The sequence below is a fragment of the Limosilactobacillus mucosae genome (genome assembly GCF_046939755.1).
Taxonomy (GTDB): Bacteria; Bacillota; Bacilli; order Lactobacillales; family Lactobacillaceae; genus Limosilactobacillus; species Limosilactobacillus mucosae_A.
Map to the genome: position 1 here is coordinate 1 of NZ_JBKZAY010000012.1, position 56,519 is coordinate 56,519.

At 46.6% G+C, this 56,519-nt stretch carries 61 protein-coding genes, 1 tRNA gene and 1 other annotated feature (1 of these 63 running past the window's edge); of the genes, 8 read left to right on the top strand and 54 right to left on the bottom strand.

Annotation, left to right across the window (positions count from 1 at the left end; all coding sequences use genetic code 11):
* Positions 1 to 15: 15 nt before the first annotated feature.
* The 10 genes from ACLUWI_RS05330 to ACLUWI_RS05375 form a co-directional block, all read right to left on the bottom strand.
* Positions 16 to 1,926 carry a copper-translocating P-type ATPase gene (locus ACLUWI_RS05330; protein WP_412146525.1) on the bottom strand — a complete coding sequence of 637 codons (1,911 nt, stop codon included), beginning with the start codon at positions 1,924 to 1,926 and terminating at the stop codon, positions 16 to 18.
* A complete protein-coding gene (locus ACLUWI_RS05335; protein WP_412146472.1) occupies positions 1,926 to 2,303 on the bottom strand; it encodes a cupredoxin domain-containing protein in 378 nt (125 codons plus the stop codon). The genes ACLUWI_RS05330 and ACLUWI_RS05335 overlap by 1 nt, the downstream gene beginning before the upstream one ends.
* A gap of 190 nt (positions 2,304 to 2,493) precedes the next feature.
* Entirely contained in the window at positions 2,494 to 2,970 is a 477-nt protein-coding gene (greA, locus tag ACLUWI_RS05340; protein WP_412146473.1) for a transcription elongation factor GreA, read from the bottom strand.
* A gap of 95 nt (positions 2,971 to 3,065) precedes the next feature.
* Positions 3,066 to 3,719: a uridine kinase gene (gene udk, locus ACLUWI_RS05345; protein ID WP_412144980.1), complete on the bottom strand. Its 654-nt coding sequence runs from the start codon at positions 3,717 to 3,719 to the stop codon at positions 3,066 to 3,068.
* Between the two features lie 66 nt (positions 3,720 to 3,785).
* Positions 3,786 to 4,154 (bottom strand): endolytic transglycosylase MltG, encoded by a 369-nt coding sequence (locus ACLUWI_RS05350; RefSeq protein ID WP_412146474.1) that lies wholly within the window; start codon positions 4,152 to 4,154, stop codon positions 3,786 to 3,788.
* Between the two features lie 69 nt (positions 4,155 to 4,223).
* Positions 4,224 to 6,656 (bottom strand): phenylalanine--tRNA ligase subunit beta, encoded by a 2,433-nt coding sequence (gene pheT / locus ACLUWI_RS05355; RefSeq protein WP_412146475.1) that lies wholly within the window; start codon positions 6,654 to 6,656, stop codon positions 4,224 to 4,226.
* Between the two features lie 5 nt (positions 6,657 to 6,661).
* Positions 6,662 to 7,708, bottom strand: coding sequence for a phenylalanine--tRNA ligase subunit alpha (gene pheS / locus ACLUWI_RS05360; RefSeq protein ID WP_412146476.1), 1,047 nt, complete (start codon positions 7,706 to 7,708; stop codon positions 6,662 to 6,664).
* Positions 7,709 to 8,012: 304 nt separating this feature from the next.
* Positions 8,013 to 8,351, bottom strand: a complete 339-nt coding sequence (locus ACLUWI_RS05365; protein ID WP_412146477.1) for a winged helix-turn-helix transcriptional regulator — start codon at positions 8,349 to 8,351, stop codon at positions 8,013 to 8,015.
* Positions 8,352 to 8,372: 21 nt separating this feature from the next.
* Entirely contained in the window at positions 8,373 to 8,900 is a 528-nt protein-coding gene (locus tag ACLUWI_RS05370; protein ID WP_412146478.1) for an HD domain-containing protein, read from the bottom strand.
* Between the two features lie 128 nt (positions 8,901 to 9,028).
* Entirely contained in the window at positions 9,029 to 9,802 is a 774-nt protein-coding gene (locus ACLUWI_RS05375; protein WP_412146479.1) for a TrmH family RNA methyltransferase, read from the bottom strand.
* A gap of 94 nt (positions 9,803 to 9,896) precedes the next feature.
* Here ACLUWI_RS05375 and ACLUWI_RS05380 point away from each other — a divergent pair, with 94 nt between their 5' ends.
* The 4 genes from ACLUWI_RS05380 to ACLUWI_RS05395 all read left to right on the top strand — a co-directional run bounded on the left by ACLUWI_RS05380 (position 9,897) and on the right by ACLUWI_RS05395 (position 13,218).
* A complete protein-coding gene (locus ACLUWI_RS05380; RefSeq protein ID WP_272209317.1) occupies positions 9,897 to 10,169 on the top strand; it encodes an acylphosphatase in 273 nt (90 codons plus the stop codon).
* An 89-nt stretch (positions 10,170 to 10,258) separates the two neighbouring features.
* The gene (gene yidC, locus ACLUWI_RS05385; RefSeq protein ID WP_412146480.1) at positions 10,259 to 11,209 is read left to right on the top strand and encodes a membrane protein insertase YidC; all 951 of its coding nucleotides are present in this window, start codon (positions 10,259 to 10,261) and stop codon (positions 11,207 to 11,209) included.
* A gap of 79 nt (positions 11,210 to 11,288) precedes the next feature.
* The gene (locus ACLUWI_RS05390; RefSeq protein WP_412146481.1) at positions 11,289 to 11,699 is read left to right on the top strand and encodes a peptide deformylase; all 411 of its coding nucleotides are present in this window, start codon (positions 11,289 to 11,291) and stop codon (positions 11,697 to 11,699) included.
* A 160-nt stretch (positions 11,700 to 11,859) separates the two neighbouring features.
* A complete protein-coding gene (locus tag ACLUWI_RS05395; protein ID WP_412146482.1) occupies positions 11,860 to 13,218 on the top strand; it encodes an MATE family efflux transporter in 1,359 nt (452 codons plus the stop codon).
* A gap of 62 nt (positions 13,219 to 13,280) precedes the next feature.
* Here the strand turns inward: ACLUWI_RS05395 and ACLUWI_RS05400 are convergent, their stop codons facing one another.
* From ACLUWI_RS05400 to ACLUWI_RS05520, 25 genes are all read right to left on the bottom strand, one after another.
* Positions 13,281 to 14,765, bottom strand: coding sequence for an ATP-binding protein (locus ACLUWI_RS05400; RefSeq protein ID WP_412146483.1), 1,485 nt, complete (start codon positions 14,763 to 14,765; stop codon positions 13,281 to 13,283).
* Positions 14,766 to 14,784: 19 nt separating this feature from the next.
* Positions 14,785 to 15,471, bottom strand: coding sequence for a response regulator transcription factor (locus ACLUWI_RS05405; RefSeq protein WP_412146484.1), 687 nt, complete (start codon positions 15,469 to 15,471; stop codon positions 14,785 to 14,787).
* 204 nt (positions 15,472 to 15,675) lie between these two features.
* Positions 15,676 to 15,852: a 50S ribosomal protein L32 gene (gene rpmF / locus ACLUWI_RS05410; protein WP_006500051.1), complete on the bottom strand. Its 177-nt coding sequence runs from the start codon at positions 15,850 to 15,852 to the stop codon at positions 15,676 to 15,678.
* A gap of 51 nt (positions 15,853 to 15,903) precedes the next feature.
* On the bottom strand, positions 15,904 to 16,458 hold the full coding sequence (locus tag ACLUWI_RS05415) for a YceD family protein (protein WP_412146485.1): 555 nt from the start codon (positions 16,456 to 16,458) through the stop codon (positions 15,904 to 15,906).
* Between the two features lie 61 nt (positions 16,459 to 16,519).
* Positions 16,520 to 17,665 (bottom strand): nucleotidyltransferase, encoded by a 1,146-nt coding sequence (locus ACLUWI_RS05420; RefSeq protein ID WP_412146486.1) that lies wholly within the window; start codon positions 17,663 to 17,665, stop codon positions 16,520 to 16,522.
* Positions 17,665 to 18,414, bottom strand: a complete 750-nt coding sequence (locus ACLUWI_RS05425) for a class I SAM-dependent DNA methyltransferase (protein WP_412146487.1) — start codon at positions 18,412 to 18,414, stop codon at positions 17,665 to 17,667. The genes ACLUWI_RS05420 and ACLUWI_RS05425 overlap by 1 nt, the downstream gene beginning before the upstream one ends.
* Before the next feature lie 2 nt (positions 18,415 to 18,416).
* Positions 18,417 to 18,773, bottom strand: a complete 357-nt coding sequence (rsfS, locus tag ACLUWI_RS05430; protein WP_412146488.1) for a ribosome silencing factor — start codon at positions 18,771 to 18,773, stop codon at positions 18,417 to 18,419.
* The gene (yqeK, locus tag ACLUWI_RS05435) at positions 18,773 to 19,387 is read right to left on the bottom strand and encodes a bis(5'-nucleosyl)-tetraphosphatase (symmetrical) YqeK (RefSeq protein ID WP_412146489.1); all 615 of its coding nucleotides are present in this window, start codon (positions 19,385 to 19,387) and stop codon (positions 18,773 to 18,775) included. The genes rsfS and yqeK overlap by 1 nt, the downstream gene beginning before the upstream one ends.
* Positions 19,380 to 19,994, bottom strand: a complete 615-nt coding sequence (locus tag ACLUWI_RS05440; RefSeq protein ID WP_412146526.1) for a nicotinate-nucleotide adenylyltransferase — start codon at positions 19,992 to 19,994, stop codon at positions 19,380 to 19,382. Before ACLUWI_RS05440 ends, yqeK begins: the two co-directional genes overlap by 8 nt.
* Positions 19,995 to 20,031: 37 nt before the next feature.
* Positions 20,032 to 20,343: a ribosome assembly RNA-binding protein YhbY gene (gene yhbY / locus ACLUWI_RS05445; RefSeq protein ID WP_006500058.1), complete on the bottom strand. Its 312-nt coding sequence runs from the start codon at positions 20,341 to 20,343 to the stop codon at positions 20,032 to 20,034.
* Positions 20,344 to 20,369: 26 nt separating this feature from the next.
* A complete protein-coding gene (yqeH, locus tag ACLUWI_RS05450; RefSeq protein WP_412146490.1) occupies positions 20,370 to 21,494 on the bottom strand; it encodes a ribosome biogenesis GTPase YqeH in 1,125 nt (374 codons plus the stop codon).
* Entirely contained in the window at positions 21,495 to 22,022 is a 528-nt protein-coding gene (locus ACLUWI_RS05455) for a YqeG family HAD IIIA-type phosphatase (protein ID WP_412146491.1), read from the bottom strand.
* Between the two features lie 142 nt (positions 22,023 to 22,164).
* A complete protein-coding gene (rplT, locus tag ACLUWI_RS05460; RefSeq protein WP_006500061.1) occupies positions 22,165 to 22,518 on the bottom strand; it encodes a 50S ribosomal protein L20 in 354 nt (117 codons plus the stop codon).
* 52 nt (positions 22,519 to 22,570) lie between these two features.
* Positions 22,571 to 22,768 carry a 50S ribosomal protein L35 gene (gene rpmI, locus ACLUWI_RS05465; RefSeq protein WP_033935301.1) on the bottom strand — a complete coding sequence of 66 codons (198 nt, stop codon included), beginning with the start codon at positions 22,766 to 22,768 and terminating at the stop codon, positions 22,571 to 22,573.
* A 24-nt stretch (positions 22,769 to 22,792) separates the two neighbouring features.
* A complete protein-coding gene (gene infC / locus ACLUWI_RS05470; protein WP_169461908.1) occupies positions 22,793 to 23,305 on the bottom strand; it encodes a translation initiation factor IF-3 in 513 nt (170 codons plus the stop codon).
* A 44-nt stretch (positions 23,306 to 23,349) separates the two neighbouring features.
* Positions 23,350 to 23,484, bottom strand: a sequence feature (ribosomal protein L20 leader region).
* A gap of 49 nt (positions 23,485 to 23,533) precedes the next feature.
* The gene (gene dnaI, locus ACLUWI_RS05475) at positions 23,534 to 24,460 is read right to left on the bottom strand and encodes a primosomal protein DnaI (protein WP_412146492.1); all 927 of its coding nucleotides are present in this window, start codon (positions 24,458 to 24,460) and stop codon (positions 23,534 to 23,536) included.
* A gap of 18 nt (positions 24,461 to 24,478) precedes the next feature.
* On the bottom strand, positions 24,479 to 25,867 hold the full coding sequence (locus tag ACLUWI_RS05480) for a DnaD domain protein (protein WP_412146493.1): 1,389 nt from the start codon (positions 25,865 to 25,867) through the stop codon (positions 24,479 to 24,481).
* A 16-nt stretch (positions 25,868 to 25,883) separates the two neighbouring features.
* The gene (nrdR, locus tag ACLUWI_RS05485) at positions 25,884 to 26,357 is read right to left on the bottom strand and encodes a transcriptional regulator NrdR (RefSeq protein WP_412146494.1); all 474 of its coding nucleotides are present in this window, start codon (positions 26,355 to 26,357) and stop codon (positions 25,884 to 25,886) included.
* A 51-nt stretch (positions 26,358 to 26,408) separates the two neighbouring features.
* Complete coding sequence (coaE, locus tag ACLUWI_RS05490; protein WP_412146495.1) at positions 26,409 to 27,011, bottom strand: dephospho-CoA kinase; 603 nt, start codon at positions 27,009 to 27,011, stop codon at positions 26,409 to 26,411.
* Positions 27,008 to 27,847, bottom strand: coding sequence for a DNA-formamidopyrimidine glycosylase (mutM, locus tag ACLUWI_RS05495; RefSeq protein WP_412146496.1), 840 nt, complete (start codon positions 27,845 to 27,847; stop codon positions 27,008 to 27,010). Before mutM ends, coaE begins: the two co-directional genes overlap by 4 nt.
* Before the next feature lie 132 nt (positions 27,848 to 27,979).
* The gene (gene polA / locus ACLUWI_RS05500) at positions 27,980 to 30,643 is read right to left on the bottom strand and encodes a DNA polymerase I (RefSeq protein ID WP_412146497.1); all 2,664 of its coding nucleotides are present in this window, start codon (positions 30,641 to 30,643) and stop codon (positions 27,980 to 27,982) included.
* Positions 30,644 to 30,791: 148 nt separating this feature from the next.
* Positions 30,792 to 31,514, bottom strand: coding sequence for a Bax inhibitor-1/YccA family protein (locus ACLUWI_RS05505; protein WP_412146498.1), 723 nt, complete (start codon positions 31,512 to 31,514; stop codon positions 30,792 to 30,794).
* Positions 31,515 to 31,617: 103 nt separating this feature from the next.
* Positions 31,618 to 32,928 carry a UDP-N-acetylmuramate--L-alanine ligase gene (gene murC / locus ACLUWI_RS05510; protein ID WP_412146527.1) on the bottom strand — a complete coding sequence of 437 codons (1,311 nt, stop codon included), beginning with the start codon at positions 32,926 to 32,928 and terminating at the stop codon, positions 31,618 to 31,620.
* Between the two features lie 26 nt (positions 32,929 to 32,954).
* The gene (gene ytpR / locus ACLUWI_RS05515; protein WP_412146499.1) at positions 32,955 to 33,590 is read right to left on the bottom strand and encodes a YtpR family tRNA-binding protein; all 636 of its coding nucleotides are present in this window, start codon (positions 33,588 to 33,590) and stop codon (positions 32,955 to 32,957) included.
* A gap of 156 nt (positions 33,591 to 33,746) precedes the next feature.
* Positions 33,747 to 34,064, bottom strand: a complete 318-nt coding sequence (locus ACLUWI_RS05520) for a thioredoxin family protein (RefSeq protein ID WP_412146528.1) — start codon at positions 34,062 to 34,064, stop codon at positions 33,747 to 33,749.
* Positions 34,065 to 34,217: 153 nt separating this feature from the next.
* Between ACLUWI_RS05520 and ACLUWI_RS05525 the strand changes: the two genes are divergently transcribed.
* Positions 34,218 to 34,553: a hypothetical protein gene (locus ACLUWI_RS05525; RefSeq protein WP_412146500.1), complete on the top strand. Its 336-nt coding sequence runs from the start codon at positions 34,218 to 34,220 to the stop codon at positions 34,551 to 34,553.
* Positions 34,554 to 35,096: 543 nt separating this feature from the next.
* On the opposite strand, the gene ACLUWI_RS05530 is transcribed toward ACLUWI_RS05525, so the two are convergent.
* The 9 genes from ACLUWI_RS05530 to ACLUWI_RS05570 all read right to left on the bottom strand — a co-directional run bounded on the left by ACLUWI_RS05530 (position 35,097) and on the right by ACLUWI_RS05570 (position 44,465).
* Positions 35,097 to 36,620 (bottom strand): helix-turn-helix domain-containing protein, encoded by a 1,524-nt coding sequence (locus tag ACLUWI_RS05530; RefSeq protein ID WP_412146501.1) that lies wholly within the window; start codon positions 36,618 to 36,620, stop codon positions 35,097 to 35,099.
* Complete coding sequence (locus tag ACLUWI_RS05535; RefSeq protein ID WP_412146502.1) at positions 36,617 to 37,582, bottom strand: sugar-binding transcriptional regulator; 966 nt, start codon at positions 37,580 to 37,582, stop codon at positions 36,617 to 36,619. The genes ACLUWI_RS05530 and ACLUWI_RS05535 overlap by 4 nt, the downstream gene beginning before the upstream one ends.
* 102 nt (positions 37,583 to 37,684) lie before the next feature.
* Positions 37,685 to 38,404: a purine-nucleoside phosphorylase gene (gene deoD, locus ACLUWI_RS05540; RefSeq protein WP_412146503.1), complete on the bottom strand. Its 720-nt coding sequence runs from the start codon at positions 38,402 to 38,404 to the stop codon at positions 37,685 to 37,687.
* Between the two features lie 32 nt (positions 38,405 to 38,436).
* Entirely contained in the window at positions 38,437 to 39,735 is a 1,299-nt protein-coding gene (locus tag ACLUWI_RS05545; protein ID WP_412146504.1) for a pyrimidine-nucleoside phosphorylase, read from the bottom strand.
* A gap of 22 nt (positions 39,736 to 39,757) precedes the next feature.
* Entirely contained in the window at positions 39,758 to 40,954 is a 1,197-nt protein-coding gene (locus ACLUWI_RS05550; RefSeq protein WP_412146505.1) for a phosphopentomutase, read from the bottom strand.
* A 47-nt stretch (positions 40,955 to 41,001) separates the two neighbouring features.
* A complete protein-coding gene (gene deoC, locus ACLUWI_RS05555; protein ID WP_412146506.1) occupies positions 41,002 to 41,676 on the bottom strand; it encodes a deoxyribose-phosphate aldolase in 675 nt (224 codons plus the stop codon).
* Between the two features lie 211 nt (positions 41,677 to 41,887).
* Entirely contained in the window at positions 41,888 to 42,532 is a 645-nt protein-coding gene (gene trmB / locus ACLUWI_RS05560; protein WP_412146507.1) for a tRNA (guanosine(46)-N7)-methyltransferase TrmB, read from the bottom strand.
* Positions 42,533 to 42,541: 9 nt separating this feature from the next.
* Positions 42,542 to 43,735, bottom strand: coding sequence for an ABC transporter permease (locus tag ACLUWI_RS05565; RefSeq protein ID WP_412146508.1), 1,194 nt, complete (start codon positions 43,733 to 43,735; stop codon positions 42,542 to 42,544).
* Positions 43,728 to 44,465 carry an ABC transporter ATP-binding protein gene (locus ACLUWI_RS05570; protein WP_412146509.1) on the bottom strand — a complete coding sequence of 246 codons (738 nt, stop codon included), beginning with the start codon at positions 44,463 to 44,465 and terminating at the stop codon, positions 43,728 to 43,730. Before ACLUWI_RS05570 ends, ACLUWI_RS05565 begins: the two co-directional genes overlap by 8 nt.
* Before the next feature lie 131 nt (positions 44,466 to 44,596).
* Here ACLUWI_RS05570 and ACLUWI_RS05575 point away from each other — a divergent pair, with 131 nt between their 5' ends.
* Together ACLUWI_RS05575 and ACLUWI_RS05580 are read left to right on the top strand one after the other, a co-directional pair.
* On the top strand, positions 44,597 to 45,025 hold the full coding sequence (locus ACLUWI_RS05575; RefSeq protein WP_412146510.1) for an HIT family protein: 429 nt from the start codon (positions 44,597 to 44,599) through the stop codon (positions 45,023 to 45,025).
* Between the two features lie 2 nt (positions 45,026 to 45,027).
* Positions 45,028 to 45,252, top strand: a complete 225-nt coding sequence (locus ACLUWI_RS05580) for a hypothetical protein (protein ID WP_412146511.1) — start codon at positions 45,028 to 45,030, stop codon at positions 45,250 to 45,252.
* A 199-nt stretch (positions 45,253 to 45,451) separates the two neighbouring features.
* On the opposite strand, the gene ACLUWI_RS05585 is transcribed toward ACLUWI_RS05580, so the two are convergent.
* From ACLUWI_RS05585 to ACLUWI_RS05620, 8 genes are all read right to left on the bottom strand, one after another.
* A complete protein-coding gene (locus tag ACLUWI_RS05585) occupies positions 45,452 to 46,432 on the bottom strand; it encodes a peptidylprolyl isomerase (RefSeq protein WP_412146512.1) in 981 nt (326 codons plus the stop codon).
* A 101-nt stretch (positions 46,433 to 46,533) separates the two neighbouring features.
* The gene (locus ACLUWI_RS05590; RefSeq protein ID WP_412146513.1) at positions 46,534 to 47,499 is read right to left on the bottom strand and encodes a 3'-5' exoribonuclease YhaM family protein; all 966 of its coding nucleotides are present in this window, start codon (positions 47,497 to 47,499) and stop codon (positions 46,534 to 46,536) included.
* A gap of 53 nt (positions 47,500 to 47,552) precedes the next feature.
* Positions 47,553 to 47,930, bottom strand: coding sequence for a YlbF family regulator (locus tag ACLUWI_RS05595; RefSeq protein WP_412146514.1), 378 nt, complete (start codon positions 47,928 to 47,930; stop codon positions 47,553 to 47,555).
* A gap of 66 nt (positions 47,931 to 47,996) precedes the next feature.
* On the bottom strand, positions 47,997 to 50,096 hold the full coding sequence (locus ACLUWI_RS05600) for a PBP1A family penicillin-binding protein (protein WP_412146515.1): 2,100 nt from the start codon (positions 50,094 to 50,096) through the stop codon (positions 47,997 to 47,999).
* A 237-nt stretch (positions 50,097 to 50,333) separates the two neighbouring features.
* The gene (gene argS / locus ACLUWI_RS05605) at positions 50,334 to 52,022 is read right to left on the bottom strand and encodes an arginine--tRNA ligase (protein WP_412146516.1); all 1,689 of its coding nucleotides are present in this window, start codon (positions 52,020 to 52,022) and stop codon (positions 50,334 to 50,336) included.
* Positions 52,023 to 52,342: 320 nt separating this feature from the next.
* Positions 52,343 to 53,239, bottom strand: a complete 897-nt coding sequence (locus tag ACLUWI_RS05610) for a M48 family metallopeptidase (RefSeq protein ID WP_412146517.1) — start codon at positions 53,237 to 53,239, stop codon at positions 52,343 to 52,345.
* A gap of 772 nt (positions 53,240 to 54,011) precedes the next feature.
* Positions 54,012 to 54,082, bottom strand: a tRNA-Gly gene (locus tag ACLUWI_RS05615).
* Between the two features lie 81 nt (positions 54,083 to 54,163).
* The gene (locus ACLUWI_RS05620; RefSeq protein WP_048345298.1) at positions 54,164 to 54,514 is read right to left on the bottom strand and encodes a hypothetical protein; all 351 of its coding nucleotides are present in this window, start codon (positions 54,512 to 54,514) and stop codon (positions 54,164 to 54,166) included.
* A 154-nt stretch (positions 54,515 to 54,668) separates the two neighbouring features.
* Here ACLUWI_RS05620 and ACLUWI_RS05625 point away from each other — a divergent pair, with 154 nt between their 5' ends.
* Positions 54,669 to 55,007 (top strand): hypothetical protein, encoded by a 339-nt coding sequence (locus tag ACLUWI_RS05625; protein ID WP_412146518.1) that lies wholly within the window; start codon positions 54,669 to 54,671, stop codon positions 55,005 to 55,007.
* 90 nt (positions 55,008 to 55,097) lie between these two features.
* Here ACLUWI_RS05625 and folP read toward each other — a convergent pair whose 3' ends face one another.
* Positions 55,098 to 56,237: a dihydropteroate synthase gene (gene folP / locus ACLUWI_RS05630; RefSeq protein ID WP_412146519.1), complete on the bottom strand. Its 1,140-nt coding sequence runs from the start codon at positions 56,235 to 56,237 to the stop codon at positions 55,098 to 55,100.
* On the bottom strand, positions 56,234 to 56,519 hold the end of the coding sequence (locus ACLUWI_RS05635) for a non-canonical purine NTP pyrophosphatase (RefSeq protein ID WP_412146520.1). Its footprint extends 317 nt past the window's final position; only the last 286 of its 603 coding nucleotides appear in the window; its start codon lies beyond the right edge, outside the window; it ends in the stop codon at positions 56,234 to 56,236. The genes folP and ACLUWI_RS05635 overlap by 4 nt, the downstream gene beginning before the upstream one ends.

The following is a 56,519-nucleotide window of genomic DNA, read 5'->3' on the forward strand; positions in this document are numbered from 1 at the left end:
TTAATAGTTTTGATTTTAGTCATCGATTTTAGCCATGTTAAGCATCAATGAGCTAGCGACTACCGAAGCAGAGCTGAAAGCCATTGCCAGACCAGCCAATGCCGGACTGAGCACCAGTCCCCAGCGCGCAAAGACGCCGGCTGCAATCGGAATGCCGATCAGATTATAGATCAGCGCCCAAAAAAGATTCAGCTTGATGCGGGCAAAGGTCTTTTTGGCAATCGCAAGTGCCTTGACGACATCCTTAAGGCTGTTTTTAATCAAGACGATGCCGCCCGTCTCAATTGCAACATCGGTTCCCGATCCCATGGCAATCCCAACGTCTGCAACTGCCAATGCTGGTGCGTCATTGACCCCATCACCGACAAATGCCGTCACTCCTTGCTGCTGCAGTGTTTTAACCTGTTGAGCCTTATCACCTGGCTTTACCTCGGCAATTACCTCATCAATCCCGACCTGCTTGGCAACTGCTTGGGCTGCTCGTTTATTATCACCGGTAATCATAACTGTGTGCATCCCTTGCTGCTTCAAATTGGCGATTGCTGCTTGAGCAGACGGCTTGGGAGCGTCTTGAATCGCGATCAGGCCGATGATCAGTCCATCTTGACCAACTGCGGCCGTTGTCTTGCCGACTTCTTGAAGCTGCTCGATTTGATCCTGCCATTCTTTGCCCAGCGGTTGACTGGCCAGCTGGGGCTTGCCGACAAATACCTGATGACCATTGACTTGACCGGTAACGCCCTGTCCCACTCGATTAAAAAAGTCGGTCACTTTAGGAAGAATGATTGCTTGATTCTGTGCCGCCTTTACGATTGCGTCAGCCAGTGGATGCTCCGACAGCGACTCTAAAGCAGCTGCCAGCGTTAAGACTTGCTTTGGGTCGCCAATTACATCCGTAACGACCGGCTGTCCCTGCGTAAGCGTACCAGTTTTATCAAAGGCAATGTTTTTAATATGACTGGCGGTTTCCAATACTTCGCCATTTTTGATCAGAATCCCCATTTTAGCCGCACGCCCCGTACCAACCATCAGGGCTGTCGGCGTGGCAATGCCCAAAGCGCATGGACAGGCAATTACGATTGTCGAAACAGCAAAGGTCAGCGCCTTGGCTAATTCAGCATCCAAAAAGACGTACCAGACGGCAAAAACGGCAATTGCAATCATCAAGACCACTGGAACGAAAACATCAGCAATCCGGTCAGCCATTTTTTGAATCGGCGCGTGACTGGATTGGGCGTGTCTGACGATTTCAACGATCTGAGCCAGCATGGTATCCTTGCCAACCTTTTCAGCCGTGTACTCTAATACTCCGGTTTGATTAAGCGTGCCGCCGATTACCAGATCACCAGCCTGTTTTTCAATTGGCATGCTTTCGCCGGTAATCATTGACTCATTGACCGTTGAATGTCCCTTAACGATTCTGCCATCCGCGGCAATTTTTTCTCCTGGTCTGGCCAGCAGCCGATCGCCAATCATAACTTCTTCAATCGGAATCTGACTAGTCTGACCATTTCTGATTACGGTGGCCTGTCTTGCCTGCAGTTCCAGCAGCTTAGTCGTTGCCTGCGAAGCCTGTGTGCGCATCTTGTCTTCCAGATACTGGCCTAATAAGACAAAGACGATAATATAAGCGGCACTTTCAAAAAACACGTCTCGCTGATGCATCAAAGCATCGAGACTGTAAAGATATGCCGTCATGGTCCCAACGGCAACCAACGTGTCCATGTTGGCATGGTGATGCAAAAATGCTGCCCAGGCACTTTGAATAAATGCCCGTCCAGATATCAGCATGATCAAAGTCGTCAGCACCAACGCGATCCAATTACCGTTTGGCAGCAACGGCCAGGCAAACAGCATGGCCAGCATTTCATAAAGCATTGGCAAGGAAAGTATCAATGCCAGCCAGAAGCGTTTTCGAATGCTCATCATTTGACAATCACCTTGCCATGAAACATATTCATTCCACAGGCAAATTCATACTCGCCGGCTTTACTGGTGTCAAATTCAATCTGGTGCAGCTGATTTTGTGGCAGTTTCTCGTTGATTCCCTGTTCTGGAAAAACTACTCTTTCCAGACAGGCAGAAGGATCCTTGCGATAAAAATCCAGTTCTGCCGGTACGCCTTTTTTTAAAACGATCGTGCTTGGCGAATAGCCGCCATTGACCTCAACTCTGATTTTTTGATCCTGACCATTGTCATTAAGCCGCGCTGTCGTGGCCTTTTCTTGATGATGACCAAAGAACCACCAGCCAATTACTACGATTAAAAGCATGGCTATCAATAAAATCAAAAACTTAAGCATTTGTTTAGTCCCCCTTTGTTTACACATGTAATTATTGATGTGATCAGTCTGCACTTTTAAATTACATTTGTCAACGTTAAAGCAATAAAAAATCCCCACTTCATTTTTGAAGCAGGGAATTGATCTTCACCAATACGATTTGATAAAGACCCACATAAATCGCGCCGATCAGCTGGCAAATGCTCACCGATTATTTAACTTCCAGAATCTTGACTTTCATCGTCCCGTTTGGAATCTCAATTTCGACTTCATCGCCGACCTTGTGACCAATCAAGCCTTTAGCCATTGGTGATTCATTAGAGATTTTGCCGTTCAGCGGGTCAGATTCAGACTCGCCAACGATTTGGTAGGTTTCTGGTTCTTCATCTGGCAGTTCCTTAAACGTCACCTGACGACCCATCGAAACCTCATCGGCAGCCACGTCATTGTTATCAATGATCACTGAGTACTGCAGCATGTGTTCGATCTGTGAGATCCGGCTTTCAACGAATGACTGTTCATCCTTGGCAGATTCGTATTCAGAGTTTTCCGAAAGGTCACCATAGCTACGGGCGATCTTGATTCGCTTGATTACTTCTGGACGCCGTACCAAGCGCAGGTTTTCCAGTTCTTCTTCCAGTTTCTGCTTACCTTCAGCTGTCATTGGGTAGCTTTTTTCTTCAGCCATTTCAACAACTCCTTTAAATTTTCCTAGATTTCTGTTTGAATTTCGTCTTTTGCAACGTTAACATGCTCAACAATAATTGTAAACCATCTTTATGCTTACTTTAGTTCAGTATGACCGCGCTTAACCAGAATGTCGCGAACCTTAGTCGATAAAAGATCAATTGCGACCTGGTTTTCACCACCTTCTGGCACGATCAGATCGGCGTAGCGCTTGGTTGGCTCGATGAATTGATGATACATCGGCTTAACCGTTGCCAAATACTGACCAATAATTGAGTTCAGCGAACGCCCGCGCTCTTCCATATCACGCTGAATACGGCGGATGATGCGAATGTCATCATCAGTATCAACATACACCTTGATATCCATCAGATTACGGAGTCGCTCGTCATCCAGGATCAAAATGCCTTCCAGAATAATTACGTCTTGTGGTTCCACATGCACGGTCTCCTTAGCCCGCGTGTAGGCTTTGTAGTCATAGACCGGCATTTCAACGGCTTGATTGTGCCGCAGTTGGTCCAGCTGCTCAACCAAAAGATCCGTATCAAAGGCCAAGGGATGATCATAGTTGACGGCCTTGCGCTGTTCCATAGTCATATCAGCCTGGTCGTTGTAATAGGTATCTTGAGTGATAATCTGGATGGATTGTCCATGCAGCTGATTGTAGATAGCCCGGCTAACCGTGGTCTTGCCACTGCCGGAGCCACCCGTTACGCCAATAATGATTGGACGTTTGTCATCATTGTTCACGCTAAAATTCTCCTTTATTTATCAATACGAAACTTAGTATAGCGCAGCCAGATAGCAGCGACAAGTTTATTCGGCAGTATTTGTCGCAGCCGTTGGTTTTTGCTGCAGTTTTTCAACGATCTGGGGCGTTGACTGACTCCGTTTCAAATAAAAGCGCCCCGCCTTAATGCCTTGCGTCTTGTGCGTCTGCAGATAATAGTCAAATACATAGGCATTGCGAACCAGTTTTTTCTTTTTAAGCAGCGTCCCGGCCTGTTTATCGGTCGTACCCTTAGGAATCTCAACCACGCGCCTGGTTTGGTCATCGGCATCTACCGGCAGCAGCTCATGATTAAACCAGCCATGCGCAATCAAACCACTAACGATGAGAATAACAATCAAAAGCAGGGTCACGATGTTTTGACGCCGAATCTGTTGTTTGGTAAAATGGGGCATTTTAAGGTCCTCAAACAAAATAGCAAAAAGGGACCGCCTTTTTAGACGTCCCCTAATCAATAACTACAATTAACGAATTTCTGCATTCAAAACATTTTGCAGGTGTTTTTCGACTCTGGCAAATGCTTCATTAACCTGATCTTCTGTCAGCGTTGCATCATCAGCTTGATAAGTCAGCGTGTAGGCCAACGACTTCTTGCCAGCTGGCAGCTTGGTACCCGTGTAGACGTCAAACAGGTGAACGTCTTTGAGGTATTGACCGCCTTTTTGGTAGATCAGATCAACGACTTCTTCATTCGTTGCGTCTTCAGCAACCAACAGAGCAATATCACGCGTTACGGCTGGATATTTGCTGATATGACGATATTGTTTTGGCAGCTTATCGGCAGCCAGCAGTGCTTCGACGTTCAGTTCAAAGACATAGGTTTCTGGAATCTTTAAGTCCTTGGCCATTTGTGGGTGAACCTGACCAACGAATCCAATCAGCTTGCCGTTTAACAAAATATTGGCCGTCCGACCAGGGTGCATCTCAAGACGGGTGCTGTCAGCAACGTATTCAATCGTGCCGGCAATTGCCATGTTGTGCAGGTAGCGTTCTACGATTCCCTTGATCTGATAAAAATCAACCGGACGTCGCTGTAGATTCCAACTGTCAGACAACAGGCTTCCCGCCATGGCCCCAGCAACGTGTTCTTGCTCTTCAGGACGCTCGCCGCCTTTTGGAATGAAGACGCGGCCCTGTTCATAAAGCGCGATATCTTCTACCTGACGCGTAGTATTGTAGGCTACATCAACCAAAAGACCACTGACGATGCTTTCGCGAGCCGTTGTATGATCAGAACTCATTGGGTAGTCAAGCTGCATTGGCTTAACAGCTGGTTCAATCGTAAACTGCTGAGCCTGTTCTTCGTTCATTAATGAGTAGCTGATCGCCTGGTTCAATCCCATGCTCTGCAAAGATTGGCGCGTTGCCTTCAAGAACTTTTGCCGCAAATTCAAGCCGCCCAGCGTCCGCGTCATGGTTGGCAAGGTTGAAGGAATATTGTTGTAGCCGTACAGACGAGCGATTTCTTCATTCAGATCGGCCGCAATGCTGATATCCCAGCGCCGTGCCGGTACGCTTACGACCAGCGTATCGTCATCCGATTGCGTGTAGGCAAACTTCAGTCGATCAAAGATGTTTTCAACCTGTGCCAGTTTCAGATCCGTGCCCAATACGGCATTGATCTTAGTCAAAGACATCGTAATTGGCGTTGACTTGCTTGGCGTCTCACTGCCAGTAACGATGCCCTGCTCAACCTCACCGCCAGCCAGCTGCTGCAGCCAGTAAGCAGCCTCATTTAAGGCCGTTTCTACAGTTTCTGGATTAACGCCCCGTTCAAATCGCATTGAGCTTTCGCTGTGCAGATCCAAGCGTCGCGCCTGCTTGCGAACCATGACTGAATCAAAGATGGCAGCCTCTAAGACCACGTTTTGTGTTTGACCGTTAACGGCCGTGCTCAAGCCGCCCATCGTTCCGGCCAGGCAGACTGGCTCATCGTTTGAGGTTACCAGGATGTCTTCTTTTTGCAGCGTTTGTTCGGCCTCATCCAGCGTTACGAACTTTTCGCCTTCATGCGCATGACGAACGCTGAGCTCATGGGCCGGCAACCGATCATAGTCATAACTGTGCATTGGCTGACCGTACTTGAGCAGGATGTAATTGGTAACGTCCACGACATTGTTGATTGGCCGAATCCCAGAATTCCAAAGCCGAATCTGCAGCCACATTGGACTCTCACCCAGCTTAACGTTCTTGATCACCCGTGCTTTGTAGACCGGTGCAATCTTTGGATCCGGGATCGTAATTTTAAGCAAGTCGGCTGCTTTTTGCGAACCGTTTTCCTTAACGTCATGTGAAACGAAATTATTCGGCAAGTCGTAAATCGCACTCAGATCGTTGACGTTACCGTACATACTCAGCATGTCGCCCCGGTTTGGCGTCAAATCGGTGTCAATGATCGTATCATCCATTCCCAGGTAGCCAAAGACGGCATCGCCCACCCTGGCATCATCTGGCAGGAACCAGATGCCTTCTTCATAAGCCTTTGGTGCAATCTTGTCACTAAAGCCAATTTCCTGCAGCGCGCAAAGCATGCCGTTTGATTCTTCGCCACGAATCTTGCCGCGCTTGATCTTGGTGCCATCTTTGAGCTTGGCACCAGCTAAGGCAACAATGACCTTCTTACCAGCTGCCTGACTGACATTAGGTGCGCCACAGACAATCTGAACGGTAGCCCCTTCGCTGATCTTAACTTGGCACAAATTGAGGTGATCAGAGTCTGGATGTGGCTTGACCGATTCAATCTGACCCACGACGATATTGCTCAGCCCATCGCTTGGCGAGTAGACCTCATTAATGTCAACTGAGGTCAAAGCCAGTTTTTCGGCCAGCGCGTTGGGTTCAATCTGGTTCTTTTCAAGCGGCAGATATTCATTTAACCATTGGTATGAAACTTTCATTGAGATTATCCTTTCTGATCAAATTGCGTCAAGAAGCGCATGTCGTTTTGGTAGAAATCACGAATGTCTTCAACACCGTATTTAATCATGGCAAAGCGGTCCGGCCCCAGTCCAAAGGCAAAGCCGCCATATACATCAGGATCAACGCCTGACATCTTCAAAACGTTTGGATGAACCATCCCAGCACCCAAGACTTCAATCCAGCCCGTTCCTTTACAGATTGCACAGCCCTTGCCCAGACAATTAAAGCAGGTAACGTCAGCTTCAACGCTTGGTTCGGTAAATGGGAAGTAGCTTGGCCGCAAGCGAACCTTCAATTGATCACCAAACAGATTTTGGGCAACGACTTCCAGCGTCCCTTTCAAATCAGCCATCGTTACGTGTTCACCGACAACTAGTCCTTCGACTTGGTGGAACTGATGACTGTGCGTGGCATCATCAGTATCGCGCCGGTAGACCTTACCTGGTGAGATCATCTTCAAAGGACCCTTGGAAAAGTCGTGTTTTTCCATCATCCGCGCCTGCATTGGCGAAGTCTGCGTCCGCATCAGAACTGATGGCGTAATGTAGAAAGTATCCTGCATGTCACGAGCTGGGTGATCCTTAGGCAGGTTCAGCTTTTCAAAGTTGTATTCTTCTTGTTCAACTTCATCACCGACTGCAACTTCATAACCCATGCCAATGAACAGATCAACCAGCTGATCAATGATTTGCTGAATCACATGCGGCTGGCCTTGTGCAACCGGCGTTCCTGGCAGCGTAACATCAATTGATTCGCTTTGCAGCTTAGCATCCATCAATGCTTGTTCCAGGCTGGCCTTTTTATTTTCCAAAGCCTTTTGCAATTCATCACGGACCTCATTGGCAAACTTGCCGACTTTTGGCCGTTCTTCGGCACTCAGATCTCGCATGCCGCGCAGAACGTTGGTAATTGGGCCTTTCTTACCCAATAGCTTGACACGAATATCGTTAACGTTCTTTAAGTCCTCACTGTCTGCAATTTCACTGAGACCTTGTTGACGCAATTCTTCAAGTTTTTCTCTTAAACCCATCAATTTTCCTCCTTAGCGTGGCCACAAAAAAACTCGTCCTTCGACGAATCGAGGGACGAGTTTTTCGCGGTACCACCCTGGTTTATGACAATGTCATACGCTCAAATGACTGATAACGGTCGTCAACCGGGATACAAGGTACCGACTCCGGAAGTGAAATTCGCTGATGCCAACAGAAATGATTTGCAGTCGATGATCATTTCTCCCTTGATGCCGTTTGATCAGCTACTAATTTCCATCACAGTCGCTTTAATAAATATAAAGCTATTTTAGGCAATCATGACACCTTGGTCAAGTCCTAATTTTAGTCTTTACCGCACCACTGATTGCTCCATTCGTGTACGGCTTCCATTACTGGTGCCAAATCGCGGCCACGTTTAGTCAATGAATAATCAACCCGACTTTCACCAGGATAGGTATTACGTGAAACAATCCCGTCTTCTTCCAGTTCCTTCAACCGTTCACAAAGTACCCGATCGCTGCATTTTTCCACATGTGCTGCCAGATCCTTGAAGCGTTGCGTACGTTCATGCAGCAAGACTTCAATGATCAGTCCGTTCCATTTTTTCCCCAGCATGGCAAATGTCTCTGTAAACTTTGGACACAGCGTAAAATCATCCTGTTTGGCCTTTACTTGATCCATGTAATCTTCCCCTCTTCAAAACTAAATCTTTTTACTGTTTTTGGAAGGAGCAGCATGCCAATCCACAACCTTTTTTTGCTGTTCAAGCTTTTTGCGCAGCGGACCGAAGAATTCATGCTCAGCTTCGTAGTTGTCCACCATTGACACGATCAAACTTTCCATGTAGCGTGGAACGGCCATGGTCGCACCAAACATATGCTTTAAGATAATGTCACGCTCTTTTTTATTCAGATGCGTGATTTTTTCAGCATTACGCAAGGCAACACGAGGGTGAATAAAGGCATGCGACCCCAGATTGAATTTGGTAGTTCGCCAGTCATAGTAGAACAGATCATGCAAAAGTCCGGCCCGCGCCGTGCTCTTGTAGTCCAGATGCATTTTCTTTGCCAGCTTGTAGCTGTCAAAAGAAACGGCAATCGAATGCTGCAGGCGATTGGAATGATGATGCTGCTTATAGTGTGCAAGCCTTTTAACGGCCGGCTGTTCTAGCAGATCTTTGACCAAGGATACATATTCTGGGTCTTGACGCCATTCGTTTTCGGTTTTCATAGTAACTGGCCCCTTCCTTTATTTGTCAATATCATACATGATTTGCTATCAAAAATAAATTAATAAGCTCTTATAAAATGTAAGTATTAATAGTAAGCAACTCAGCAGGATTGACGACAACTGAGGATTTAGTTTTGGGCGTTTAGCTGAAACATTAAAATACCAGCTGAAACTGCAACGTTGAGTGACTCGGCTTGGCCACGCATTGGAATATACAGATTATCCGTTGTTTGCTTTAAAAGATCAGCGCTCATCCCTTGACCTTCATTCCCCATAATCAAGGCAAAATCGGTGCCGGGATGCACATCACGAAAGTTTTTGGCCGCCGGGTTAAGCTGCGTGCCGTACACTGGAGAATGCTGCTGTTTAAAATCAGCAATCCATTTGTTCAAGTCGCCTTCAAACAGTTGCAGGTGAAACTGACTTCCTTGCATAGAACGGACTACTTTCGGACTGCAGAAGTCAGCGGTCCGATCTCCAGCAACCACTCCCGCAAAGCCGGCCGCATCAGCAGTTCTGACCATCGTTCCTACGTTGCCTGGGTCCTGCACCCGATCCAGCAGCAGCCATGCTCCTTTTAACGGCAGGTCAGGCTTGCGTTTGAGATCCGGCATGTCAACAATTGCTACGATGCCTTGGGGCGTGATCGTTTCTGTAATATGACGCATGATTTCAGGCGTGACCTGATAGACTGCGTCAACCCGTGATACAATATCACTGTGTTCGGTCAAGGCAGCCTTAGTCCCAACCAGCTCATGAATCGTTAGTCCGCTTTGCATCGCTTCTTGAACCAAATGCCAGCCATCCAGCATATATTGGCCAGTTTGCCGACGGTACTTGCGCGTCTGCAGTTTTTTCCAGTTTTTGACGCGTTGATTATGAATTGAAGTTAATTCTTCCATAGTTTAATTTTTCACCTCAGTTTATCGTTAACTCAATTATACCATTATCCTAACGATCCTTGATAATCGTCAACCGCTTACGGGAGGGGTTTTTATGCTTAATTATCATATTGTCGTCACTGGCAGAGTCCAGGGCGTTGGTTTTCGCTGGTCAACTCACGAACTGGCTTTGCAGCACGGTCTGGTCGGTCAAGTCAAAAACGAATGGGACGGCAGCGTTACGATCGACGTCCAAGGTCCAGCTGCAGCGGTCAAAATGTTTGTCAAAGAAGTCCAGGCCGGTCCCAATCCATATGCCAAAGTTGCTGGCATGCAAATCGAGCCACGCGCTATCAGAAACGACTGGCAGGACTTTAAAATGCGGTGATCTTGTTGAAGTTGCTAGATTTTAAGCCCTTTTTAAGGTAAGATACAAAATGTTAAATTTATTGAAGTCAAAGGAATGAGCTATTTAAAATGAAGAAAAAACGCCTCACCGTGGCCATGCTTTTAGGCACCATGCTGCTGATCTTAAGCGGCTGCGTACGTACCGACAAGCATGGACATCCAATCGGCTGGGTCTACAATTACATGGCTAAACCCATGCAGCACCTGATGACTTGGCTGGCTCAGCACATGGGAAACAACTATGGCTGGGCAATCGTCGTGATCGTTGTGATCGTCCGCTTGATCCTTTTGCCGGTTATGATGAGCCAAATGAAAAAATCAACGCTGATGCAGGAAAAAATGGCAATGGTGCAGCCGCAACTGCGTGAGCTGCAGCAACGGCAAAAAGACGCCAAGACGCCCCAGGAACAAGCCGCTGTCAGCCAGCAGATGATGCAGCTTTATCGTGACAACAACATCTCGATGACCGGTGGAATCGGTTGCCTGCCTTTACTGATTCAATTACCGATCTTTGCTGCTCTGTACGCGGCCATCCGCTACTCGCCCGATCTTTACCATGCTACGTTCATGGGAATGCCTTTAGGGAAGCCAAGCGCGATTCTGGCCATCTTGTCATTCTTGGCTTATCTGGTCCAAGGCTGGCTTTCCATGATTGGCGTGCCTAAGGAACAGCGTAAACAAATGGGGGCTGCCATGCTGATGAGCCCAGTTATGATTTTGTTTATCGCATGGACGTCTTCAGCTGGTTTAGGACTATACTTTGTCGTTAGTGCCCTGTTTGCAATCTTGCAGACTTGGCTGGTAAATGCCTGGCGACCAAAGCTGCGTGAAAACATCAAACAAGAAATGAAGGATCACCCAGTTAAGATGCCAGACCCGATTCCTGCTCAGCCAACTGTCGCCAAGCCGACGACTGATACGATTGAACAGCTCAAAAAGGCACCAGCCAAATCCAAGCCTGCTGCTAATAAGAATCGGCGTCGCAATGCCGGCAAGCAGCACCATCATTCATCCAAGTAATTGATCCTAAAGCATCGCGGTCTGATTGTGACCCGATGCTTTTTATAAACTCAGATAAAAAGAAAGGAAACTAATCATTATGATCAAGCCAATCTGTCGCAACCTGCAGATTCTATCCCAAAAAGCTCGCCCAGCCACTAAACAAGATATCCCATTAGCCAAGGACCTTTTAGAAACGCTTGCGGCTAATTCCGCAAATTGCGTTGGGATGGCAGCCAATATGATTGGCGCGCCGGTTGCTGTAATTGCCGTATCTTTGGGACCGGTCAGCGTAGCCATGCTGAATCCAAAACTGACGATCAAAAAAGAGCCTTACCAGACCAAGGAAGGCTGCCTCAGTCTCACTGGCCAGCGCCCAGCAACCCGTTACCAGCAGATCGTTGTTGAATATTACGACCTTAACTGGCAAAAACAATCGCTTTCATTGACTGGGTTTGCTGCTGAGGCCGTTCAGCATGAGCTCGATCATTGCAATGGCATTATCATCTAAATCATTAGAGCTGATTTATCTCAACGATTCTTCTATGAGACGAATCGGCTCTTTCTTTTTGATCTGATGCAGCTTAACTGCTACGCTGACCGTTTTTTTATTTTATAATATGAGCAAGGTTTGTCTAATCAGCGCTCCTAAAGCAAAGGGATGGTGAAAATTGAAACATCATGAATCGATCATCGGCGAGTTAAACAACTATATCGTCCGTAACGTTACCGCTTCAGTCGGCCTTTCAATCTATATTCTGATTGATACGCTTTTTATCTCAATGGCTGCCGGAGCAATGGGCTTGACCGTCTTGAATTTGGCTCTGCCCATCTATAGTCTTTTCAACTGTACTGGCCTGCTTTTAGGCGTGGGCGGCGCTGCTTATTTTTCATTGAATAAGGTTGACCATCCAGAACGCGTTAAGACGCTTTACAGTGAACTGGTTATTTTTGCCGTTTTGCTGGGAACTGCAGTCATTATTCTAATCAATCTATTTACACGGCCACTGGCAACGATTCTGGGTGCCAATGATCAGACCATGGATATGGCAATCAAGTATCTGCGGCTGATGTCAATTGACGCGCCAGTTACCATGGCCAACTACATTTCCGTTAATTTCGTTCGCAACGACAATCATCCCGGCTTGACAATGCGCGCCGCATTGATTGAAAGCTTTGTCGTTATCATCTTTGACTGGTTCTTTATTTTTGGCCTGCATCTTCAGATCGAAGGGGCCGCCTTAGCAGCAGTCGTTTCGCCAGCAACCAGTCTGATCGTACTTTCTTTTCATAAACGTTTTCCATATCGGCAGCTGGAATGGCACTGGGTCTGGCCAAGGCTTAAAACGCTTAAAACAGCTGCTAAGCTTGGCGTTTCAGCCTGCCTAAACGAATTAAGTACTGGGGTTTCAATCTATGTCTTCAACATGGTTTTGCTCAAACTCAACGGCAACTATGCCGTGGCAGCTTATGGCGTAATCTCAAACATCGCCATCGTTACCGTAGCAATCGCTAATGGTGTCGCTTTAGGGGTTCAGCCATTAGCCAGTCGTGAATATGGGACGCGGCATTTTCGCAACGTCCGGCTAGCGTTAAGACACGGATTAAAGATCACGGCAGTAATTGCCGTTTTAGCGTTTATCGTCCTGGTTGTATTCCGTCATCCAATTATTACGCTGTTCAACCACGACCATTCTCTGCAGCTGACTCGCTATGCCATGGAGGGAATGCCGATCTACTTTACCAGTACTTTATTTTCAGCAATCAATCTGTTGATGATTATTTTCCTGACCGCCATTAACTGCGCCACGCTTTCGTTTTCACTCTCGCTTTTAAGAGGCTATGTCGTCTTGCTGCCTGCCATCATCCTAATGGGTTGGCTGTTCGGCATTAATGGGGTTTGGGCTGCCGTACCAGTAACGGAGCTTTTGATCACGCTGATTGGCTTTTTCCTGGTTCATCAACAGGATCACCGGCTCAAACTGATGGAAGATGCCCAAAGGAAAGCCAACCTGACCAAATCAATCTAAATAAAAAACCTCGCTTCAATTTTTGAAACGAGGTTTTTGTTTACGGCAGCTAAAGACTGCGCTTATTTATCTTTTTCAACCGGTTTTTCCTTCACGATCGGTAAAGTAATCCGAAACAGCGATCCAGATCCAACCGTACTTTCAACGGCAATATGACCATGATAGCCTTCGACCAGCCGCTTGGCAATTGCCAGTCCCAGACCATTGCCACCCTTTTTACGGCTGCGAGCCTTATCAACGCGATAGAAACGATCAAAGACATGCAGCACGTCTTCTTGCGGGATCCCCTCGCCAAAGTCCTGAACACCAATTTCAATAGCATTTAGATTGCGCGATAAGGAAAGATGAACTTCCTTGCGATCTTTAGAATATTTCACGGCATTGTCAAATAAGATGATCAGGATCTGTTCAAGATGGTCACGATAGATGTGTACTGGAACGTCTTCATGCAGATCATCATCAAAGCGGAAAACGTAGTCCGGATACAGCATCTTGAAATTGTTAAATACTTGTTCGACCACGTCTTTTACCCCAGTGACGGCATCGTGAAACTTAACGTCAACTTGTTCGGCGCGGGTCAGATCAAGCATTTCTTTGATCAGACTGTTCATCCGCGTTGTTTCTTTTAAGGCAGCGGCAATTGACTCATCCAAGACTTGGGGATCATCCTTGCCCCAGCGCTGCAGCATTTCCATGTGTCCTTGAATAATGGCAACCGGCGTTCTGAGCTCGTGTGAAACGTCACTGACAAATTGCGTCTGCTGGTCAATGTAGCGCTGTGTCTGATCAAGCATCTGATTAAACATGCGCGATAATTCGCCCAGTTCGTCATTTAATTCAGCAACGTCTTTCGGCACGCGCACATCGCTGGTTGGATCATCTCTTACTACTGTCAAGGTATCATGAATATCGTCGAGTGGCCGCAACCAATAATAAGATAGAAAGTACCCCAACAGGCCACTGGCAATCACAACCAGACAAAGAGCCAGCACCGAAATCAAAATCAAGCGTTTAAAGACTTGATAGTACTGACTTAAATCATTTTCTACCTGGACATAGCCGATGATCGTACCATCATGTGACAGGATCGGTTCACGACCAACCATAATGCGATGATGATTGCCCTTGACCATTTCTGTTGCGGAATGCTGATAAGTTTTCAGCGGCAGCGTTGCCTTGGCCGTCTCAAAAATCTTTTGGCCTTTGCCGTTCATCACCGTAATTGTCACTTGGGAATTGCTTAATCCCTGCACCAAGGGCTGACGATAAAATTCAGTCGTGTCGTTAAGCATGATTTCACGTTTAAAAATCGACTGCACCCTATTCTTGGTCAAAGAGCTTTCGCCAGCATTGCCCAACTGCCGAACCACGATGGACATATTATGATTAAGCTCGCTGCGTTCCTGCTGTAGCAGGTTTTGTGTGAAGGCACTAAACAGTGAGACCACTACGATCATTGAAATGATTAAAGATCCAATGGCCGTGCCAATAGCCCACTTTACCTTGAGCGAAACGAAGCGAGATGATTTTGATTGCTTTTCGCTCATAAAGACCCTTCTTTAACAACTAGGAACGAATTACGTAACCAGTACCGCGAACGGTTTGAATGTAGCTCTTTTCGCCAGGGCGGTCGATTTTATTACGCAGATAACGGATATAGACATCCACAACGTTGGTTTCAACCTTGGAATCATATCCCCAAACCTTGCTGAGCAATTCTTTACGCGACATGACGACATTGATGTTTTCCATCAAGATCAAAAGCAGTTCATATTCACGCTTGGTCAGGTTGATGATCTCCTCGCCACGACGAACGACGCGGTTTTCTTTTTCAATCGTCAGGTCTTTATACGTAACCGTTGTCTGATGACTCTTGGCATTGCCGCCTTCAATACTGATTCGACGCAGCAGTGCTCGTACGCGGGCCAGCAGCTCTTCAATGGCAAATGGCTTGACGATGTAGTCATCAGCCCCATGATCCAAGCCAGAAACCCGATCAATAACCGAATCACGTGCCGTCATGATGATAATCGGCGTGTCCTTGATTTCCCGCACGCGACGGGCTACTTCAATCCCGTTCAGTTCTGGCAGCATCAAATCAAGCAGAATCACGTCAAAGTCTTGATTCAAAGCGGCATCCAGTCCGGCGCGGCCATCAAGCTCAACATCGGTTTCATAGCCTTCATGCTTTAATTCTAGTTCTACGAATCGTGCCAGGTTTTCTTCATCTTCAATAATTAAAATCCGACTCATATTAAAACGCTCCTCGTTTAAATTGGTGGGTCTTACTCCCACATAATAACCACAACAATTTTATCACACAAACCTAATCTTCCCTACCTTTAAGATTAATTAAACGGTGTTAAAATTAAAATTTTTTCAATCTTTACATAAAAAAAAGACCTTCCCAGGTCCGGCGCCTCGAGAAAGGTCTTTAATCGAATAAAATCGACGTGATTAGTTGTTTTCAACAGCTTGCTTGCCGTTGTAGTAACCACAGCTTGGGCAAACCATGTGTGACTTGCGCAGTTCACCACAGTTTGGACATGGAGCCAAGCCAGGCACAGTCAGCTTGATGTGACCACGACGATTGCGCTTACGCGTCTTGGATGTCTTCCGTGCTGGTACAGCCATGTGTGACACCTCCTTCAAATAATCTATCCACTAGTGGTTTTTAACCGTTCGCTAATTTTGGTTATCCTGATCAGGAAATAAGTTTTTTAGCTTAGCGAAACGTGGATCAACATGTTCCTTATCCGGTGCCTGATTGATATTATCCTCGGCAACGACTTCCCAACCCTTGCCATTTGGCATTTGAGATGCGTTTTTTTCATCTTCGGACAATACCTGCATTGGAATCTGCTCGATAATATTTTCGGCCAAAACATTTTCAAAATCAATTGTATCGTGCGGGTCAGCTAAAACGAAAATCAATTCGTCATCCTCATAACGACCTACATGCGATTCATCATTGACATAGGTTTCAGCAAATGCAAAATCCAATGGCAATTCGACCGGTTTCAGCGAACGGCTGGATGGTACGGTCAGCGTTGTCTTGACGTTGACACTTAAAGTAGCATCACCCTGATCATAGACCACGTAGCCATCAACCTCAACAGGCTGACAGTTAAGGACTTGATTAGGGAACCGTTCTGTCAGTGATGCGTTTAGATCAAAAGTACTTTGAATATGCAGCGGCTCATCATGATAGCGATGAAGTTCAGCCAACGTCCATTTCACGGTACTAACCTCCTAATGCAACAAGCGTTATTATACTAGTCCCAAGTTTGCTTGTCAATGTTTATTCCTTGACACCCTTAACAATCACCGGCGCATGCTTTAAATCCTGTTCAACCGGCGTAAAAGTCTGATAGAGCTTGCCTGCGCGATAGTCGAGATTGATCAGATCATCGCGCAGGTTTTGATCAATCTTGGTTAAAAGCGGCAATTCAACCTGTTTCTTAATCGAATGCAGATAGGCTCTACCGCGTTCATTAAAGCCTAAAACATGCAGATAGGGCCGTTTAAGATGATCACTCATCTGCGACTCAGTAAGCTGCAGGATCGTATACAGATAGACTCTTAACAGATGCGCGTAGGTGTAGCGCTTCGTCTTGACTGCCTTCATAAAGCCAGCAAAGGTCAGATTGCGCTGAGCCGCATCTTTCATCCGATACTCAAGTCCTTCTGCCATTTGATAAATCCGGGCCAGCTGCTCAACCGGGGTTTGAATCAGCAGATTGCGCAGCATCGGATACATTGCGTCCCAACTAGGCACCTGCTGAAGCTTTTGCAGCTGCTGGGCCGTCTGTTTAGGAACTGCCTGTTTAAAATCACCATGCTCTAAAACGGCCTGCCGAATCGCACTGGCACTGGCAATCTTTCCCTCAATATGCTCATCATGATACTGACTGCCGCGCCGCTGAATCGGGTGCAGACTAAGCGGCAGCCGTTCATTAATCTGTGCCTTATAATAACCAAATGACAAGATATCGTTAGGATCAGTCAATGACAAGCCGGTCTGATCTTTCAGCTGGTCATTGAACTGCGTGGCAAAAGTCGCGTTATACTGACTAAAATCGCTGGCAGTAAAGTTTTGCTCCGCGGCTACCAGCTGCTTAAAATCCCATTTTGGATGTTCAGCACCAAAAACCACGTCATCAACTCCTAAGGTCGCCAACAATTCTAAGGCTCCGGCCGCAAAACGATGGGCTGGCTGCACGGCCATAAAGATCGGCAGTTCAACAACCAGATCGACGCCATTAGTCAGTGCTGCTTGCGCTCGCTGCCATTTATCAAGCAGCGTTGGTTCGCCGCGCTGCGTAAAATTACCACTCATTACGGCAACGACAACCTCGGCATGAGTTAACTCTCGCGCCTGGCTGAGGTGATAGCGATGACCATTATGAAAAGGATTATATTCAGTTACCAACCCCACCGCATGCATTAATTCACCTGCTTTCGACAAATAAAAAACCAGCGGGTCGTTTTTTCATCAATCGCTCGGCGGCCAAAATCTGCTTTGACCTCAATCCGATTAAATCCTGCCTTTAAAAGTGCTTCTCGCCAGTTTTTTAGTTCATAAGCCCGTTCAAAATGAGTTTCATGCAGCCGCTGATAATGATTATCCGGCAGACGGTTAAAAAAGGTTAATTCATGGATCACGCCATGCTCAACGTCATCATCGGCATAGCTGCGCCATAAAAAGGCCCGTTGCTCATCGGGATCTTCATAGTTGTACATATAGCCGGGATAGATTTCATCGGTCTGATATGGCGTAATTACGTCAAACAGCAGCCAACCATCATCTTTTAAATGTGCCGCCATCTGTTCAAGTGTTGACTGAACGTCGGCAAAATCATCCAGATAGCAAAGCGAGTCGGCAAAACAGGTAATCGCATCATATTGATCCAAGCCGCTCAGATCGCGCATATCGCCTTGTATCAGCGTCATTGGTACCTGTGCTTCTTGAGCATGCTTAAAAGCCAGACTCAGCATCTCTTCTGAAAAATCAAAGTCAACGACCTGATAGCCGTCTCGTGCCAATAAAACGCCCAGTCGTCCCGCACCCCCAGCAACGTCCAAAATCGTCCGTGCGCTTTTTGGCAGCCGGTTTTCGACAAATTCATGCCATTGCTGATACATGTCGCTTTCAAACAATTCATCGTACAGCTGAGCAAACGTTCCGTAGATCATGACTATTCTTTAACCCATTCGCTCAAGTCAACCAACGGCGCGTCAGACCAAAGCTTTTCCAGGTTATAGTAGTGGCGCGTTTCTTCACGAAAGACGTGTACGACCACATCGCCAAGATCAATCAAGATCCACTGTGCTTCCTGCTTGCCTTCAACGCTCTTGATGTCGACGCCATTTTCATGAGCGGCTTCGATAATCGCGTTGGCAATGGCTTGGACCTGCCGATTGGATCCCCCAGTCATAATAACGAAATAGTCAGCCATTGGTGTAATCATGTCGACTTTTAAGGCCGTAATGTCTTCGGCACGCCGACCATCTGCTGCCTGTACGGCCATCTTTAATAATTCTTTGCTGTCCATTAATCAATTTCCTTTCCATATTGCGGCACCCATGCATTAAAGGTTGCCAGAGTTTGTGGATGAATCGGGGCGTTGTTTTTGATCAGGTAAAGCAGCGTATGCTTGGTTTGATAGGCAACGCCAGCTCCCAGATTCTGCTTGGTAAGCTTGCGCGCCTTTTTAACAGCCGGAAAGTCGCGACCTGGTTCGATATAATCTGCCATATAGATGATCTGCGCTAGCTTGGTCATGTAAGCCGCCCCCGTTGTATGGAAGCGAATGGCGTTCAAAATATCTTCATCATGCACGCCAAGTTCGTCTTTAACCAGCTCAGCGCCGACAAATCCATGCCAGATTGCGTTGCCATAGTTTAAAAGGTCGGGATCCAGTTTCTTGGCTTTGATTACCTTAATAAAGTCCTCATCAGCACGCTGCTTGGCATAATCATGACAAAGTCCGGCAATGCTGGCTGCTTCTACATCAACATCGTATTGTTTTGCCAATTCAATTGCGGTTTTCTCAACACGCAGTACATGCTCAAAACGCTTATCGCGCAAAGCAGTCCGTAGATGTTCAATCAGCTCTTGGCGTGTCATTGGAATTAAATGCTCTTGATAAATCAATTCATCACTCATGATATAGCTGATGCTCCTTAATATATTCGGCAACTTTATCGGGAACCATATAACGAATCGAACGGCCCTGCTTGATCCGCTCGCGAATATCGGTTGAGCTGAAGCCGACACCTGGTACGTCAACCCAGATAACCGGATATTGTGAGTCATTTTGCGCTCCAGGACGCCGGACGCCGACAAAGTTTACCAATTTAACCAATTTATCGATCTCGTGCCATTTTGGCAGGTAGTCCACCATATCGCCACCGATAATAAAGTAATAGTCGGTATCAGGGTGCTTTTCTTTCAGATATTTCATCGTATCGTAGGTATAGCTGATGCCGCCACGCTCAATTTCAGCCATTTCAATACCAAACAAAGGATTGTCCTCAATCGCCAGCTGTAGCATATTGACGCGGTCTTCAGCATCAATAGCCTCCTTATGATCAACGTGTGGCGGAATCATGTCAGGCATGAAAAGCACCTTATTCAATAAGAGCGTTTTGCCAACCTGGTCAGCGGCCAGTAAATGAGCGTTATGCACGGGATTAAATGTCCCACCATAAATACCGATTCGCTTGCGATGCTGAAAGCTGGTGCGCTGAACTTGCGGCTTAGGGATTGCGATCGTTGCTTTAGCCTGCTGCAAGAATCACACCTCGTTTCTAGATGCGTTCAACACGCTGTGAGAGTTCCCGCAGCTTGGGATTGCTTGAGACCTTAAACAAAACCAGTACTCGGCCGATTTCTTGCACAACTTGAATATCGCTGTTTTGTTCAATGAACTCTTTGACATCGCCAGTTGTTTCATCGGCATTCTGCAAAATGCTGACCTTGATCAGCTCACGCTTGTCCAAGGCACCATCCAATTGCGCTAGCCAAGCCTGTGTTAGGCCGTTCTTACCGACTGCAAACAATGGCTGGAGATGGTTAGCCTGTGCACGCAAAAAACGCTTCTGCTTTCCGCGAAGATTCATAGATTATTTTCCTTTCTGTGATTAAATCAGATCATTGCGCGACGTACCAAGACATCGACTCCTTTAGGCGCCCATCCGGCTACCGTCGTGCCAGCTGGTACCGTAATCCAGCCCAGACCTTCAAAGACCAGATCACTTTTTTCCTTAATAGCAAACTCATGCCGTTCAAGCGGCGGAAAGGTTGCCTTTTCATCACTGGTTGGCGGCGTCAGCAAATCGCCACAGTGTTTTTCATAAAATTCATCCGCATTGGCCAATTTGGTCCGATGCAGCGGCAGGCTGTTTTCAAAATAGGCCACGATACCGGCATGCGGTCCTTTTACATAATCAAAACGAGCCACACCGCCTAAAAAGACGGTCTGTGAATCATTAAGCTGAAAGGTCCTTGGCTTGATTTCTTTTTGTGGAGCCACAATTTTCAAGTCCTTCGCCGATAAGACATGCGCCATTTGTTCTTGATGAATGATCCCTGGCGTGTCAACCAGCTTGTGACCGTCATCTAAAGGAATCTCTATCTTATCCAGCGTCGTGCCAGGAAAACGCGAAGTCGTGATCAAGTCTTGAACCCCAGTCTGCTGCTTGATGATGGCATTGATCAAGGTTGACTTACCGACGTTGGTTACCCCAACAACGTAGACGTCACGATCAGCACGATGCTTTTCAATCTCAGCCAGCAGCTGATCAATCTGATGGTTCTTTTTAGCCGAAACAAGCAGTGTATCGATTGGCCGCAAGCCAGCCAAATTAGCCTGCTGCCGCAACCAGTCCGTTAACTTGCGCCGCCGCAGTGAACGAGGCAGTACGTCTTCTTTGTTGCCAACCAGCAAGACCGGATTGTCATTGCCCACAAAACGGTGCAGTCCTGGAATCAGACTGCCATTAAAATCAAAGATGTCCACGACATAAACGATTAAAGCGTGAGCATCGCGAATATGGTTTAACAGACGCAAAAAATCATCATCAGTCAAGGAAACTGGCGCGATTTCGTTGTAATGGCGCAGTCTAAAGCAGCGCTGACAGTAAAGCTCACCTGTTTCCAGTCCTTTTTTTAGTGCTGAATTAGGCGTATATCCCAAACCATCCGGATCCGTAGTCTGAATTATCGCGCCACAGCCAATGCAGCGCAATTCTTCATCATGCATTTCTGTCATCTATTTAAGTTCCTCCTGCCAGTCCATATCTGGATACTGTTTCTGCAAATCCTGCATAACAAATTTTTCCATAAAGCGATTTGGCCGCGTCACCCACTTATCGGTTTCAATCAGCGGCTTAACCAAGATACTGCGAATATGAGCATGATTGGCAGCTGCCACATCGGTCAGCAGCTGATCGCCAACCATTACGACCTCAGATGTTTCTAGGCCCAACTTCTTACGTGCTCTTGTGATGCCAAAGCTAAACGGTTTAAGTGACCGCGCAACATATGGCAGATCCAGCTTTTGAACCGCCTTGCCGATTCGCGCCCGACTGTTATTAGAGACAACAATCAATGGAATTCCAGCCTGATGCAGTTCTTCCATCCAAGTCCGTAGTTCAGGCGTCCCGTTTGGATTGTTCCAAGCAATCAAAGTATTGTCCAAATCACTGAAGACGGCTCGGATACCTTGACGCTTGAGAGCCGCTGGTGAGATCTCATAAGCGCGTTCAACCATCCAAGTCGGTTTAAACATTTCGAGCATTTTCCACCTCGTAAAAAATTTCTAATTTTAATTATACCGACTAACCGGTAAGGGTTCAATTAACGTGCCATCCAAAGACAGCGGTAAAAAAATAAGGTCAGAACATTAACTGCTCCAACCTTATCAATGTATTAAACGCAAATTAGTTGAGGGCCTTCTTGGCTTCATCAACTACGGCCTTAAAGGCTTCAGCGTCGTTAACAGCCAAGTCAGCCAGCATCTTACGGTTCATGTCGATGTTAGCCAGCTTCAGACCATGCATCAGCTTGCTGTAGCTGATACCGTTTTGACGGGCACCCGCGTTAATCCGGGCAATCCACAATTCACGGAAGTTGCGCTTGTTAGCCTTACGGTCACGGAATGCGTACAGACCGCTCTTCATAACTTGGTCCTTGGCAGTCTTGAACAGACGGTGCTTGGAACCAGTGTAACCCTTAGCCAACTTCATGATGCGCTTACGACGTGCGCGCGTAACAGTTCCACCCTTAACTCGCATAGTGGTATCCTCCTAGATTGTTTAAAAATTATTTAATCGTAAAATGCCCTGATTACTTGGCAGGAAGCATCTTCTTGTAACGTTTTACGTTGGACTTGTCCATCATGGAAAGGCCACGCAGTTGACGACGTTGCTTCTTCGTCTTACCGTGGAAACGGTGGCTGGTGAAAGCTTGGGCACTCTTGAAGCCACCCTTGGCAGTACGCTTGAAACGCTTAGCAGCAGCGCGATTAGTCTTCATCTTTGGCATAACTATTTCCTACCTTCTTAATAATTATTTTTTTGCCTTATCAGCAGCAGGGGCCAGCGTTAAGAACATGCTGCGCCCTTCCATCTTTGGCCGTTGCACAACCGTTGCGATGTCCTTAGTTTCTTCGGCCATCTTTTCAATCATGTCACGTCCGATATCCTTATGGGTAATTGCCCGACCACGGAAACGAATTGAAACTCGCACCTTGTCGCCCTTTTCGATAAACGTCCGTACACGCTTCAGCTTAACGTTGAAGTCGTTGGTATCGATCGAAGGACTCAGGCGGATTTCCTTAACCGTGACCGTCTTTTGATTCTTGCGGGCTTCCCGTTCTTTCTTTTGCATCTCAAAACGGTACTTCCCGTAGTCCATAATCCGTGCGACTGCAGGACGGGCCTTGGGCGCAACCAGCACCAGATCAAGACCGGCATCCTCAGCCAGCTGCAAAGCTTCACGTTTGGACTTGATGCCCAGTTGTTCACCATTTTGGTCGATCAGACGAACTTCCCGTGCACGAATACCGTCATTGACAATCATTCCTTGAGCTATGGCAACACACCTCCAATTTTACTAGCAGAAAGATCAAGCAAAAAAAGCGGAATGCATACTGCACCCCGCTAAACTCCATTGACAAAGGAATGTCAACGGTCATTTAAACTCGTCAGCCCGGCAACTCTTGTCACCAAGGCGAGAAGCGGGTGCTTCTGCTTTTTCTTTCAACAAATACTAATATACTAAACCAATTTAACAATGTCAAGCAGCAATTTAATTTCCAGCCCGCATGTTTTCGCCTTGAATATGATACTCCTGCGACAAAAAGCGAATCCGCTGCATGATCCGCTTGGCTTTCAAAGGTTCACGCGCGCCTTGCGCATCAATGGCCAAATGCTGGTCTTCCAGCTGCTGCATGGTAAAGTTGGAACTAAAAAACGTTGGCAGCTCTTCTTGCATTCGGTATTCCAAAATTACACCCAAGACATCGTCACGAACCCATGCCGACATTGAATCGGCACCAATATCGTCCAGCATCAGAATCGGTGCTTTTTTGATAGCATCCCGCCGTTCATTAATCGTGCCATCCTTGATTGCTCCCTTCATCTCAACGGCAAAGCTTGGAAAATGCACCATGGTTGAGATAAAGCCTTTTTTAGCCAAAGCATTGGCAGTAGCGCCTAACAGATAGGTCTTGCCAACCCCAAAGCTCCCAGAGAGATACATTCCGGGTTGAAACTGGCCTGGTTGGTAGCTATCTACAAAATTCATCGCTGCCTGCGTAGCTTTCATGCGGTCAACATTTCCATCATAAATATCGCTAAAATTTGCTTGACGAATAAATTTAGGCATCCGCACGGTCGTCACGCGCTGTCTTAACTCGGCAGCCTGCTGCTGTGCCTTAAGCTGAGCAGTCGGTACATAGACCACGTCGATTCGGCCGGCGCTGACGACCAGCTGGGGGGTATAGCCTGGGGCAATGCTGGTCTGATGATTTTGGAGCAGCATTTTTTCATGGTAGAACTCATAAAGTTTTGACCCGCCCCGCTTGATCTGCTCATCAGTCAGTTCAGCACGGTGCTCACGCAAAAAATTCTGCACCTCAGGATCTTGGTAGGCTTTTTTAATCAGTTCCTGATACTGAGGTGAGCCGCTTTGCCCGCCGATAATCGAGTTAATGGTTTCTATGATAGGACGCATTGGCAATCCCTCCAATCATTATACTTTTGAATCTGGATCGGTATTTCTTTTATTAAATTCAGCCAACATTTTTTTAAACTCTGCTTTTTGTTCGGCAGTTGGCTTTTTATCAACGACTTTTTCCGGATGCTTGGCCCATTCCGGCAGTTCTTCATTGATATTGCTGCGGCCGTTTGAATAATAGCGGCGCTTAGGCTTTGATGAAACCTGTCTATCATTATCCTTTTTATGATTCTTGACTTCACGAATTGCATCGGCTGCCGTCTTTACCCCAGCCTTGATCCAGGCATTGGCGATCCCATCTGCCAGACTGGCCTTTAAGGTGGTGTTTTCTTTTTGGACGATTATATGATAGATCAGTATATTGACAACCTCGCCAGGCAGCTGCCCCTGCTCAACCAAGCGCGTCAGGGTGTTGCGCTCATTTGGCGAGACATACCCAGAGCCGCTTGAATGCTTGATTCCAGCCAGATAGTCATAAGGTGCGTACTGGCGTGCCGTATGAATCAGGCTACGCTCAACCTCGCCCAGGTCGGTTAGATCTTCAGCTGCCGCCGGGATTGTCGGTGCCGGGTCGTCTTGTTGCCGCAGCGTACCAGCATAACGAGCGGCAATGCCTCGCTTTAGAACCTGGGGCTGCAGAATGCCGCTTCTAAAATCCGTCGCATCATAGACCAGGCTAGCCATGCTGCTCTCATCAATACTATACATGACGCTTTCTGAGATGATCAGTTTCCGCTGCTCTTTAACGCTTTGCAGATCAATGCCGCGATTTCTCAGCTGATCAAGCAAAAAGTTGAAGTCAAAATTGTTGGACGGTAATTTTTGGATTGCCTGGCTTTCAGGAACCGCCGTCGCTCTGGCATTATTTAAAATCGGTCGTTCCGCATCCCAAGCCGCACGATCTGGTCGAAAAACCTCAAAGTAGTCATGGGTCAGATTATGCATGCGGCTGGTATCAAATTGGTAGCGTCTTGAACGAGCGACCAGTTCATTAAACCGCTGTTCGCCAATCTGTTGGAGCAATCGAACACTTAAAAGATCATCGTTAATAAATTCTTCAGGCGTCATGGTGGGCTGCAGAACATAGACATAGACGCCGCCAATTTCATCTTGCTGATAAAAAGTCTGTAGCATTTCAACGCCTTCCAGACTATTGCGGGCCTCAGCAAACTGTGCCACGCCTAGATTCAAACGATCTAGCATAATACTATGAGCCTGGCGCTTAGCCAGCATTGGTTCTGGAACCAGCTGACTTTGTAAAGCATAAAAAAGCCCCAGCGCGGTGGGACTCAGCAATGGTTGGTAAAAATCAATAAAAGTCGCCTGGTCAAACTGTACAAAGTCTGACGCAGCGGCCACGATAAAGCCGGTTTGCGGCGTCAAGCGCCCTTGCACTTCAGCCATAACGACTCCTCCTTAATCAGTCTTGATGCTTTTGATGATTCTGGTTGATCATGGCCTCCAGCTCATTCATGAATGCATCGACGTCTTTAAACTGCCGATAGACGCTGGCAAAGCGAATGTAGGAGATCTCATCAACGTCTTTGAGCGCATTCATAACATATTCGCCGATCACTTGACTGGAAACCTCATTTTCCCCACGTGAGCGAACGCGTCTTTCAACCTCATTGGCGATGCTGGTAAGCTTTTCTATGCTGACGGGACGTTTTTCAGCCGAGCGGACCAACCCGTTTAAAACTTTTTGGCGATTGAATTCCTGCCGCGTGCCATCTTTTTTGATTACTAAAAGCGGCGTTTCCTCATAGCGCTCAAAAGTAGTAAAGCGAAAGCCACAGGTTGCACATTCGCGGCGGCGACGAATACAGGTGCCATCTTCACTGGGACGACTGTCAACCACGCGCGATCCGTTATGATGGCAGTGTGGACATTGCATACCGAATTCCTCCTGTCAATAGGTTATGCATTTATCTTATCACACTTATGATCATTTTGGCTGACTTACTCGTTCAACCAGTTTCGCCACTTGACGGCGCGTTTGTTCAAGCGAGCCGTTGTTATCAATAATCACGTTGGCACGACGCATTTTTTCTTCTAAAGGCATCTGGGCATTAATCCTTTTCAAAGCGGCTGTTTCAGTGCAATGATCCCGTTTTATCAACCGCTCAAGCTGCGTTTGGCGATCAACGACTGCCAATACGGTCAAGTCGCATTCTTGATCCATTCCCGTTTCAAACAATAGCGGCACGTCCAAAACCACCACGGGCAGCCCTTGTTTTTTAAAGCTGGTCAGCTGTTCATCGATCGCAGCCATAATCAAAGGATGCTCGATTTGATCCAGATCGCTAAGGCCTTTGGGATCACCAAAGACCATCCTGCCCAGCAGCGCACGATCAAGCGTACCATCAGACTGGAGCACCTGGCTGCCAAAGCGCCTTACAATCTGCTCTAGACCCTTGCTGCCTGGCATAACGACTTGCCGCGCTGTCTGATCAGCATCAATTACTGGCCAGCCGACTTCTTTAAGGATATTGCTGATAGTTGACTTACCGCTTGCAATTCCTCCCGTCAGACCGATCACCTTAGTCATTTCTGATCACCTGCCCAAGCCTGACAATGCGGACAAAAAGTCGTGCCTCGCTGAGCTACCTTGATTTTAACCAGTTTATGACCGCACCGTTCGCATTTCTCACCGCCACGGCCATAAACCTCCAACTGATTTTGAAAGGCACCGGCTTCACCAAAGGCATTCATAAATGTATGCACGGTTGTCCCCTTGTATTTAGTCGCTTTGGCAATCTCTTTGATGATGTTGTCATGCAGAACCTGAATCTGCTCATCACTCAACGTATTGGCAGGCTGTTCAGGATTAATCCGGCTCTGCCAAAGAACCTCGTCGCAATAAATATTGCCCAGCCCGGCAACGTGATCTTGATTTAGTAAAAACGGCTTGATCTTGCTGCGACTCTTTTTCAAAATTCGTTTAAAATAGTCAACCTTAAAGTCTTTGGTGGTTGGTTCCGGTCCCATAGTCTTTAAACCGCCGACCTGCATCTCTTCACCGGTTTGAACCAGCCGCATACGGCCAAACTTGCGCGTATCGCGATAGCAGAGCTCCGTACCATCCGTAAAATGGAAAACTACATGTGTATGCTTGTCGATTGGACCATCATTGAGCTGACGATAATAGCTGCCTTCCATCCGCAAATGCGAAACCATGGTTAAATTATTGGTAAAGCGGAACAATAGATACTTACCCCGGCGATCGATCCGTTCAATCGTCTGCCCAACCAAGTCTTGCCGAAACTCATCGATGTCATTTTCAATCGTTTTTCCATAGTAAACGTCAATTCCTTGAATCTTGCGGCCCGCGGCAATATTCATCAACCCGCGGCGCACGGTCTCTACTTCTGGCATTTCTGGCATTTGATCGTCCTCGTTTCTTTTAGAATCATTATTGATTATAGTTGATTTTCGGTTTTCAACCAATTTTTTGCTCAAAACGCATTCCAAAACAAAAGCCGCGGCTAGTCTTAACTGCCACGGCCTAGAACTTATTTATTTTTTTAGATCATACCATGTATCGCCATACTTGCTTTCAACCTTTAGCGGCACGTCCAGCTTAAAGGCCGAATCCATGACTTGGGGCACCAGTTTTTCCAAAGTTGGAATCTCTGCAGCTGGCGCCTCAAAGACCAGTTCGTCATGAATCTGCAAAAGCATCCGCGCTTTAAGATTATGAGCCCGCAGCATCTTGTCCATATCGATCATGGCAATCTTGATAATATCGGCTGCGCTGCCTTGAATCGGCGTGTTCATCGCGGTTCGTTCAGCAAATGAGCGTTTGGCAAAATTCTTGGAGTGGATATCGTCCAAATAGCGTCGCCGATGCGTCAGCGTTTCGACATAGCCTTTATCGTGCGCTGACTTGACAATTTCCGTGACGTATTTTTTGACGCCAGGAAATTCCGCAAAGTAGCTTTCGATAAATTCATGGGCCTGCTTACGCGTAACGTGAATGCTTTGTGAAAGGCCATAGTCGCTGATTCCATAAACGATCCCAAAGTTGACTGCCTTGGCATGCCGACGCATATCTGGCGTGACCTCTTCTCCCGGCAGCAGATGGAAGATGCGCCGTGCCGTGCTTTCATGAATATCCTTACCATCAATAAAATCCTGCTGTAGATTCTTGTCGCCGGTAATGTGTGCCAGAACCCGCAGCTCAATCTGTGAATAATCAGAAGAGAAAATCTTCCAGCCAGGCTCGCTTGGCACAAACGCCCGCCGAATCTGGCGACCCTCTTCCAAGCGTACCGGAATATTCTGCAGGTTTGGATCAACTGAAGAAAGACGACCGGTTGCCGTCAGCGTCTGCAGATAGCGGGTATGAATCTTTTGGTCGTTGCTGTGAATGACTTTCAGCAGTCCTTCGATATAAGTCGACTGCAGCTTGGCAATCTGCCGATACTCCAGAATATGACCAATAATCGGCGAATATCCCTGCAGCTTTTCTAAAACCGCAACGGCCGTGGAGTAGCCAGTACGCGTTTTCTTAATAACCGGCAGCTTCATCTTGTCAAACAGGATCTCACCCAGCTGCTTGGTGGAATTAATGTTAAACTCTGTACCTGCTTCTTGATAGATAACCTGCTCGATTTCAGCTAAGCGTTCTTTTAACTTGCTGCCCATCTCTTTAAGCGTTTGTGCATCGACCTTGATGCCAGCAATCTCCATTTTAGCCAAAACATAGGTCAAAGGCAGCTCAATGTCTTCATAAAGCGGCATCTGCTCGTGTTCTTTAAGCTGTTCATAAACCGGAGCCCGCAGCTCGTGAATAGCCCGAGCTTTTTGCGCCAAATGAGTAAAGAAAATCTGGTCGTCATTGGGGATTGCCCGTTTGACACCCTTGCCATAAACTTCTTCATCGCTTTTGACGTCATAGTAGTCATGAGCATGGGCCAATTCGCCAAGATCATTGCTGTTGTCGCTTGGATCAACCAGGTAGGAAGCCAGCAGCAGGTCAAACGCCACATAGTTCAGCTCGATTCCCAACCGGTGGAGGCCGACGATCTGTGCTTTGGCATTAAAAACGTCTTTTGTATATTGATCGCTGGTTAAAATCTTTTTGACTGGCTCGGTCTGCAGCAGATTTTCATCACGGCTGACGAGCCATTTTTGACCATCCCCGATTACAAAGCCGGCAAATGTTGAAAGATGATAGTTTTCATTTGGCATTTCCAGCTGGAAGGTTACATGGTGATCCAGCTCCTGTAAAAGATCCAGATTGTCAGCCGTCAGTTCGGTATATGCAATTTCTTTTGCATCCGCAGCTTCTTCAGTACTTGGCGCAAAGTTCATCTTGCTTAGAAATGATTTAAAGTTCATCTCTTGGTAAAACTTGATCAGCTCTTCGGTCTGCACGCCTTGATACTTCAAATCATCCAGACCGATCGTCAAAGGAGCGTCACGGCGAATCGTGGCCAGGTCCTTACATTCACGAGCAATTTTTTCCTCATTGACCAGATTTTCTTTTCTTTTTGACTTGCGCATCTGATCGATATTTTCATAAAGTCCATCCAGCGAGCCGTATTCTTGAATCAGCTTTTGCGCGGTTTTTTCGCCGATGCCTGTAACCCCTGGATAATTATCGGAGCTGTCACCCATCAGCGCCTTCATATCAATAAACTGAGTTGGCGTCACGCCGAATTTTTCTTGAAAATGAGTCGGCGTGTACATCTCGGTCTGCGTAACGCCTTTAATCGTTACGGCAACCGTTGTTTTATCGGTTACCAGCTGCGTCAGATCCCGATCGCCAGTTACGATCAAGGTCTCATCACCAGCCTGATCGCCAAGTCTGGCCAAGGTACCAATAATGTCATCGGCTTCATAGTTGGCCAATTGATAGGTTTTAATCCCACAGGCATGCATCATCTCGTGCAGATACGGCAGCTGTTCCGTCAGCTCAGTTGGCGTTTTGGCCCGACCGCCTTTGTAGTCAGCATACATTTCCGTACGAAAGGTCTGCTTGCCAGCATCAAATGCTACCAGGGCTTTATCCGGCTGATAGTTTGCCAGCACGTGATCCAACATCAGCTTAAAGCCATAGATTGCCGCAGTGTGAAGACCGTTTTGGTTGGTAAATTTGTCGATTTGATTATGCATTGCAAAAAAAGCCCGAAACGCAATGCTATTGCCATCAATCAACAACAGTTTTTCTGCCATTTAAACTACCTCGTTCTTTTATTTTCTTTCTTGATTGTAACAGACTTTCACCACCCCTGGCATTTTTAGGAACCATATCTGTTTCAATAAAAAATAAAGCTCCGCACCATTTAGGATGCAGAGCCAATCTAAATTTTTATTCAATTAGCTAATCGCGACGATCACCGCTCATACCAAAAATCTGAAGCAGCTGAATAAACAGGTTGATAAAATCAAGGTACAGCTGCAAGGCCCCCATGATTGCCAGACCAGTAACTGAAACCTGGTCTTGGTAATTAAGGTAGATGTTTTTCATCTTTTGTGCATCATAAGCCGTCAAAATTACGAAGATGATTACGGCAATGTAGGAAAAGATGTAGGTAATGGCTGGGCTGTTTAAGAACATGTTAATCAAAGAAGCCAGAATCAAAGCAATCAAGGCTGCCGTAGCATGCGCCCCAAAGCGATCCAGCGAGCGTTTGGTAACCGTCCCATACAGCGCCATTACCACAAAGATCGTTGCTGATGAAACAAAGGCAGCCGTAATATCAGCGCCAGTATAGAAACCAGCCAGCAGTGCAAACTCAACCCCATACATAATCGATAGGACCATCAGCATGATAAAGCTGCCAGTTGGATTGCGCGTGGCACTAGCACTGATCCCCATTGACAAAGCAATCGGCAGCAGCAACAGCAGCCACATCATCCCCGTGTGCTGAGAAAAGTAGCCAAATACGGCGGTTCTAAAAGTCGTCATTACCAAAAACGAACTAATAGCCGAGACAAAAACCGACAGGCCGACAAAGCCGTACATCTTCGTCAAAAAGCCATTTAGGCCGGCTTCATTGACAACGCGTCTTCTTTGCTCGGGCTCTGGTGTAGAGTTGAACATAAACTCCCCTTCTTTCAATTGAATTAAGCAGTCAAATTAATTTGACCAATATTGTCTTTTATATAAAAAATGGTAGCAAAAGCCACCATTTTCGACAAGCGATTTAATCATTTGCTAACAAACTCTTATACTTATCCTCGTATTTTTCAATGTCGCCGGCTCCCATAAAGACAACGACCGCATCATGATACGCTAAAAGCTTGTCCATGGAATCCATATCAATGCCTTCGCTTTGCGGAATCAAGTCTTCTAGATCCTGGCTGGAGACATGACCGGCATTTTCACGAATCGAGCCAAAGATTGGCGTGACAAACGTCTTGTCGGCAGCGCTCAAAGACTGACCAAACTCTTTGAGATAAGCCTGCAGCCGGCTGTAGGTATGCGGCTGAAAGACGGCCAGCACCTGTTTATCAGGATATTTTTGCCGCGCTGCATCAATCGTAGCCTTGATTTCGCTTGGGTGATGAGCATAGTCATCGATCAGCGTCATATCGCCAACCCGACTTTCGGCAAAACGCCGCTTAACGCCAGAAAAGCTGGCCAGACCTTTGGCAATGTCAGCCAAGTCAACTTTTTCCATGTAGGCAACCGCAATTACGGCCAGACTGTTCAAGACGCTGTGCTCACCATACAGATGGATTTCAAACTCACCCAGCTTTTCATCCTTAAACCAAGCTTCAAAAGTAGATCCTTGTGGCGTCCGTTGAATATTAACCGCACGGAAGTCATCTTTTTCACTGGTTCCGTAGTAATAGATTGGCACATCCAGCTGCAGCTTACGCAGATTTTCATCATCACCCCAGGCAAAGACGGCTTTTTTGACCTGCTTGCCATACGTTTCAAACGAATCGCGCACGTCATCGATATTCTTAAAGAAATCAGGATGATCAAAATCAATGTTGGTCATGATGGCATAGTCTGGATGATAAGCCAAGAAGTGATCCCGGTATTCATCGGCTTCAAAGACAAAGAAGCGCGAATCGGGCGTACCAACCCCTTCACCGTCCCCGATCAGATAAGTCGTTGGCGCAACTGAGCTCAAGACGTGGGAAAGCAGCGCCGTCGTACTGGTCTTACCGTGGGCTCCCGCAATGCCAATGCTGGTATACTGTTCAACCAGTTCTTCAACCGTGTCGGGATAGCTTTGAACCTTGTCGCCCAGTTCCTTGGCCCGCACGATTTCTGGCTGGTCATCGCTAAAGGCGTTTCCTTGCACGATCGTCATCCCTGGCTTGATGTTGGCTGGATCAAAATCGTGAATCTGAATACCAGCTTGTTCCAATGGTGCCTGCGTAAAGGTCTCTTTTTCAATATCCGAGCCTTCAACGTGGCAGCCACGATCATGCAGCACCCGTGCCAAAGCAGCCATCCCAGTTCCTTTGATGCCTACAAAATAATAATTCTTTTCCATAATGCCGTTTTTCCTTTCCTTGCCGCCAATTAGGCAAACAGCTGATTGCCGCGTGCAAAGTCAAAAGCATCGCCAACTTGACCAAAATCATCAGGCAGGATCAAGCAGCCGGGCTTTTGTGGAGCATTTTTCAGGTTCAGTTCACGAGCTGCACAGATCATCCCATTACTTGGCACGCCAACCAATGCACCTGGCCAGATAATCTGACCGCTTGGCATCATGGCGCCAACCTTGGCAACGACGACCTTGACATGCTCAGCAATATTAGGCGAGCCGCAGACAATCTGAACTTTCTGATCGCCTAAGTCAACTTGTGTAATGTGTAGATGATCTGATTTTGGATGCTTGGTCATGGATTCAACATAGCCGATAACAAACTTTGGCGTTTCATCAGCCGTTAATTTTTCATCAAAACCAGCTGCTTGAATCTTTTCATTCAGCTTTTCGACCTGATCCTTGCTTAAAAAGACCTGGCCGTTTTGCTCCTTGAGTTCTGGTAATACCTCACTGGCTTTCAGAAAATTGTAGCCCAGCAGACTGCCATCCTGAGCGCTGACGATCTGAACCACGTCTTGATTTTGCTTGACGTTTTGATCAGCTGCCTGACCAGTTACGACTACCAAAACATCACCCATCTCATTTGGGTTATAGCTTGAAATTAACATCAAAAATCCTTCCCTTGGCATCGCTTTAAAACGGTGCTAAAAATTCTTTTTCGCTTCGTCAAAAACTTTTGACAACCAGACTAAATTGTACCACACAACCCGCGCTCGTGGCCCCAGTCCATCAAAAAATGGCGACTTGCCGGCCGCCATTTTTACTTATTTTAAATTATTCAAGAAATCCTCGACCTGTTGCTTGGTCTTGCGGTCTTTGTTGACGAACCGGCCAATTTCTTGACCATCACGGTAGGCAATAAAGCTTGGAATGCCCATGACGTTCAGTTCGGTTGCCAAATCCAGATTTTCGTCACGATCAACGGCATAAAACTTAAAATCGCCAAAATCTTTTTCGACTTCCGGCATGGCAGGCTTGATAAACTGGCAGTCAGGGCACCAGTCAGCAGTAAACATCAAGACGACCTGCCCTTTCAAATATTCCTGCAGCTGCTCAGTGTTAACCTTAGGCAAAGTTTCCATCATTAAGCACCTTCCTTTTACTTATTTTATGTAAGTATAGCTTACTACAAGTTTAAAGACAATGCATAATGATCTGCCTTTGTGTTAAAATTGTTACATCCAATTTACTTTGGGTCAAAATATGGCATAGGCTAAACGAAAGAAGCGATTGAAATGAATGATTCAAATGGTTCACTTAGCCCATGGATGATCCCCCTTACCTTAGGTGCTTCCGGTATTGTGGGCTTCTTCGCCGGCAAGCTGGTGGGCAACCGACGGCATTCAGCAAATACGATCTTAAAAATGATTACCAATGATTTCAAACGCGAAGGCACGGTTGAGGGCAGCTGGATTGACCATCAGCCGATTCCCTATCGTCAGTTTGCCGTGCGGACTTTGGTATATCGCGGTGGCATCCAGCGTTTTGAAGATGATCAGCTGGTACGCTACGAATTTTTGGCAGACGCCAGTACTGGTACGCTGCTCAAACTAAAGCGTATCGATAATTAAGCAATACAAAAGGCTGTTGGATTTCTCCAACAGCCTTTTTTGCACCATCTATCTGAACATGATGCATGGCCGATTGTCATTCATAACTGCCGATTATGATTTAATTGGAATCTTGATGTAAATTGCACTATAAACTGCGGTCAAAGCAATCAATTTTTTACTGAAATTGGAAGCATCAATGGCGGAGTGGATGGGCATCGCATTGATGATCTAGATTTATCATTTGGAACGGCAAACACTTCTCAGCCAAGTTGCACACTATCTTGACCAAACAATGATTTGTCGTATTGAAGCTTAACATTATTTAACGCGTTTATTTCTATTAACGGAGTCAGCATCTGCATCAGCGGTTGAATGGGGTCCCGCCGAAAACATCGTGCACTAAGCGATTTTTCGTGATACAGCATACTTGATCTGACAAATTATCAACTATTTATCTTTGCTCTTCTAATGTACCTGGACATAATCAGCAGTCATCATTGGGTTCCCCCCTGAATGACAATTAAAGTATAGCGGTTAAAAAAGTTTTGCTCCTATCAAAATCTAACCCTCTTGAGCGTGCAAAATTGATAGTTTCTCCATAATGTTTTCTGCATAGGCAGTCGTGCGCAGGCGATACAGACTGGTCCGCAAGCGTTCGACTCCTAAAAAGGGATTGTTCAGGGAAATTAAGAAACGCTGGTTGTTCGAATTGGTATCAGCCAAAAGCTCCCAAAATTCATGATCAGCCAAGATCAGGCTCTGTGGTACTTGATTGATCTGCTTAAGCTGCTCGGCACTAAAATAGCTGCAGCTGCTGATCTGGAGGCGATTGCCAAACTCTTGGCGCACCATTTGAGCCACTACTTCATAGTCAGCTCGCGACTTGGTAAAAATATACAGTGGCGTGGCAGGGAGCTGTTCTTCAATCAATGGCAGCAATTGTCGCGCAAAATACTTGATCTGATTATCATCAACCAGATCTGACCAATGATTTTGACGGCACCACTTCATGACGATCATTTTCACCAACTGATCAGTTAACCGTTGCGACTTGTTTTCCGTCTGATAGTCAAACTGGCGTTCAATTACCAGATTCTGCAGACCGCCCATAAAGTGCAGACCGAATGCATTAACCGTCTCTTTAAAGGCTGTCGTTTTGATCAGCTGCTCTCCCCATAGTGTGGCAAAAGCATCCGTCAGTTGCCGAATCTCAGGAAGCTGCTGCAGGATCTCACAAAACGTTGCTCGCTGCAGACTCCAGGCATCATCGCGAAACAGCTCGTTGGCAACCGTCAGATAGACCAGGTATAAATAGTCATGATCAAGCGGCGTCAGTTCAAATGACAATTGTGGCTGCAGATGTTCATCAACCATGTGCTCCAACTGCTGATGCGTCTTTTCTTGACAGACCGCTTGCCAGAAATTATCAGTTGGCAATTCCAAAGACTGGTCATGCCGCAGCCAGGTCAAAGCGATTAGATGATCAAACATGGCAAATGCTTGTGGCATCTTGTCCAGCAAAGGGGTTACGCCGGGATTGGCAGCAATGACGAATTTTTTTACAATCTGCTGACTAGCTGGCCCAAAATCAACGCAGTCAATGCCATAATGACAGCTTAATACCGCGATCAAGTAGCGCTTGCGATATTCTTGACCGCAGATCTGACCGCGCCGAATCGTCAAACCAACCGTTTGCAAAAAATCCTTGCATTGCCGCTGCAGTCGATAAAAAGTCGGCTCAGAAAAATAATGCTCTTGGCAAAATGCTGTCACCGAGCATCCCCGATGGTTAAGCAGGTAGGCCATCACCTGCAGCACCTCAGACTTTTGATAGAGCTGTTTTTTTAACTCAAACAGCTGGCCTGGACTGGTTAAAGAAAGCGAGACAATCGCATCACTGATCTGAATGCATGCTTTAGGCTGCAGTTCTCGATTTAAAGCATTCAGTTCTTTTCTAAGCCGAGCCTCAGGAATTCTGGTCAATTCTGCCAGACGATGCAGCGTTAGTCCGGAACGATCAAACAGCAAGGTCAGCAGATGAACGCTCACCGCCACATCATCTTCCAAAAAACGTTCCAGCATCATTTAACACCTTTTTCATGCAGTTTTTTAACTAAGCCAGCAGCACTGCCCTGATCAATTACCAAAACGTTGGCATAGCCAGCTGTCAGTGCTCCCGCGGCGGCCTGCGTCTTAGCAGGATTGGCAATTACCAAAACACGCTGCGGAATTTTTTTCAGATGTTCGAGATCAATGCCGATCGTACGCTGATCGATCTGTGGTGCCACAATGCTGCCGTTTTGATCGATAAAGCGCGAAAAAACGTCACCAACCGCATGCTGCTGCAGATATTCCTGCTCAGCCTGATTGAAGTACCCTAAATGAAATAGCAGCGCCGAATCACGCACCGTCCCAACCGTAAAAACCGCGATATCAGCTTGCCGACCAAGATCCATGATGTATTTGATATGCGTATCCTGCTCAACCAACGCTTTGGTTTCTTGGTGATCAAAAATAACCGGCAGCGGCAGATACTGTGGCAGCGTATGAAAAGCACTGGCAAAAGCATTGACGCTTTCAAATGCATAGTTTTTCTGCTTGGTATTGGCAACACTGCCTTTTAGCTGAACCACCGTAACTCCATGCACGTCTTCAGGCGATAGATGCTGGGCAATGGCATGGATCGTTTTTCCCCAGGCCAGTCCAATTGTGTCATCATCCTTAACGATTGTTTCGATATATTCAGCAGCGGCTGCACCAACCAGTTCCAACAGCTCACCACTGGCTGTCATCTCTGAAGGTACAACAATGACCTGGTCTAAGTGATAATAGTCCTTTAGCTCCACAGCCAGCTGCTGAGTCGAAACCAGCGGATTGCTGATCTTAATCTGGACAATCCCGCTTTCCCGTGCGTATTGCAGCAATCTTGATACCGTGGGCCGTGAAAGATTCAACTCGGCTGCGATCCTACTCTGCCGCCAGTCATTTTGATAATAGAGCTGCGCGACTTTAACGCTTAAAGCCCGCTTATCAGTTTCATCAATCATTATTCCCATCCACTTTCTGATTTTGTGCTGTTTACATCAATTCTACTAAAGAAAAGACGGCCCGTCAGTAACGGACCGTCTTTTTTAGTAATCGATCATATATCAATCAGCTTGGGCAATCGCCGTTTCCAGACTGATTTTGATCATGTCGTTAAAGGTCTTTTCACGTTCAGCGGCCGTTGTTTTTTCTTGACTGCCAAACAGCAGATCACTGACCGTCAAAACCGAGAGCGCTCTAAAATGCAGTTTGGCTGCCAACAGATAGAGTCCCGCCGATTCCATTTCCGTACCGATCACACCATAATCAGCCAGTTTTTTCATATCAATGTCATCATTATAGAAGCGGTCGGCAGCAAAGATATCGCCAACCTTAGGCTCAATCCCCATGTTCTTAGCCACGTGATAAGCCGTGTCAAGCAGCTTAAAATCAGCTAACGGGGCAAAGTGAACGCCAGCTGCAAACGAGTTGGCAACGACTGCCGAATCAGTTGAAGATCCCGCGGCTAAACAGACATCACGCAGCTTGACGCCGGGAGCCATCCCACCACAGGATCCGACCCGAATAATCGTCTTAACGCCATAAAAACGTACCAGTTCATTGATATAGATCGACATGGAAGGAATTCCCATCCCCGATCCTTGAACCGAGATGCGATGGCCCTTGTATTCGCCTGTGTAGCCAAACGCGTTGCGCACGCTGTTGACCTGTTTAACGTTGGTCAGAAAATTTTCGGCAATATATTTAGCCCGCAGCGGATCCCCTGGCAGCAGAACCGTTTCAGCATAATCACCATTTTGTGCTTCAATATGTGGCGTACTCATTGGAATTCCTCCTCGTATTTTATAAATAATTCCTATTCGATCGTCTCGTGAATCAAAGTTGGCTGCTGAGCTGACTCTTTAATCGCAACGGCTTGATCCAGCAGTTCTTTGACGTCATCAATGTCTTCACGGTTGCTCCAGATTGTCATAATCGATTCGCCTTTTTGAACCGAATCGCCAATCTTTTTATGCAGCTCGATGCCAACCGCATAGTCCAGCTGATCATCGGCTTTTTGCCGACCACCGCCCATCAGCATGCTGGCCATTCCAATCTCATCAGCGGTCAGCTTGGCAATTACGCCGTCTTTTTGGGCAGGATATTCAATTTGATACTTGGCATGCGGCATCAGCGAGTAGTCGTCAACCACGTTGGGATCGCCATGCTGAGCTTTGATCATTGCCTTAAAGCGAGCCAATGCCGAACCATCAGCAATCGTTTGTTCCAGTTTGGCGCGGGCTTCTGCCAGACTAGCAGCCTGCTGTCCCATCACGACCATGCGGCTGCCCAGTTCTAATACCAGCTCTAACAAGTCTTTTGGTCCTTTGCCTTTTAACAGATCCAAAGTTTCCTCAATTTCCAGGGTATTACCGATTTTGGATCCTAAAGGCTGATTCATATCCGAGATCACGGCTTCACACTTTAAGCCAGCCTGCTTGCCGATTGCTACCAATGCCTTAGCCAGTTTCTCAGCCGCGTCCTCAGTCTTCATAAAGGCCCCAGCACCGGTCTTAACGTCAATTACCAAAGCATCGGTTCCGGAAGCCAGCTTTTTGCTCATAATCGAACTGGCAATCAACGGAATGGAATCAACCGTATCGGTAACATCACGCAGGGCATAGATTTTTTTATCAGCCGGCGCGACGTCACGCGTTGCCCCAACGATTGCCAATTTTTCTTCAGCAACCTGCTTGATAAAGTCCTGCTCGCTCAATTCAACTTGAAAACCTGGAATCGCCTCCAGTTTGTCTAATGTTCCACCTGTATGGCCAAGTCCGCGACCTGAGATCATTGGTACCGGAATTCCCAGTGCGGCGACCATCGCAGCTAGTGGCAGACTGGTTTTGTCGCCCACACCGCCAGTTGAATGCTTGTCAACTTTAATCCCAGGAATCTTAGACAAATCAAGCCGCTCACCAGAATGCATCATTTTCATTGTCAGCTGCGTCTGTTCACGATCCGTCATCCCCTGAAAATAGATCGCCATCAAAAGCGCGCTGATTTGATAGTCAGGCAATGAGCCATCGACCACGCCATCAACAAAGAATTGCAGCTGCTCATCGCTTAAGACGCCACCATTACGTTTTTGGTCAATTACATCCATCATTCGCATGATGAATCCCCCTTTTAATTAACTAGTTTTCAATTGCCGCCAAAAAACTCGTGCCAACTTGATTGCCGGCAACACCAAAGTTTTCCATGATCGTTGCCCCCAAATCAGCAAACGTCCCACGCGTTCCCAACGACTGACCAGGATGTTTCATTGACGGCGAGTAAGCTAGCAGCGGCGTCACTTCTCTGGTATGGTCCGTACCGCGGAAACAAGGATCATTGCCATGGTCAGCCGTGATCAAAAGCAGATCGTCTTCCCGCATGTTTTCAAGCACCGTCCCCAGCCGCTTGTCAAAGTCCATCAAAGCCTTGCCAAAGCCTTCTGGATTGCGACGGTGCCCATACATGGCATCAAAGTCGACTAAATTAACAAAACAGAAGCCATGAAAATCTTCTTTCATTACATGGTCAACATGGTCCATGCCATCCATATTGCTTTCATTGTGATAGCCTTCCGTAATACCATGACCAGAGAAAATGTCATTGATCTTACCGATTCCAATAACGTCCAAGCCAGCTGCCTTTAAATGATCCAGATCAGTTTCACCAGTTGGCTCTAGGCTGAAGTCGTGGCGGTTAGCCGTTCTGACAAAATGATCCTTGTCTGGGCCAACGTATGGTCGCGCAATGATCCGGCCAACCGTATATTCAGGACCATTAACCAGCGTCCGCGCATAGCGACAGATGCGGTAGAGTTCTTCAACCGGAATCACGTCTTCATGCGCCGCAATCTGAAGAACCGAATCCCCTGAAGTATAGACAATCAAGTCACCGGTCTTCATCTGCTGCTCGCCATAGTCATGGATAACCTCCGTCCCTGAATATGGCTTGTTGACAATCACCTTACGACCAGAAAAGGCTTCCAGTTTTTGAATGATGCTGTCGGGAAAACCGTTTGGGAACGTTGACAACGGCTTTTTAACCGGCAGCTCCATCATTTCCCAGTGACCATCCATACTGTCCTTACCGGCCGAAATCTCAGCCATCTTGCCAAAGCAACCCATTGCTGGATCAGCTGTCGGCACGCCTTGAATCGGATCGGCCGAGCGAATGTTGCTCAGTCCCAGTTTGGCTAAGTTAGGCAATGCCAGCTTACCTTGATACCATTTGCCAATGTGGCCTAAGGTATCGGCACCATCATCACCAAACTTCAATGCATCAGGTGCCTCGCCAATCCCTACAGAATCCAAAACAATTCCAAATACTCGTTGATACGTCATAATCTTTCCTCCCCTGAATCGATCTTAAAAGACGTTTCAAACCAATTTTATTGCCGAGCAGCTTCTTCTAGAATTTGGACCGAAGCGGAAACTCCCAAGCGGTTTGCTCCTGCTTCGATCATTGCATAGGCTTCATCTAAATGGTGAATACCACCCGAAGCCTTGATCTTAAAGTCTGGACCAACTGCCTTGCGCATCAATGCCACATCTTCAGCTTTGGCACCGCCAGTTGAAAAGCCGGTTGAAGTCTTAACAAAATCAGCACCACCAGCCACCGTCAGCTTAGAGGCAATCGTTTTTTCCTCATCAGTCAACAGACAGGTTTCAATAATTACCTTCAAAAGCTTGTGGTGAGCGTGGACAGCTTGGGCAACCTCGCGAATGTCCTGCTCAACGATTTCTTGGTGACCAGATTTCAATTCGCCAATGTTGATGACCATGTCAATTTCATCAGCACCGTTTTCGATAGCATCAACTGCTTCAGCAACCTTGACCTTAGTCGTAGAAGCCCCCAGAGGAAAGCCAATGACCGTGCAGGTGTTGACATCTGTTTCCTTCAAGCGATCGGCAGTATACTTAACCCAGTAAGGATTGATGCAGACTGAAGCAGTGTTGTATTTGATGGCTTCGTTAATGCATTGGTCAATCATTGCTTGCGTAGCGTCTGGCTTGAGCATCGTGTGATCCATGTATTTGGCTAGTTGTGCTGTTGTAAGTTTCATTTTTGTAACCCCTTTCATTAGTGAACGCTTTTACTATACCACGTTTTGAAATAAATTCCATACTTTTTAAGAAATTATTTTCGGAGGCTGCGTGAACGATTTTATCAATAGCAAACAAAAAAAGCTTGGCCGTGGGTAATTCTCCCATGACCAAGCCACTAAAAAAATCTGGCAGTGATTCATTGTCACTGTCAGATTGTGCCGCCCAATCTTAAGCAAAATGAGCCTTTAGTTTATAGATTGGCTGTCCTTTTGCCGCAAATTTTTGTTCATATTCCGTTTCAACATTATTTTCGTTTTCATCGCTGTGATGCAGATCCAGCCAAACACCGTCATACTGCATGCCATAATTGTTCATACTGATCAGTGAGAATTCAAAAAAGCCCATGTTGTCAGTTTTTAACTCGATCGTTCCCTTAGGCACCAAAACTTTTTCATAATTTGCCAAAAAAGTCTTGTAAGTCAGCCGACGCTTGGCATGTCGTGATTTCGGCCATGGATCAGAAAAATTCAAAAACAGTCGATCGATCTCGCCATCCGCAAAGAACTCGTCCAAGCCCGCTCCATTGGCACAGATAAACTGCAGGTTCGGCAGTTCTTCATCTTCCAGCGACTTTTTCAAGGCAATCCCCGCCACGGTGGAAACCACATCTAGACCGATAAAATTGACTTCTGGATGCGCCTTGGCCATGCCAATTGCAAACTGCCCCTTGCCCATACCGACTTCAAGCCAGATTGGCTGTTCTTTGGCAAAACGGCTCTGCCACTTGCCCTTAAACTGAGCCGGATCAGTGGTGATTTTTTCAGGATGGGCCTCAATCAGTGGTTCGGCCCATTTTTTGTGTTTTACTCGCATTGGTTATCCTCACTTTTGCATTTTCTTTTTGAAATAAAAATTAATCAGCCAGTACAGTTCCAGACTGCCTAAAATCAGACAGCTCAATAGACTCATCCAGTCAAATTCAGTGCCAAGACTGGCCAGGATCAGCAACAGACTCAAGCTGATCACGACCTTTTTTAAAAGCGCCTGGAAATCAGTCAGCTGAGTGGCTTGCTCAATCGGGTAGAGATGGGTAAAGACATTGTTTTGATAATGCTGTGCAAATGGCATCAGCTGTACGGCAATCAAATAAATAAACAGCAGTGCCAGTAAGCAGCGCAGCCAACTCAATGGCACGAAAAATACGATCAGCATCCCCACGATCGTCAATCTGCCTACCAGGCCGCTAGTTTCCGTATCCCGCAAAAACCCGCGTGCATATAGATAAGACCAGGCATGATCAGGAATCGTCAGCCAATGAATCAACCCATTAGCCCAGGCGCGACGCTTGATTCCGCCTCTAACGCTGGGCACGTCGGTAAACAGATTAAAGAAACGATAGATGTCATACATTCGCTTCTGTTCGGCATCAACGGCCGCTCGCCAGTCCAAATCCTGCCTTTTCAACCCAATCTTAATGACCAGGTAGATCAGCACCGCGCCCACGCAGCCCCAGACCGGCGCAATCAGCCAGCAGATCAAACCAGCCAAAAGCGGCGCGATCCATTGTCCCAATCGCAATTGCTTGGCATACCGCGACCATTGCAGACTTAGTTGAGCTTTGGCCAGTTCCATCCAGGAAAGCTTGGCAACAAAACCTGCCAAGAGCAATTCCAAAACATCTGGCGTGGTCAGCTTGATCTCAACCATGGCTAAGGGCAGCGCGATAATCAAAAGTCCCAGCGACATCAATTCGCCCAGTACTAAACTGTATGAAAAAGCCTGGTTGAGATATTTCTTGATGCCATCAGACTGAGGCAGCAAAAATACGGGATCGGCTGGTTTCAGCAAAGTAGCAAAGCGACCGACCTGCATTACCAAGACGAACCACAAGATCAAAAGCCAGCGAATCCACCATGCGCTAGCGTTGAGCGTCTTGAGCCATTGTGCATAGGTATAGGCCAGTGCGCCAATCATAAAGAACAGCGCGATCGTGAATTGATCGTTAAATACCAGCCGCCAATACTTCATCAGCCGTAGCAGATGAGCTTGCCGCCGTTTTTTAAAAAGACTATTCATCGCTCTCATCCCTTGCCAAGCGCAGATAGATATCATCCAGCGTTTCTCCGGCCCCAGCGGCTTTTTGCTGCAGCTCCTTTAGCGTACCATGCGCCTTTACCTGACCATGTGCCAGCAGAATAAAACGATCACAGTAGCGCTGAGCCGTGTCCAAAACGTGCGTCGACATCAAGATACCTGCTCCCTGGGCCTTTTTTTCTTCAATCAGGTTCAACAAATCATGAACTGCCAGTGGATCCAGACCATAAAACGGCTCATCGACAATGAACAGCTTGGCATCCGTCATAAAGGCACTGACGATCATCACTTTTTGCTTCATCCCCTTGGAAAAATTGGCGGGAAACCAGTCCAGCTTATTGTCCAAGCGAAAAGTTTTCAGCAGTTGATGGGCTTTTTGCCAGGCCTGATCTTGATCCAGACCATATGCCAGCATCGTCAGTTCCAAATGCTCTTTTAGCGTCAGTTCATCATACAGGATTGGCGTTTCCGGCACATAGGCGATCTGACGCTTATAGGCTGCGGCATTTTCCTGCAGCTTTTGACCATTTAAGGCAATTGACCCAGAAAACGGCCGCAATAAGCCGATAACATGATTGATCGTCGTTGACTTGCCGGCCCCATTTAAACCAATCAAGCCAACCAGTTCGCCTGGCTGCACGTTAAAAGAAACGTCTTTTAAAACCGGCAGCTGCGAATAGCCACCCGTTAAATGTTCAACTTCCAGCGCCATTGTCATCCCTTCTTTGTCTTTCTTGCTTGCCTAACCGAGTAATTATACCATACTGATTATAACTAACTAAGGGTGCAGTTTTTGGAAAATTCGTTTATACTTAAAAAAAATTGAAAAGAGGTATTCTCAGAATGGAAGATTGTATTTTTTGCAAGATTATCAATGGTGAGATTCCTAGCTACACAGTCTACGAAGATGATGTCGTCAAAGCCTTTTTAGACATTTCGCAAAACACGCCCGGCCACACGCTGGTCGTACCAAAAAAGCACGTTCAAGACATCTTTGAATATGACTCTGAACTAGCAGCAGCCGTGTTCAGTCGACTGCCAAAGATTGCCCGGGCCATTCGCGATTCCAATCCTGACATCAAGGGCATGAATATTTTAAACAACAATGGCGCCGTCGCCTACCAGTCCGTTTTCCATTCCCACATTCATCTGATTCCGCGCTACAGCGACAAAGATAATTTTGGAATTACATTTTCAGACAACTCAAGCCAATATGATGAGCAGAAGTATCAAGCTGTTCAACAATCAATTATCGATCAATTCGGTGATTAGCCATGTTCGACGACTTCAAAAACGCTGGTCGCGATACTTTAAACGCCGCTAAGAATTTACAGACGCAGCTGGGCAAACTGAATCAGAGCGTGATGAAACTGAACCAGGCAATGGATGGCGTCAGCGAGTTTACCCGCGCTGCTCAGCACGCCATTGATCTTTGGCAGTTTAAAAATGAACCGCGACTGACCAAGATTCAAAAACTATTGTCTAAATATCAAGCATAACAAAATGGGGCCCCTAGTCATTTGACAAGGAGTCCCTTTTTTATCGCGCTAACGCTGCAAAAAGAGGCTGGGAAAAAAGTCTCAAAACTTAAAAATCGCTAGAAACCACGTTACTGAAAACGTTGATTTCTAGCGATTTTTCATATTACTATTTTCTAAAATTCATCTGAAAATATAGTTTCTTCCCAACCTCTTTTGATTAGTTGGAACTGGAAGCTGAATCAGCACTAGAGCTGGAAGCCGAGCTCGAACTCTTGCTTGAACTGGAAGTCGAGCTGGTTGAACTAGAGCTGGTCGTCAGGTATTCATCCAAGATGTTCTTTAAGTCGCTGTCCTTGATTGAAACATTACCCTTCTTCAGAACCTTGGAGACAACGTTTTGCAGGAAGGTTGAATCGTTCATGTTTTCTTCGACGATCTGCTGCTTCAATTGAGCGATGTGGTTGCTCTTCTTACCCTTGGCTGGGTGCTTGATCATGTAGATGACCTGGTAGCCGCTGTCGGTTTTGACCGGCGTCGTCGTGTATTCGCCAGTCTTAAGCTTAAAGGCGGCCTTCTTGTAAGCTGAGTCAAGCGAGGTGTCAGTGTTGTCAAAGGCTGCTACCTTACCACCGTTACTCTTGTTTGAAGTATCTGTTGACTTTTCCTTGGCCAGTTTCTTAAATGCTTTGTACTTATCGCCAGAAGTATTGTTCAGCTCATCAATAATTGCCTGAGCATCAGACTTTGAGCCCACCAGGATCTCAGCCGTCTGAACCTTTGGCTGGTACTTCTTCCATTGCTTGTTCAAAGCCTTGTTGGAGAAGTTGGAGTAATGGCGAACGGCCGCTTGCAAAAGCAGGTTGGAGCGAATCTGCTGCTTAAGCGTCTTGGTAGTCAAGCCATTTTGCTGCAGAACCGTTGAGAATGATGAACCATACTGCTTCTTGTAGGTGTTGTATTCGCTGTTGACCTTGCTATTGGAGACTTGGGAGCCATACTGCTTTTCCAGCACCTTATCCAAGATCATCTGCTGCAGGACCTGCTTACCAGCAGATGTCTGCTTCATGCTGCTGTAGTATTCGCTTTCGGTAATCTTGCCACCGCTAGTCGTTGCAACAGCCTTATTGCCACAGGCAGCTAATGGCAGCATTAAAGAAATTCCGGCTAAAATTGCCAAAGCTTTTTTCTTTGCGTTCACTAAATTACACATCCTTTAGTTTATTAAGAATTTACTCGTGATAAATTTACCAGTCTAATATAACACAACCACTCCCAGATTAAACCCGGCTTAGACAATGTTTAGCTTTTCTTCAAAGTTTCTTCATTGGTCGGTCGATAAAAACGGCGATTATCCAGGCTGAACAAGCGGTCGGTATACTCACCAGGCGCGGTTTGCTTCAAAGCCGTCTGAATCATCATGATCGAGGCATCCAGCTCATCTAGATGATGCAGAATCTCGGCTTCCAAAAGCTGGGGCCGCGCCGGCGAGCCATATTCCAACAGGCCATGGTGGGAAAGAATCATATGCCGCAGCAAAATTACCTTGGGCGCCTCAGGATCAAGGTCCAGCTCATCACAAGCCTGTACGATCTCACCATCCAAAAGCGAGATATGTCCAATCAGATTTCCCATCACGGTATATTGAGTCGCAATTGGCCCACTCAGCTCAATAGTCTTACCCAAATCATGCAGCATTGCACCAGCATAAAGCAAGGCGGCATTGATTCCCGGATACTGATCAGCAACCGAGCGTGCCAGCCGCAGAATCGACAGTGTGTGAAAGGCCAAGCCGCCTACAAAGGCATGGTGGTTGCTTTTAGCCGCTGGGTAGGAGAATAATTTGTCGCCGTGCTTACTAAACAGATGCCCGGCAATCTTTTTCCAAATTGGTTCATCGATTAGATCAAAAAACTCGCGAAATCCTGCTTTTAACTGGGCCGTTGTTTCTGGAGCTCGCGGAACGAACAATAGCGGATCATGCAGCTCATTGTCACCGGCCAAACGAATTGTTTCAATCTTAATCTGAGGCCGGTCGCGATACGTTTCACGCTGACCTTTGACATTGACGACTTTGCCAGCCTGCAGTTCGGTAATTTCATTTGGCATCGCATCCCAGCGCATTCCGCCAATCTCGCCGGAAACATCAGCCAAAGTCAATGCCAGATAAGGTTTGCCGGCACTGGTAGTCTTGGCTGCTGCTTCTTTAATCAAGGCGAAAAGCTGCATTTCCTCGCCATCTTGGTATTGTGCAATCAATTTGGCCATTTTTTCACCGCCTTTAAAAAACGGAACCGCAAACTACGATTCCGTTTTAAAAATTATTTTTCCGCGCCGCCGTTTTGTTCTGGCATCGCTTCACGATACAGTTCCGCAATTGGTGCCGTAATCGTCTTGCTGATCTGTTGAATCATGTCATCAAGCTGGCGTTCCTTAACCATCAGATTTTTAATGGCGTCTTTTTGACCAACTTCTTTAGCCAGGTCTTGAACTTCCTTGATTTCTTCTTCCGTCAGCTGCGCACCTTGCATTTGCTTTTGTTGAGCCTGCATTTGCTTTTCTTGGAATTTTTGGAAAGTACCAAATGCATCCTCATCCTTCTTAAGTTCTGCAAAAGCTTCCTTCAATGCTTGGAATTCCTGCGTTTCCCGCATTTGGCGCTCCATTTCGTTTGCCGTGTCGTAGATGTTGACAACCATAATCGGCATACCTCCTATAATTCATTGCTTTTTAGATTGTAACATTATGCCTCATTTAAGGCAAAGCTACTGAAACATTGACTGCAAAGAGCTCCACCAATCACTGGCCTTTTGCTTGAGCGTGCTGCCGCTGTTATTTAAATCGTTGGCAAAACTGCTCCACCAACTGCTGCCGGTCTTACCTTGCTTAGCCGTAGCCTTAGCCTGAGCATCCTTGACTGTAAACTGTGTCCCAGCTGTTTCAGGCAGAATAGCACTCATTTCAGCCTTGTAGAGCACGCTGATGTTTTTGCTGGTAACGTCAGCCAGCTGCTGAGACTCGGTCGTACTGTCATAACCTTCCCAGGTCGCAACGACAATGTCTGGCGTATAGCCCACGATCCATTTATCACGATCGCCATCGCCAATTCCCGAATCAGTTGTCCCCGTCTTGCCGGCCAGCTCATAGCCGTCTGGTTTTGCCGATACCCCGGTTCCATGCTTGAACACGCCCAAAAGCATGCTGGTCATCTCGTTGCTGATTTTTTTAGAGATAATCTGCTTAGCTGGCTTGGCCCGATAACGCTTGATCACCTTGCCGTTTGCATCCTCAATCTTGACGATGTAGTGGGCAGTTGGCAGTTTACCGCCATTGGCAAAAACCGAGTAGGCACGAGCCATCTGCTGAGGCGACACGCCGTTTGACATCCCGCCCAGCGCCAGAGCCAGGTTCTTGTCGCTCTTTTCAACTGGAAGACCAAATTTCTCAGCCATCTGGTAGCCGGCATTGACGCCAATCTTGTTCAAAAGCCAGACCGCTGGCGCATTAAGACTCTCATACAACGCCTTATACATTGGCACGCTGCCGCTGTACGTATTGTCATAGTTTTTCGGCGTGTAGTGATTGCTGCCATAAGACGTCTTCTTGTCTTGCAGCGTTGAGTCATAGAAATATCCTTTTTCCAGTGCCGGTGTGTAAACAACGATCGGCTTAATGGTTGATCCTGGCTGCCGCCGCATCTGAGTAGCACGGTTATAGCCTCTAAAGACGTGTTTGCCACGGCCACCGACAACCGCCGTTACGCCACCAGTCTTAGGATCCATGGCAAGCGAGGCTGATTGAACCATCGTTGAGCCGGTGGAGCTGTCTGGGAAGTTGCTGTCGTCATCATAGGTATCCTGCATGGCTTTTTGCTGATTTTGGTCCAGCGTCGTGTAGATCTTATAGCCGTTGTTCATAATGTCTTTTTCTGACAGATGATAAGTATTGACGGCCTCGCTGATTACGGCATCAAAGTAGTATGGATACTTATAGGTGTCAGGACTGGTATAGCCATTAGTAATCGTCAGCGGCGTCTTTTTATAGGCATCAGCCTGCGACTGGGTCAGTTTCTTATTTTCGACCATCAACTGCAGGACCACATTGCGGCGATTCTTGGTAGCAGTAGGATGCTTGACGGGATCATAAATTCCTGGTGAGGTCAGCATCCCCGCTAGCGTGGCCGCCTGTGGAACCGTTAATTCGCTGGCGTCTTCGTTAAAATAGCGCTTGGCCGCATCCTGCACGCCCCAGACGCCATTGCCAAAGTAGGCATTATTAAGATACATGGTAAGAATCTGTTTTTTGGAGTATTGATTCTCAACTTCAATTGCAATAAAGATCTCTTTAGCTTTCCGAGAAAAAGTCTGTTCTTGGCTCAAAAAGGCATTCTTGACCAATTGCTGTGTTAAAGTCGAACCCCCGCCTGAAATATAGTCGCGGCCCAACAGCTTGTTTTTGACCAGCAGCAGTGCCGCCCGTCCCAAGCCGCGAACCGAGAAGCCGTGCTCTTGATAAAAGCGGCGATCCTCAGTTGAAAGCACTGCATCCGGTACGTTTGAAGAAATCCTGCTTAATTTGACGTAGGTTCCCTTTTGCGAATAAAGGCTGCCGGCCGACTTACCCTTGCTGTCGTAAATCATAGTCGGCTGTTCCAGGCGGCGCTCCAGATCCTTGACGTTGGCTGTTTTGGCAACAAACGTCAGATAGATGCTGATCATCAAAAACAGCGACATTAAGACAACGATAATCCAGCGCGTCAGCTGAAAACGATGCCAGAAATATTTAAAATGCGTCCAAAACGTCTGCCAGTTTTTGCCTAGCCAAGCTTTAAAACGTATTTTCCAATCAGATATTGGTTGTTTCATTTAAATTTTCCTCATGTTTGAAATTCACCCCGTAATTTTATCACAAACAGTCCTTTTTGGTATCAGTCGCCAAGGCAGTCCATTAAAACTTATCCAAAACGCAAACAATCATGCCTAAGACTCATCTTTTTAAGCAACTTTTTTATCAATCAAAAAGCTCCTCACTTCAGTCATTGAAGCAAGGAGCATTCTTGATTGTCAAAGATTTACGGCAGCTATCAGCCATTAAGACATTAACTACATTTCGTCTGGAGCCTTAACACCCAGCAGTGCCAGAGCTGACTTCAAAACATCACTGACGGCTTGAACCAGGGCCAGCCGCGCCAGCTTTTGGTCATCATCAACCAGGATCCGCGTGTGAGCGTAGTATTGGTTAAAGGCCTTAGCCAATGACAAAGCGTACTTACCGATCAATGATGGGTCATACTTGATGGCGGCGCGCTTGATCGTTTCTTGGTATTGACCCAAGAGCTTGATGATGTTCCATGATTCTTCGTCATTAAGCTTCAAGTCGGCACCTGCAAGATCTGGATTGCCCGCCTTGCGCAGCAGACTCTCAGCCCGAGCATGAGCGTATTGAACGTAAGGACCGGTTTCACCTTCAAACTTAACGGCGTCTTCCAGCTTGAAGTTGATGGAGTTGGTCCGTTCGTTCTTCAAATCATGGAAGACGATCGCACCAACGCCGACTTCTTGTGCAACTTGATCAGCATTGGCCAGGTCAGGGTTCTTTTCAGCAATTTGTTGACGAGCCAGTTTGATGGATTCGTCCAGCACTTCTTCCAGTTGAACGACGTTACCTTTCCGCGTTGACATCTTCTTGCCGTTCAGCGTCATCAGACCAAATGGAATGTGGTGAATCTGCTTAGACCAGGTAAAGCCCATCGTAGCCAGCGTGGCCTTTAATTGTTGGAAGTAGTAGCTTTGTTCGGCACCAACAACATACAGTGACTGTTCAAAGCCGTACATCCGCTTTCTAAACAGCGCCGTTGCCAGGTCCCGCGTCATGTACAGCGTGGAGCCGTCTGACTTTTGAACCATAGCTGGATTCAAGTCGTACTTGGAAAGATCAACAATACCAGCCCCACGACTCTTTTGCAGCAGGTGCTTGTCGTTGAGCAGCTGCAGGATTTCATCCATCTTGTCGTTGTAGAAGGCTTCACCATTGTAGGAGTCAAATTGAACGTCTAACATATCGTAGACCTTCATGAACCGCTTCAAGGATTCAGCCCGGAACCACTTCCACAGATGAACGGCTTCTTCATCACCGTCTTCCAGCTTCCGGAACCATTCACGACCAGCTTCAGCATATTCTGGGTGTTCATCGGCTTCCGTGTTGATCTTAACGTAGTATTTTTGCAGTGTGTTGATTGGGTCAGCCTTGACAGCTTCTTCATCGCCCCACATTTCGTAGGCGGCCATCAGCTTACCAAATTGGGTGCCCCAGTCGCCAAGGTGGTCAATCTTGATCGGGTTGTAGTTGGCCTTCTTCATGATGTTGGCAATTGCGTTACCAATAACGGTTGAACGCAGGTGCCCCATACTCATTGGCTTGGCGATGTTTGGTGAGGACATGTCGATCGTAACATTGGCTTGGTGACCAAGATCCAAGTCACCGTAATGTTCTGGGTCGGCCAAGATTTCCTTTAAGATGCCAGCCCCGACATTGGCCTTGTCCAAGAAGAAGTTGATGTATGGACCGGCCGCAACGACCTTTTCAAAACCAGTTTGGTCGATCTTTTCAATCAGTTCACCAGCAATCATTTGTGGTGCCTTATGCAGCTCCTTAGCCAAAAAGAAGGTTGGGAAAGCGTAGTCCCCGTTCTTGCTGGTCTTTGGCCGTTCTAACTTATTTTTGATGTCTTCAATGCTCATATCTGGCAATGCAGTCTGCAGCGCCGTAGCAACCTGTGTTTTTTCGTCCATGTTTTACCTCCTAAATAAAAAACGCCTCCAACGAACCCCAAAGTCCATTAGAGACGAGAAATTTCCCGCGGTACCACTCTAGTTGAATGTGCAACATTCCACTCAAATGATATTTAAATGTCTTACCAAAGCGCGTTCAAGAGACCAGCTGCACCTGCCTTCCAGCAACGCAGGCTCGCTTGCCAGCGGCTACCTCTCTAATATTCTTCAGCTTTTTATACAATTTCAGATTATACCAGTTCAACTAAAAAAGGCAAGTTACATGTTTGTTACGATAATAGATTTTTCAGTCGTGCGATCGTTTTTCTAATTCTGTATTTTTAAGACGCCGATTCTTTCAACCGCTCAATTCGCTTTTCTAATGGCGGGTGCGTATCAAACAGTTTCATCAGCCAATTACCAGGTCTGGCATTAAAGCAGATGGCATTGGTAGCTGCATCGTCAACCGGCATCTGGCGCTCATCAGATTTCAATTTCTCCAACGCACTGATCAAGCCGCTGGGATCACGGGTCATTTCAACCGAGCCCGCATCGGCCAGATATTCACGCTCTCTGGAGATAGCAAAAAACGCAATCTTGGCCAATGGAATCCCGACAATGGCAATTATGCCGCCAACCACTGCCAGACTGGCCCCGAGCATCAAAAAGATCAGCTTGATGATCCCAGCCCTGGTTTTAACGCTCATCAGGCCAATTCCGGCAATTAATAGACCCCAGCCTGAATATCTAACCAGCTCCAATAATGACATGGCAATCGTCGTAACGCGGATATCGTAGTTTTTGATATGCGCCAGCTCATGGCCCAAGACACCGCGCAGCTCTTCATCGTTCATCAGATCCAACAGTCCCTGAGTAACCGCCAGACTGGCATGTTCTGGATCACAGCCGGTTGCAAACGCATTGGGACAGTCAATCGGCAAAATGTAGATTTTTGGCATGGGCAATCCACTGGCCAAGCAAAGTTCCGATACCAATTCATAAAGACGTGGGGCAGACTTTTCATCGACCTGCCGACCGCCATTGATTTTCATCAAAACCGTCGCCGAATGCCAGTAAAACCAAATCAGATAACCAAAGCCAACCAGCCAGAAAATCCACATCCAATCAGTACCAAATGCCCAGGCAAATACCAGCCCGACGCCAATGACAATGACGCTCATAAAAATTAATAGCCAAACTGTATGGCGCCGATTACGGGCAATCTGTTCAAAAAGCATTTTCCTCCCCCCTGCGTCTTAATTATAATACAGAAAGAAAACGCTCCGGTGTCCAACATTATTTCAAAATCTCTGGACAGATGTGGTTGACTAATCTTGTCTGCAATCAACTTGTTGATGGGCAGCTGCGGTTCTCATCAAGCTTTTCCCATTGATGGATGGGGCTGTCACCATAAATTCACTCGCTAGCTGCTTTTATGATCATCAGCGAACTACCTTTGTGAAGAAAATGAGGACTTAATAGGCTACTGGCCTAGAGATTACCTACTATTTTTTGATTTCTGGCAGAAAGTAGGTAACTGTATATTCGCTCAGCTTAGCTTTACCTACTTTCGGTATCTTTTTCCGAAATAGTAGGTAAAGATGCATATTTTAGAGCTGATTGAACCAGACCGACTTTGTGAATTACCTACTATTGGGGGATTTTTGATCAATAGTAGGTAATGTTAGGATACCCTAACTCGATATGCACTGATTTTTACCTACTATGCATAGCTTTTTCGAAAAAAGTAGGTAATGAAATATTCGTCAGATGTTTTATACAAGATTTTTTGCATGACAATCGCCATTACGGCAGTTTTGGAAACCGATCAATTAATCTGCTGCTGATACTCCATCGTTTTAGATAAGACGATACTGATCGACTTTCCTAATGTTGAGACACTACCATTGTAGATTTAGATAAGATATTCCAATAATAATCGACGAACCGCCAATTAAAATTTATAAGGTAAATAAAAAAGGATGAGCAGACTGCTCATCCTTTCAACTAAGCGGGTAACGAGAATCGAACTCGCGACACAACCTTGGGAAGGTTGGGTTTTACCACTGAACTATACCCGCAAAAGCTAAGTAAAAATAACTTACTTAGCAAGTATACCTCATTAATTTAAAAATGTCATCAAGTAATTTTGATTTTTTAAACTAATTCTTGTCGGCTGGTTTTTCAATGCGTACCTTTGAAGAGCGCCGGGCCCGCGTTGCCTTTTTGCCAGTCGTCTTTTTAGCCTCTTTTTCAGCTTCTTCTTTTTCCGCTTCCACTTCGGCTTCTTTGTCTTCTGCCGTACGCGGAACTGCCTTTAACATCTTGGCCTCATCTTTGCGAATGATTGCGCGACCGTTCAATTCGTTGACACCGCTCTGGTCAGACGGATCGTAGTCTTGAATGGCAATCATAATCGAGTTTTCATATACTTTTTCGACTTCTCCGGAAAAGTCATGATCCATGGGGCCAAACTTCTTACCTTTGACAATATCGCCAATCTTGTAAAGCATGCAACTCACCTCGTCAATTTTCCCGATTGATAGCAATACATGATAGTTTACTCTTTTTGCGGCAAAATTCAAGCATCACGTATCAAACCCGGTTTTATCAGGTAAAAAATGATAAAATTTAAACAGCTAAAACTTTAGAAGAGAGGCCTTTCAAATGATCAAAACCCTAACTTTAATCGATGCCATCTGTGCAATTGCTCTTTTTATCACTGTTTTTATGGGACTACATGCCAAAATGGAAAAGCGCGTCAGTGACTGGTTCGTCCTCACGCGCTTGGCATTGATCGTTGCGGCCATTACGGCTCTGGCAACAACGCTAATGTTTTTCAGTCTGCATCCGCTGCTGTTTGTCGGCCGCATCATCTGGCTGTTGGTCGCGCTGCTTGCAATTGAGGCCGCCTTTCGTCAAAAACGTGAAACCTTTGGCAGTCCCTGGCTATTTGGGGCTACCTACCTGATCTTAATCATCAATGTCATTATCAATATTTGGTAATCAAAGCTAATTAATCAGGATTAATACGTACGATATTACAAGAAGGGCCTAAATGATACGGTCGATCTTAATCTGTGCTAATGCTGCCAATCAGCCGCGTTCCCAATATCCAGCTGTAATCGTATCAATCATTTTTACCAGCTGACGCGTTTCTTCAATATCGTGGACCCGCAGAACGCGGCCACCATGCAGATACATGTAGGTTTCCGCGATCAGGGTAACCGGAAGCCGATCATCTTTTGGCAGATCAAACAGTTTCTTACCAAAGCCCTTGCGTGAGATGGCAACCATGATTGGCCGGTTAAGGTAGCGGAATTCATCAATATTGCGCATCATCGCATAGTCCTGCTCACCATCCGCAACTTTAGAATAACCAATCCCTTCATCGATGATTACACGATCCAAATTAATGCCGGCTTCTGAGATCTTGGCCAGGTTATGTTCAAAGAAGTGCTTCATTTCAACAGTCAGATTGCCATATTCGCGGTCCCGGCTGCTGTGCATCGTTACCAGGCCAGCCCGACTGTTTTTCAACAGCTGCAGTTTGCGTTGATCATCGAAGGCTCGTACGTCATTGATAATGTCAACACCCATTGCCAAAACTTTTTCCATCACCGGTAGCTTGTAGGTATCAACGGCAATCGCAACATTCGGAAATTCTTCTTGCAGCATTTTGATTCCAGGAACGATCCGCGCCAATTCTTCTTCAGGAGAAACTTCCTTGTATCCCCCCGGCTTAGTAGTTTGACCATTGACCTCAATTACATCAGCGCCTGCCGCAACCATTTGCTGAATATGTTCACGCATGGCTTCCGGAGTGTTATAGCGTCCGCCATCATAAAATGAGTCAGGCGTAATATTCATAATGCCATAAATGATTGGCTTAGCTGAAACGTTAAAGTTAAAACGGCCTGCGCGCCAATATACGGTATGTTGGGCCGCAATCTTAGCCAACGAACGACACAGCTCCTCATCATTCGGCCACTTACTGGTTGCGCGATGGGCCATCAAATGAAAGGCCGTCAGCGGCAGCATAAACTCAACCTTACCTTTCAAATGCGCGATGGCAGCATCAAAATGATTCAAAAAATGGGCAACTTGATTCGTCAGTTCATCGTCTTGACATTCCCAGGTTAAAAACAGCATCTGCTGATTATGCGCCAGCTTGTCATAAATTGCTGAGGCCAGCGGAGACAGGTTAGCAATGTTTGTATTTTCAACAATTTTCATTTTGATGTTTCCTCCATTAGATCTAAGAGATTTTTAACGGCACGGCTGCGATGACAATAGGCCACCCAACTGGCGAAATCCATCTGGGCCAGCGTGTGATCAAGGCCAGCCGGAATCAGAATCCGGTCAAATCCTGAACCCTCATCACCATGCTGAGCCGCAGCAATCGTTCCACTCAACTCGCCATGAGCAATTTGAATGACCTGACCGTTTCTTGCCAACGCAATTACGGTTTTCATGACAAAATGCCGATCATGACCAGCAACCAATTGAATGATACCA

Bases quoted from the DNA above. Each gene is read 5' to 3' on its own strand.
- nrdR (WP_412146494.1), bottom strand. From the start codon at position 26,357: ATGCAATGTCCACACTGCCATCATAACGGATCGCGCGTGGTTGACAGT.
- infC (WP_169461908.1), bottom strand. From the start codon at position 23,305: ATGATTGTCAATGACGGTATTCGTGCACGGGAAGTTCGTCTGATCGAC.
- deoC (WP_412146506.1), bottom strand. From the start codon at position 41,676: ATGAAACTTACAACAGCACAACTAGCCAAATACATGGATCACACGATG.
- deoD (WP_412146503.1), bottom strand. From the start codon at position 38,404: ATGAGTACGCCACATATTGAAGCACAAAATGGTGATTATGCTGAAACG.
- ACLUWI_RS05610 (WP_412146517.1), bottom strand. From the start codon at position 53,239: ATGCTTTTTGAACAGATTGCCCGTAATCGGCGCCATACAGTTTGGCTA.
- ACLUWI_RS05525 (WP_412146500.1), top strand. From the start codon at position 34,218: ATGAATGATTCAAATGGTTCACTTAGCCCATGGATGATCCCCCTTACC.
- ACLUWI_RS05370 (WP_412146478.1), bottom strand. From the start codon at position 8,900: ATGAAAACCGAAAACGAATGGCGTCAAGACCCAGAATATGTATCCTTG.
- rplT (WP_006500061.1), bottom strand. From the start codon at position 22,518: ATGCGAGTTAAGGGTGGAACTGTTACGCGCGCACGTCGTAAGCGCATC.
- pheT (WP_412146475.1), bottom strand. From the start codon at position 6,656: ATGAAAGTTTCATACCAATGGTTAAATGAATATCTGCCGCTTGAAAAG.
- ACLUWI_RS05580 (WP_412146511.1), top strand. From the start codon at position 45,028: ATGTTCGACGACTTCAAAAACGCTGGTCGCGATACTTTAAACGCCGCT.
- ACLUWI_RS05550 (WP_412146505.1), bottom strand. From the start codon at position 40,954: ATGACGTATCAACGAGTATTTGGAATTGTTTTGGATTCTGTAGGGATT.
- ACLUWI_RS05455 (WP_412146491.1), bottom strand. From the start codon at position 22,022: ATGCTCGAAATGTTTAAACCGACTTGGATGGTTGAACGCGCTTATGAG.
- ACLUWI_RS05595 (WP_412146514.1), bottom strand. From the start codon at position 47,930: ATGGTTGTCAACATCTACGACACGGCAAACGAAATGGAGCGCCAAATG.
- ACLUWI_RS05420 (WP_412146486.1), bottom strand. From the start codon at position 17,665: ATGCATGCGGTGGGGTTGGTAACTGAATATAATCCTTTTCATAATGGT.
- trmB (WP_412146507.1), bottom strand. From the start codon at position 42,532: ATGCGAGTAAAACACAAAAAATGGGCCGAACCACTGATTGAGGCCCAT.
- polA (WP_412146497.1), bottom strand. From the start codon at position 30,643: ATGGCAGAAAAACTGTTGTTGATTGATGGCAATAGCATTGCGTTTCGG.
- greA (WP_412146473.1), bottom strand. From the start codon at position 2,970: ATGGCTGAAGAAAAAAGCTACCCAATGACAGCTGAAGGTAAGCAGAAA.
- yidC (WP_412146480.1), top strand. From the start codon at position 10,259: ATGAAGAAAAAACGCCTCACCGTGGCCATGCTTTTAGGCACCATGCTG.
- ACLUWI_RS05375 (WP_412146479.1), bottom strand. From the start codon at position 9,802: ATGGAAGAATTAACTTCAATTCATAATCAACGCGTCAAAAACTGGAAA.
- ACLUWI_RS05565 (WP_412146508.1), bottom strand. From the start codon at position 43,735: ATGAATAGTCTTTTTAAAAAACGGCGGCAAGCTCATCTGCTACGGCTG.
- ACLUWI_RS05545 (WP_412146504.1), bottom strand. From the start codon at position 39,735: ATGCGAATGATGGATGTAATTGACCAAAAACGTAATGGTGGCGTCTTA.
- ACLUWI_RS05570 (WP_412146509.1), bottom strand. From the start codon at position 44,465: ATGGCGCTGGAAGTTGAACATTTAACGGGTGGCTATTCGCAGCTGCCG.
- ACLUWI_RS05365 (WP_412146477.1), bottom strand. From the start codon at position 8,351: ATGGATCAAGTAAAGGCCAAACAGGATGATTTTACGCTGTGTCCAAAG.
- dnaI (WP_412146492.1), bottom strand. From the start codon at position 24,460: ATGCGTCCTATCATAGAAACCATTAACTCGATTATCGGCGGGCAAAGC.
- ACLUWI_RS05400 (WP_412146483.1), bottom strand. From the start codon at position 14,765: ATGAGCGAAAAGCAATCAAAATCATCTCGCTTCGTTTCGCTCAAGGTA.
- ACLUWI_RS05350 (WP_412146474.1), bottom strand. From the start codon at position 4,154: ATGCCCCATTTTACCAAACAACAGATTCGGCGTCAAAACATCGTGACC.
- ACLUWI_RS05425 (WP_412146487.1), bottom strand. From the start codon at position 18,414: ATGATCTACGGAACGTTTGCTCAGCTGTACGATGAATTGTTTGAAAGC.
- ACLUWI_RS05480 (WP_412146493.1), bottom strand. From the start codon at position 25,867: ATGGCTGAAGTGCAAGGGCGCTTGACGCCGCAAACCGGCTTTATCGTG.
- ACLUWI_RS05590 (WP_412146513.1), bottom strand. From the start codon at position 47,499: ATGGCCAAATTGATTGCACAATACCAAGATGGCGAGGAAATGCAGCTT.
- ACLUWI_RS05625 (WP_412146518.1), top strand. From the start codon at position 54,669: ATGATCAAAACCCTAACTTTAATCGATGCCATCTGTGCAATTGCTCTT.
- ACLUWI_RS05575 (WP_412146510.1), top strand. From the start codon at position 44,597: ATGGAAGATTGTATTTTTTGCAAGATTATCAATGGTGAGATTCCTAGC.
- argS (WP_412146516.1), bottom strand. From the start codon at position 52,022: ATGGACGAAAAAACACAGGTTGCTACGGCGCTGCAGACTGCATTGCCA.
- ACLUWI_RS05620 (WP_048345298.1), bottom strand. From the start codon at position 54,514: ATGCTTTACAAGATTGGCGATATTGTCAAAGGTAAGAAGTTTGGCCCC.
- ACLUWI_RS05335 (WP_412146472.1), bottom strand. From the start codon at position 2,303: ATGCTTAAGTTTTTGATTTTATTGATAGCCATGCTTTTAATCGTAGTA.
- ACLUWI_RS05530 (WP_412146501.1), bottom strand. From the start codon at position 36,620: ATGATGCTGGAACGTTTTTTGGAAGATGATGTGGCGGTGAGCGTTCAT.
- ACLUWI_RS05390 (WP_412146481.1), top strand. From the start codon at position 11,289: ATGATCAAGCCAATCTGTCGCAACCTGCAGATTCTATCCCAAAAAGCT.
- ACLUWI_RS05505 (WP_412146498.1), bottom strand. From the start codon at position 31,514: ATGTTCAACTCTACACCAGAGCCCGAGCAAAGAAGACGCGTTGTCAAT.
- rpmI (WP_033935301.1), bottom strand. From the start codon at position 22,768: ATGCCAAAGATGAAGACTAATCGCGCTGCTGCTAAGCGTTTCAAGCGT.
- rpmF (WP_006500051.1), bottom strand. From the start codon at position 15,852: ATGGCTGTACCAGCACGGAAGACATCCAAGACGCGTAAGCGCAATCGT.
- ACLUWI_RS05330 (WP_412146525.1), bottom strand. From the start codon at position 1,926: ATGAGCATTCGAAAACGCTTCTGGCTGGCATTGATACTTTCCTTGCCA.
- ytpR (WP_412146499.1), bottom strand. From the start codon at position 33,590: ATGTTAATTTCAAGCTATAACCCAAATGAGATGGGTGATGTTTTGGTA.
- ACLUWI_RS05600 (WP_412146515.1), bottom strand. From the start codon at position 50,096: ATGAAACAACCAATATCTGATTGGAAAATACGTTTTAAAGCTTGGCTA.
- pheS (WP_412146476.1), bottom strand. From the start codon at position 7,708: ATGGGTTTAAGAGAAAAACTTGAAGAATTGCGTCAACAAGGTCTCAGT.
- ACLUWI_RS05520 (WP_412146528.1), bottom strand. From the start codon at position 34,064: ATGGAAACTTTGCCTAAGGTTAACACTGAGCAGCTGCAGGAATATTTG.
- yqeK (WP_412146489.1), bottom strand. From the start codon at position 19,387: ATGAGTGATGAATTGATTTATCAAGAGCATTTAATTCCAATGACACGC.
- coaE (WP_412146495.1), bottom strand. From the start codon at position 27,011: ATGACTAAGGTGATCGGTCTGACGGGAGGAATTGCAAGCGGTAAGTCA.
- mutM (WP_412146496.1), bottom strand. From the start codon at position 27,847: ATGCCAGAAATGCCAGAAGTAGAGACCGTGCGCCGCGGGTTGATGAAT.
- yqeH (WP_412146490.1), bottom strand. From the start codon at position 21,494: ATGACAGAAATGCATGATGAAGAATTGCGCTGCATTGGCTGTGGCGCG.
- folP (WP_412146519.1), bottom strand. From the start codon at position 56,237: ATGAAAATTGTTGAAAATACAAACATTGCTAACCTGTCTCCGCTGGCC.
- ACLUWI_RS05405 (WP_412146484.1), bottom strand. From the start codon at position 15,471: ATGAGTCGGATTTTAATTATTGAAGATGAAGAAAACCTGGCACGATTC.
- ACLUWI_RS05380 (WP_272209317.1), top strand. From the start codon at position 9,897: ATGCTTAATTATCATATTGTCGTCACTGGCAGAGTCCAGGGCGTTGGT.
- yhbY (WP_006500058.1), bottom strand. From the start codon at position 20,343: ATGAATCTTCGCGGAAAGCAGAAGCGTTTTTTGCGTGCACAGGCTAAC.
- ACLUWI_RS05535 (WP_412146502.1), bottom strand. From the start codon at position 37,582: ATGATTGATGAAACTGATAAGCGGGCTTTAAGCGTTAAAGTCGCGCAG.
- rsfS (WP_412146488.1), bottom strand. From the start codon at position 18,773: ATGGACAGCAAAGAATTATTAAAGATGGCCGTACAGGCAGCAGATGGT.